At 63.8% G+C, this 57421-nt stretch carries 55 protein-coding genes (2 of these 55 cut by a window edge); 26 read left to right on the top strand and 29 right to left on the bottom strand.

Translation table 11 applies throughout. The features are described from left to right. The 23 genes from DES47_RS13435 to DES47_RS13325 all read left to right on the top strand — a co-directional run. Positions 1-175: the end of an SLBB domain-containing protein gene (locus DES47_RS13435; protein ID WP_166651982.1), read on the top strand. Its footprint begins 1697 nt before the window's first position; only the last 175 of its 1872 coding nucleotides appear in the window; the start codon falls outside the window, past its left edge; the stop codon is at positions 173-175. Positions 176-205: 30 nt separating this feature from the next. Further along, entirely contained in the window at positions 206-1384 is a 1179-nt protein-coding gene (locus tag DES47_RS13430) for a Wzz/FepE/Etk N-terminal domain-containing protein (RefSeq protein WP_243748294.1), read from the top strand. Positions 1385-1492: 108 nt separating this feature from the next. After that, positions 1493-2626: a non-hydrolyzing UDP-N-acetylglucosamine 2-epimerase gene (gene wecB, locus DES47_RS13425; RefSeq protein ID WP_133701212.1), complete on the top strand. Its 1134-nt coding sequence runs from the start codon at positions 1493-1495 to the stop codon at positions 2624-2626. An 89-nt stretch (positions 2627-2715) separates the two neighbouring features. Continuing rightward, complete coding sequence (locus DES47_RS13420) at positions 2716-3957, top strand: MATE family efflux transporter (protein ID WP_133701211.1); 1242 nt, start codon at positions 2716-2718, stop codon at positions 3955-3957. After that, complete coding sequence (locus DES47_RS13415; protein ID WP_133701210.1) at positions 3944-4969, top strand: glycosyltransferase family protein; 1026 nt, start codon at positions 3944-3946, stop codon at positions 4967-4969. The genes DES47_RS13420 and DES47_RS13415 overlap by 14 nt, the downstream gene beginning before the upstream one ends. Further along, the gene (locus DES47_RS13410) at positions 4969-6297 is read left to right on the top strand and encodes a hypothetical protein (protein WP_166651981.1); all 1329 of its coding nucleotides are present in this window, start codon (positions 4969-4971) and stop codon (positions 6295-6297) included. Before DES47_RS13415 ends, DES47_RS13410 begins: the two co-directional genes overlap by 1 nt. Before the next feature lies 1 nt (position 6298). Then, positions 6299-7552 carry a glycosyltransferase family 4 protein gene (locus DES47_RS13405; RefSeq protein WP_133701208.1) on the top strand — a complete coding sequence of 418 codons (1254 nt, stop codon included), beginning with the start codon at positions 6299-6301 and terminating at the stop codon, positions 7550-7552. Positions 7553-7615: 63 nt separating this feature from the next. Next, the gene (locus DES47_RS13400) at positions 7616-8860 is read left to right on the top strand and encodes a glycosyltransferase family 4 protein (RefSeq protein ID WP_208114992.1); all 1245 of its coding nucleotides are present in this window, start codon (positions 7616-7618) and stop codon (positions 8858-8860) included. Further along, the gene (locus DES47_RS13395) at positions 8857-9918 is read left to right on the top strand and encodes a DUF1972 domain-containing protein (RefSeq protein WP_133701206.1); all 1062 of its coding nucleotides are present in this window, start codon (positions 8857-8859) and stop codon (positions 9916-9918) included. The genes DES47_RS13400 and DES47_RS13395 overlap by 4 nt, the downstream gene beginning before the upstream one ends. Before the next feature lie 43 nt (positions 9919-9961). Next, the gene (locus DES47_RS13390; protein WP_166651980.1) at positions 9962-10774 is read left to right on the top strand and encodes an FkbM family methyltransferase; all 813 of its coding nucleotides are present in this window, start codon (positions 9962-9964) and stop codon (positions 10772-10774) included. A 28-nt stretch (positions 10775-10802) separates the two neighbouring features. Further along, on the top strand, positions 10803-12026 hold the full coding sequence (locus tag DES47_RS13385; protein ID WP_133701204.1) for a type II secretion system F family protein: 1224 nt from the start codon (positions 10803-10805) through the stop codon (positions 12024-12026). A gap of 2 nt (positions 12027-12028) precedes the next feature. After that, positions 12029-12490, top strand: a complete 462-nt coding sequence (gene gspG, locus DES47_RS13380; protein WP_208114991.1) for a type II secretion system major pseudopilin GspG — start codon at positions 12029-12031, stop codon at positions 12488-12490. A gap of 7 nt (positions 12491-12497) precedes the next feature. Continuing rightward, positions 12498-12968 (top strand): type II secretion system protein, encoded by a 471-nt coding sequence (locus tag DES47_RS13375; protein WP_166651979.1) that lies wholly within the window; start codon positions 12498-12500, stop codon positions 12966-12968. Then, a complete protein-coding gene (locus DES47_RS13370; protein ID WP_133701201.1) occupies positions 12968-13417 on the top strand; it encodes a type II secretion system protein in 450 nt (149 codons plus the stop codon). Before DES47_RS13375 ends, DES47_RS13370 begins: the two co-directional genes overlap by 1 nt. 7 nt (positions 13418-13424) lie before the next feature. Further along, positions 13425-14072 (top strand): type II secretion system protein, encoded by a 648-nt coding sequence (locus tag DES47_RS13365; protein ID WP_133701200.1) that lies wholly within the window; start codon positions 13425-13427, stop codon positions 14070-14072. Between the two features lie 37 nt (positions 14073-14109). Next, positions 14110-15078 (top strand): type II secretion system protein GspK, encoded by a 969-nt coding sequence (locus tag DES47_RS13360; RefSeq protein WP_208114990.1) that lies wholly within the window; start codon positions 14110-14112, stop codon positions 15076-15078. Then, the gene (locus DES47_RS13355; RefSeq protein WP_133701198.1) at positions 15075-16214 is read left to right on the top strand and encodes a hypothetical protein; all 1140 of its coding nucleotides are present in this window, start codon (positions 15075-15077) and stop codon (positions 16212-16214) included. The genes DES47_RS13360 and DES47_RS13355 overlap by 4 nt, the downstream gene beginning before the upstream one ends. Then, entirely contained in the window at positions 16211-16876 is a 666-nt protein-coding gene (locus tag DES47_RS13350) for a hypothetical protein (RefSeq protein ID WP_133701197.1), read from the top strand. Before DES47_RS13355 ends, DES47_RS13350 begins: the two co-directional genes overlap by 4 nt. Further along, a complete protein-coding gene (locus DES47_RS13345; RefSeq protein ID WP_133701196.1) occupies positions 16873-17334 on the top strand; it encodes a hypothetical protein in 462 nt (153 codons plus the stop codon). The genes DES47_RS13350 and DES47_RS13345 overlap by 4 nt, the downstream gene beginning before the upstream one ends. Next, a complete protein-coding gene (locus tag DES47_RS13340; protein WP_133701195.1) occupies positions 17331-19847 on the top strand; it encodes a type II secretion system protein GspD in 2517 nt (838 codons plus the stop codon). Before DES47_RS13345 ends, DES47_RS13340 begins: the two co-directional genes overlap by 4 nt. Before the next feature lie 265 nt (positions 19848-20112). Continuing rightward, positions 20113-21780 (top strand): hypothetical protein, encoded by a 1668-nt coding sequence (locus tag DES47_RS13335; protein WP_133701194.1) that lies wholly within the window; start codon positions 20113-20115, stop codon positions 21778-21780. Between the two features lie 83 nt (positions 21781-21863). Further along, positions 21864-23561, top strand: a complete 1698-nt coding sequence (locus DES47_RS13330) for a GspE/PulE family protein (RefSeq protein WP_133701193.1) — start codon at positions 21864-21866, stop codon at positions 23559-23561. Positions 23562-23619: 58 nt separating this feature from the next. Beyond that, positions 23620-24375, top strand: a complete 756-nt coding sequence (locus DES47_RS13325; RefSeq protein ID WP_133701192.1) for a hypothetical protein — start codon at positions 23620-23622, stop codon at positions 24373-24375. Between the two features lie 80 nt (positions 24376-24455). On the opposite strand, the gene rfbC is transcribed toward DES47_RS13325, so the two are convergent. The 19 genes from rfbC to DES47_RS13230 form a co-directional block, all read right to left on the bottom strand. Continuing rightward, complete coding sequence (rfbC, locus tag DES47_RS13320) at positions 24456-25028, bottom strand: dTDP-4-dehydrorhamnose 3,5-epimerase (protein ID WP_133701191.1); 573 nt, start codon at positions 25026-25028, stop codon at positions 24456-24458. Next, on the bottom strand, positions 25028-25924 hold the full coding sequence (gene rfbA, locus DES47_RS13315) for a glucose-1-phosphate thymidylyltransferase RfbA (protein WP_243748292.1): 897 nt from the start codon (positions 25922-25924) through the stop codon (positions 25028-25030). The genes rfbC and rfbA overlap by 1 nt, the downstream gene beginning before the upstream one ends. A gap of 7 nt (positions 25925-25931) precedes the next feature. Further along, positions 25932-26834 carry a dTDP-4-dehydrorhamnose reductase gene (rfbD, locus tag DES47_RS13310; protein ID WP_133701190.1) on the bottom strand — a complete coding sequence of 301 codons (903 nt, stop codon included), beginning with the start codon at positions 26832-26834 and terminating at the stop codon, positions 25932-25934. Next, positions 26831-27904, bottom strand: a complete 1074-nt coding sequence (gene rfbB / locus DES47_RS13305; protein WP_133701189.1) for a dTDP-glucose 4,6-dehydratase — start codon at positions 27902-27904, stop codon at positions 26831-26833. The genes rfbD and rfbB overlap by 4 nt, the downstream gene beginning before the upstream one ends. Positions 27905-27996: 92 nt before the next feature. Next, positions 27997-29871: a polysaccharide biosynthesis protein gene (locus tag DES47_RS13300; protein WP_133701188.1), complete on the bottom strand. Its 1875-nt coding sequence runs from the start codon at positions 29869-29871 to the stop codon at positions 27997-27999. Between the two features lie 44 nt (positions 29872-29915). Further along, entirely contained in the window at positions 29916-30512 is a 597-nt protein-coding gene (locus tag DES47_RS13295) for a sugar transferase (protein ID WP_133701187.1), read from the bottom strand. A 13-nt stretch (positions 30513-30525) separates the two neighbouring features. Then, positions 30526-31695, bottom strand: a complete 1170-nt coding sequence (locus DES47_RS13290; protein ID WP_133701186.1) for a DegT/DnrJ/EryC1/StrS family aminotransferase — start codon at positions 31693-31695, stop codon at positions 30526-30528. Beyond that, positions 31692-32402 (bottom strand): class I SAM-dependent methyltransferase, encoded by a 711-nt coding sequence (locus DES47_RS13285; protein ID WP_133701185.1) that lies wholly within the window; start codon positions 32400-32402, stop codon positions 31692-31694. Before DES47_RS13285 ends, DES47_RS13290 begins: the two co-directional genes overlap by 4 nt. Then, entirely contained in the window at positions 32399-33613 is a 1215-nt protein-coding gene (locus tag DES47_RS13280) for a glycosyltransferase family 4 protein (RefSeq protein WP_133701184.1), read from the bottom strand. The genes DES47_RS13285 and DES47_RS13280 overlap by 4 nt, the downstream gene beginning before the upstream one ends. A gap of 4 nt (positions 33614-33617) precedes the next feature. Further along, positions 33618-34736, bottom strand: coding sequence for a glycosyltransferase family 4 protein (locus tag DES47_RS13275; protein WP_133701183.1), 1119 nt, complete (start codon positions 34734-34736; stop codon positions 33618-33620). Next, positions 34733-36682, bottom strand: coding sequence for an asparagine synthase (glutamine-hydrolyzing) (asnB, locus tag DES47_RS13270; protein ID WP_166651977.1), 1950 nt, complete (start codon positions 36680-36682; stop codon positions 34733-34735). The genes DES47_RS13275 and asnB overlap by 4 nt, the downstream gene beginning before the upstream one ends. Before the next feature lie 4 nt (positions 36683-36686). Further along, on the bottom strand, positions 36687-38132 hold the full coding sequence (locus DES47_RS13265) for a lipopolysaccharide biosynthesis protein (protein ID WP_133701181.1): 1446 nt from the start codon (positions 38130-38132) through the stop codon (positions 36687-36689). Beyond that, positions 38129-39415 (bottom strand): glycosyltransferase, encoded by a 1287-nt coding sequence (locus tag DES47_RS13260; RefSeq protein WP_133701180.1) that lies wholly within the window; start codon positions 39413-39415, stop codon positions 38129-38131. The genes DES47_RS13265 and DES47_RS13260 overlap by 4 nt, the downstream gene beginning before the upstream one ends. A gap of 7 nt (positions 39416-39422) precedes the next feature. Beyond that, entirely contained in the window at positions 39423-40040 is a 618-nt protein-coding gene (locus tag DES47_RS13255) for an acyltransferase (RefSeq protein WP_133701179.1), read from the bottom strand. Further along, a complete protein-coding gene (locus DES47_RS13250; RefSeq protein ID WP_133701178.1) occupies positions 40033-41181 on the bottom strand; it encodes a DegT/DnrJ/EryC1/StrS family aminotransferase in 1149 nt (382 codons plus the stop codon). Before DES47_RS13250 ends, DES47_RS13255 begins: the two co-directional genes overlap by 8 nt. Before the next feature lie 9 nt (positions 41182-41190). Next, a complete protein-coding gene (locus DES47_RS13245) occupies positions 41191-42180 on the bottom strand; it encodes an NAD-dependent epimerase/dehydratase family protein (RefSeq protein WP_133701177.1) in 990 nt (329 codons plus the stop codon). Then, positions 42177-43289, bottom strand: coding sequence for a DegT/DnrJ/EryC1/StrS family aminotransferase (locus DES47_RS13240; RefSeq protein WP_133701565.1), 1113 nt, complete (start codon positions 43287-43289; stop codon positions 42177-42179). Before DES47_RS13240 ends, DES47_RS13245 begins: the two co-directional genes overlap by 4 nt. Positions 43290-43291: 2 nt before the next feature. Continuing rightward, positions 43292-43885 carry an acyltransferase gene (locus DES47_RS13235; protein WP_133701176.1) on the bottom strand — a complete coding sequence of 198 codons (594 nt, stop codon included), beginning with the start codon at positions 43883-43885 and terminating at the stop codon, positions 43292-43294. Between the two features lie 2 nt (positions 43886-43887). Then, positions 43888-44946 (bottom strand): Gfo/Idh/MocA family protein, encoded by a 1059-nt coding sequence (locus DES47_RS13230; protein ID WP_133701175.1) that lies wholly within the window; start codon positions 44944-44946, stop codon positions 43888-43890. A gap of 111 nt (positions 44947-45057) precedes the next feature. Here DES47_RS13230 and lysS point away from each other — a divergent pair, with 111 nt between their 5' ends. Next, on the top strand, positions 45058-46578 hold the full coding sequence (gene lysS, locus DES47_RS13225; protein ID WP_425057438.1) for a lysine--tRNA ligase: 1521 nt from the start codon (positions 45058-45060) through the stop codon (positions 46576-46578). Between the two features lie 108 nt (positions 46579-46686). Further along, the gene (locus DES47_RS13220; RefSeq protein ID WP_133701173.1) at positions 46687-47403 is read left to right on the top strand and encodes a class I SAM-dependent methyltransferase; all 717 of its coding nucleotides are present in this window, start codon (positions 46687-46689) and stop codon (positions 47401-47403) included. 44 nt (positions 47404-47447) lie between these two features. Here the strand turns inward: DES47_RS13220 and DES47_RS13215 are convergent, their stop codons facing one another. After that, the gene (locus DES47_RS13215) at positions 47448-48620 is read right to left on the bottom strand and encodes a class I SAM-dependent DNA methyltransferase (protein WP_166651976.1); all 1173 of its coding nucleotides are present in this window, start codon (positions 48618-48620) and stop codon (positions 47448-47450) included. A gap of 174 nt (positions 48621-48794) precedes the next feature. On the opposite strand from DES47_RS13215, the gene DES47_RS13210 reads away from it, so the two are divergent. Then, a complete protein-coding gene (locus DES47_RS13210) occupies positions 48795-49907 on the top strand; it encodes a class I SAM-dependent methyltransferase (protein WP_166651975.1) in 1113 nt (370 codons plus the stop codon). Between the two features lie 15 nt (positions 49908-49922). Here DES47_RS13210 and DES47_RS13205 read toward each other — a convergent pair whose 3' ends face one another. From DES47_RS13205 to DES47_RS13165, 9 genes are all read right to left on the bottom strand, one after another. Continuing rightward, positions 49923-50864: a glycoside hydrolase family protein gene (locus tag DES47_RS13205; protein WP_133701170.1), complete on the bottom strand. Its 942-nt coding sequence runs from the start codon at positions 50862-50864 to the stop codon at positions 49923-49925. A 30-nt stretch (positions 50865-50894) separates the two neighbouring features. Next, positions 50895-51920 carry a methyltransferase domain-containing protein gene (locus tag DES47_RS13200; protein WP_133701169.1) on the bottom strand — a complete coding sequence of 342 codons (1026 nt, stop codon included), beginning with the start codon at positions 51918-51920 and terminating at the stop codon, positions 50895-50897. 34 nt (positions 51921-51954) lie between these two features. Beyond that, positions 51955-52581 carry an acetyltransferase gene (locus DES47_RS13195; RefSeq protein ID WP_133701168.1) on the bottom strand — a complete coding sequence of 209 codons (627 nt, stop codon included), beginning with the start codon at positions 52579-52581 and terminating at the stop codon, positions 51955-51957. Positions 52582-52649: 68 nt separating this feature from the next. Beyond that, positions 52650-54212 (bottom strand): AMP-binding protein, encoded by a 1563-nt coding sequence (locus tag DES47_RS13190; RefSeq protein ID WP_133701167.1) that lies wholly within the window; start codon positions 54210-54212, stop codon positions 52650-52652. Continuing rightward, a complete protein-coding gene (locus DES47_RS13185) occupies positions 54209-54961 on the bottom strand; it encodes an SDR family oxidoreductase (protein ID WP_166651974.1) in 753 nt (250 codons plus the stop codon). Before DES47_RS13185 ends, DES47_RS13190 begins: the two co-directional genes overlap by 4 nt. Further along, a complete protein-coding gene (locus tag DES47_RS13180) occupies positions 54958-55215 on the bottom strand; it encodes an acyl carrier protein (RefSeq protein WP_133701165.1) in 258 nt (85 codons plus the stop codon). The genes DES47_RS13185 and DES47_RS13180 overlap by 4 nt, the downstream gene beginning before the upstream one ends. A gap of 17 nt (positions 55216-55232) precedes the next feature. Next, entirely contained in the window at positions 55233-55991 is a 759-nt protein-coding gene (locus DES47_RS13175; RefSeq protein ID WP_243748291.1) for a WbqC family protein, read from the bottom strand. Then, positions 55988-57106, bottom strand: a complete 1119-nt coding sequence (locus tag DES47_RS13170) for a DegT/DnrJ/EryC1/StrS family aminotransferase (protein WP_133701164.1) — start codon at positions 57104-57106, stop codon at positions 55988-55990. Before DES47_RS13170 ends, DES47_RS13175 begins: the two co-directional genes overlap by 4 nt. Continuing rightward, positions 57099-57421: the 3' portion of a tetratricopeptide repeat protein gene (locus DES47_RS13165; RefSeq protein ID WP_208114989.1), read on the bottom strand. The gene runs 1801 nt beyond the window's last position; the window shows 323 of its 2124 coding nt (coding positions 1802-2124); the start codon falls outside the window, past its right edge; its stop codon occupies positions 57099-57101. Before DES47_RS13165 ends, DES47_RS13170 begins: the two co-directional genes overlap by 8 nt.

The following is a 57421-nucleotide window of genomic DNA, read 5'->3' as shown; positions in this document are numbered from 1 at the left end:
CTGGATACTGGCCGGAGGCGACAAGCTGGAGGCCATTCCCGCCGAGCCGGGAGACACGATCTTTGTGCCTGAAGAACTCAACAAGACCTCCTTCGTTCAAGAAGCCAAGGAGTGGACACAGATTCTGTATCAGTTTGGCATCGGCGCCGCGGCGCTGAAGACCATCAAGAACTGATCGATACCGATCACCGGAGCAACACTGTTCGTGGCACACCACACTTTCGAGCAAACCTCATCCGACTTCCAGCCGAGCGCAGACGAGGATGGCCCGACACTGATCGAGCAGGCAACCGTGCTGGCGAGGCGCTGGCGCCTCATCGTCGCGCTGACCGTTGGCGCCGGCGCGGCAGCGATCGGCGTCAGCTATCTGCTGCCGCCAACCTACACGGCATCAACGACCTTCCTGCCACCGCAGCAGCAGCAAAGCCTGACCTCTTCAGCACTGGCTACCCTCGGCCCCTTGGCCGGGCTCGCCGGCGCCGCTGCGGGCATCAAGAGTCCGGCGGAGCAGTATGTTTCGCTGCTGCAAAGTGTCAATGTAGGTGACCGCATCATCGACAAGTTCAAGCTGCAGGAGGTTTATCAAGCCAAATTGCGTTCATCGGCCCGACAGGAGCTGGCCGAGAATGTTCGCTTCAGCCTGGGCAAGAAGGATGGCTTGATCTCGATTGCCGTCGACGACGAGTCCCCCCAGCGGGCAGCGGACATTGCCAACAGCTATGTTGAGGAATTGCGCCGCTTGACCGCGGAACTGGCGCTGACCGAAGCGCAGCAGCGACGCGCCTTCTTTGAGCAGCAACTCGCCGAGACTCGTGTCAAGCTGACAGGCGCTCAGCAGGCCCTGCAGAGCAGCGGCTTCAGCGCGGAAACGCTGACAGCCGAGCCCAAGGCAGCCGCAGAGACGTACGCCAAGCTCAAAGCTGAACACACTGCGGCCGAAGTCAAGCTGCAGACCCTGCGCAGCTACCTCAGTGACGAGGCCGTCGAGATCAAACAGGCCCTGTCGAACATTGCCGGGCTTCAGCGACAGCTTGACAGCCTGGCGAGCCGGCGGCCGGCCAACTCCGAGGCCGAGAGCGGCTACATCGGCAAGTACCGTGACTTCAAGTACCAAGAGGCCCTGTTCGACTTGTTCTCCCGCCAGTTCGAGCTCGCCAAGCTCGACGAAAGTCGGGAAGGTGCACTGATTCAAGTGGTTGACGCGGCCGCACCTCCTGACCGACGCTCCAAGCCGCGCCGGGTCCGCCTGGGCCTGGCATTCGGTGCGCTGGGCTTCCTGCTCATCTGTGGCGGCCTGCTCTTGATCGACAGCTTGAGGCGCGGCCATCAGGATCCTGTCAGCGCGCAGCGCTGGCGCGAGTTCCTCGGTGCCTTCAAGGGCTGATGCGTGGCGCCCGCAGTGACGAAGCGCCGCAGGGCATGAAACTCCCTTTCCTACCAGCAAAGAAACAGGCATCGCAGTGGCGGCTCAGCCCGCCATCATGACCCGACAATGACAAGCGCTCGTGCAAGAAAGATTCTGTTCGTTTTCGGAACCAGGCCCGAGGCTATCAAGATGGCGCCGGTCATTCTCCGAGCCAAACAGGAGGTCGGCCTCGAAGTCAAGGTCTGCATCACGGGTCAACACAGGCAGATGCTGGACCAGGTCATGGGCCTGTTCCAGATCACTGCCGATTTCGATCTCGACCTGATGAAAACCGGGCAGACGCTGACGTCATTGACCTGTGACGTACTGAGCGCCTGCAAGGACGTGATGGAAGTGGCCAAGCCCGATCTGGTGCTGGTCCATGGCGACACCACCACCACCATGGCAGCCAGCCTGGCGGCCTTTTATGCCCGCATCCCTGTAGCGCATATCGAGGCGGGGCTGCGCACCGGCGACATCTACTCGCCATGGCCCGAAGAGCTGAACCGCAAGCTGACTGGCGCGATCGCAAGCCTGCACTTCGCGCCAACCGAAGGTGCGCGTGCAAACCTGCTGCGCGAGGGGGTAGCCGATCGGTCCATTCAGGTCACGGGCAATACCGTGGTCGATGCGCTGCAAATCGGTGCTCAGCGCATTGCACAAACCCCGACGCTGGCTGCCTCGCTGGACGAGCAACTCGCATTCGTTGACCCCAATCGACAGCTGATCCTGGTGACCGGGCACCGTCGCGAGAACTTCGGCGAGGGCTTTGTCGGCATCTGCCAGGCCATCCAGGTCATCGCCAAGCGGGCCGACGTTCAAATCGTCTATCCGGTACATCTGAATCCCAAGGTGCAGCAACCCGTCAATCAGATGTTGGGGGGCATTCCCAATGTTGTGCTTGTCCCTCCCATGGAGTACCTGCCCTTCCTGCATTTACTCGGCAAGGCCAAACTGGTGTTGACCGACTCCGGCGGCATTCAGGAAGAGGCGCCCGCCCTGGGCAAGCCCGTGCTGGTGATGCGCAACACGACCGAACGCCCCGAAGCGATCGAGGCCGGCACGGCCAGGCTGGTCGGCACCGATCCCGCAGCCATCGAAGCGGCCGTCCATCTGCTGCTGGACGATGCGCAAGCCTATGCACGCATGGCACGTGCGCACAATCCCTTTGGCGATGGGCACGCGTCTGAACGCATAGTCAATCGGCTGATGCAATCTTGACCCGCGCAAGCAACCATGCCGACGTGAGATCGCCCACCGCTCCTGCGCCGACAGGTCAGCCGGGCGGCCGGCGCGCGCGACTGTGGGGGATGGCACTCACGGTCGGCAGCTCGGTGGCGAGCAATCTGTCCACCGTCATCGCCACGGCCCTGCTGGTGCGCAGCCTTGGCACCGAGACATTTGGTCGCGTGGCCTTCATCAGTACGGCGGCATCCGCGCTCAGCTCATTTGCGACCGCCGGCCTGGCCCTCTACATCATTCGCTCCATATCGATGGTGACGCACCATCCGGAAACGGAGCGAACGAGCGCTGCCGAAGTGACGGCCGCATCGCTGTGCGGACAACTGATTGCGGCATGCATTGCCGCCCTGCTGATCCTGTACGGCTATTGGGTGCAGCGCGATCTCGGCCCGGGTGGATTCGCACTGGCCGCCCTCGCGCTGCCCTTCATCACGGCGGACGCACTGGCCAAAAACAAGTTGATCGGGCACCAGCATATCGGTGCCCTGTCGCTGGTCACCGTACTGGGCACCCTGATCCTGGTCGGCATGCAGTTGGCCGGCGCTCTGGCTTTTGGTCCACTGGGCTATCTTGTGGGCTTCTTGCTGGGCTCGGTGTTTCAGTGCGGATGCTCCCAGCTGGCTTGTCGCGTGACCATCTCGACGGTGCAGCCACGACCGACCTGGCAGGAGTTGCGGGACAGTCTGAGCTCCAAGGCCTTCAAAAGCTTTGTCGTTCCCGCGACGCTGGCTGCCAGCATGGTGCCCGTGGCGCACTGGTGTGCGAACCTGATTGCCGTCAACAAGGCCGCCCGCTACAGCGATGTGGCCATACTGACCGTCGCCATGCAGTTCTTCAATATGGTCGTGTTCCTGCCAACGGTGCTCAACAAGATCATCCTGCCGTGGACCATAAGAAAGTACAGCACCAGCGACAGCGCTGACAACAAGGCGCATACGCGGCGCCAGGCACTGCTGACCTTCTTGCTGACCTGCCCGGCGCCCTTGGTCCTGTGGTTGCTCAGCGGCCCGATTTCCAGCCTCTATCGGTTTTCCGACGCCTCGTCCATGCACGTCGTCTACTGCTTCGTCGCGGCCGGAATACTGGCGAGCACGTCAATCGCCATCTCCAACTATCTCGTCAGCAGCGAGAAAATGGCGCTGGGTCTGACGATCAACGCACTCTGGACGGTGACCTATCTGGGTCTCGCCCTATTGATGCCCGGCGGTGCCATTGCCGTCGGCTGGGGCCTCATGCTGGCGTATGCGGCAAGCTTGGGGCTCGCGCTGTACCTTCTTGCCACCCACAGGAGCCACGATGGCAGCCAGTAAGCAGTCCTTCTGCATCTACTGCAGGCCACACGAGATCAATGACGCGACCTTCCGCTATGTGGAGGTCATTCGTCATGCTCTGGTCAAGGCTGGTTTGCACGACCTGGGGAATACCGACTCCCTGAAGACGGCCCGCCAAGCCAGCCATGTGGTCACCATCAGCTGCCTGGCTGCGGCCAGGATCGTGCTGGGGCATCACGGTGCAAGGATCATTCATTGGTTCCAGGGCATCGAAGCGGTCGAGCGGCGTTATCTGCACGGTGGCGTGAAAGGCTATCTCCGCTTCTTGCTCTGGTCGTGCATGGAGCGATATCTCCTCAAGCACGCATGGCTCAAGCTGTTTGTTTCCGAGGAGATGCGCGACTTCCTGGGCGATCGAAGCACCCCGTCCAGCCGTTCAATCGTCATGCCTTGCTACAACGCATCGATCGATGCACCGGCTTTCGTCGGCACCGATCGCTACGGGCGTCTTGACCTGGTTTACGCGGGGTCACTGTATCCATGGCAGTGCGTTATCGACGTCTTGCAGACGTACAAGCAGGTGTTGAAGCTGCGCCCGGACGCCAGGCTGACCCTGTTCACCCGTGAGATCGAGAGAGCTCAGTCACTTTGCGACGATGCCGGACTGACGGGCGTGCAAATCATGAGCGTGTCGCCGGCCGATCTGGTGCAGGAGCTGCGCCGCTTCAGCTTCGGCTTCATACTGCGGGCCGAGATGAGCATCAACAGGGTCAGCACGCCGACCAAGCTCAGCACCTATATGGCAGCGGGCGTCATTCCGGTCGTCACCACCGCGACCCCGGCCTTGGTCAGCATGCTGAGCAACACAGCGTACAAGGTCGTTGTGGCGGGCCCCGATGCCCACGCGGACATCGCCAACAGAATCTGTGAACTGAGCGCCAGTTCGCCAAACAGCCCGGCGGTCTATCGAGACTATCTCGCGATCTTTGAGCAGTTCATGGATGACGAAGTCAATGCCGGGCGAGTCGCCCAAGTCATCGGAGCCGGATGATGCTTGGCTTCTTGCGCGCCTATCTGTACTGGACCGTGCTGTGGGGTTTCCTCGCGCACCCCACCTTCGGATTGCTCAAGGCAGTCCCCGCGCTGCTGCTGGGTGCAGATGCGGCGATGATGCTGATCACCGGCGTCTACGTACTTCATAACAGCAAGAATTTGAGGGGCTTTCAAGAGCGCCAGGTCGTGCGTTCGACAGCGCTGTGCCTGCTCATCTTCGCCGCCTACGGACTGGCCATCACCGTCGGCAAGGGTGGCGACTTGCTGGATGGGGCAAAGTACATGGGCGTACTCGTGCGGCCCGTGCTGACGCTGATGGCACTCTATGTGTATGCCCATACCCCATCCCGGAGGACACCCAGCCCCGCAAAGCTGCGGCGCACGCTCAACCGTGACCTGCTGCTGCTCGTGACGGCACAACTGGCGGTGGCAACCCTGCAACTGCTGGACCCATTGGCGGGCGCCGACTTCGTCGCAGTCTTTGTCGAAACGCAGTCGGCCGCCGCTGCGCTCGAGGATGGCGATGTCTCGGGCACATTCGCCAACTCCATCGATCTGGCCTACTTCCTGGTGGCCGCCTATATGGCATTGACCGCCGAGCACTGGCGCCGTCAACGCGCACCATCGCTGGTGCTGACTGTCGTGCTGGGCTACTTCACCTACGCCACAGGCAGTGTGGCAGCAGCCGTCTGCTTCACCCTCTACGCGCTCTATCTCTATATCCGGCTGATCAAGCCGAGGGGAAGACGCGCGCTGCTCGTCTTGTGTGCTGCCACCGGCGCCGCCCTGTTGTTCGCCAATGCCGAGTTGGTGACCGAGCTGGTGACGGCGAAAATCGAAAACATGATGTTCAGCCGCCTTGGGCTGATCTTCATCAGCCTTCCCGCGATCGCACAAATCAACCCCATGACCCTGTTCACGGGCACGGGCGCAGACTTCACGGTGGTGGACGCTCTGCTCAAGAGCCTGCCCGAGGTACCGCTGGTGTTCACCTATGACGACGTCGCCTCGGTGATCAACGACGTGTTCTGGGTCGCCATGGTTCTCGCCATCGGCCTGCCTGCGGTCGCCTACTACCTTTTCAAGTCATCGAAGCTGTTTGTCGCCTACTTCCAAGGACCATCGACGAGCCGGCAAACTCGCTCCCTGCTCATGATGATCGCCTTGGTCATCTTTCTCGCCGGCTGGTTGAATCAAATTCTCGCCGTGCGCTCGTTCACCACGGCACTGCTGATCGGCCTGCTGCCGTTGGCCGTCGAGCTGGCTCGGCCACGAAGCTCGGGGGGGCGCCCCCGCCCTGCCGGATTGACCGCGCCCCAGCGATAGCATGACCTCCAGAAAATACGTTCTCATCTCGGCCCACCATTGCGCACCCGGCATGGGCAGCGAACATGCCGTCGGGTGGAATCTTGTGTCGCAACTGGCCAGGGTGCACAACATCATCCTCGTCACCCAGGACAATGAGTACCGTGCAAGCATCGAGGCCGGCATAGAGCAGTTGAAAGCCGACGGCTGCAATGTGCTGGCCTACTTCGTCAGGCATGGCACAAGCACGGATGGCCGAAAGAACGACCTGCGGCTCTTCTACTACCTGACCTATATCGCCTATCAGTGGCGTGTGTACCAGCTTGCGAAGCGTCTGGTGTCGCAGCACGAGATAGCGGCGGTGCACCACCTCAATATTGTCGGGTTTCGTGAGCCCGGCTTCCTGTGGATGCTAGGCCTGCCTTTCATCTGGGGTCCGGTTGGCGGTCTGGTCTACACGCCCTGGAGGCTTTACGCCGAACTGCCCGCGAAGACCAAGTTGTTTCAGACCCTGCGGGCCGTCATCACCTGGCTACAGTTCCATCTGAGTCCACGCGTTCGGCTTGCCTACAAGGCGACTCAGCGGCCCGGCGGCGCCTTCATCGCCGCCACGGCGGACATCGGGGCACGTTTTCAGCGCCGCTGGGGCGGGCGTTGCCTCTGGATACCGGAGACCGGCAGCCACGACGCTCCGGCAGAGCCGAGGGATCCCCCCATTCGGCGCGGCACCGGCGAGGCGCTTCGCCTGCTCTGGGTCGGCGCGCTGATAGACCGCAAGCCCCTGAACATGTTGCTGGACGCAATCGCGGCCGTCCCTCGGCATGCATCCAGACTGCGCCTCACCGTTGTGGGCGATGGCGACTCACGCGCGCGATTCGAGGCGCATGCCAGGCAGTTGGGCGTCCGCGCCGACTTCCTTGGCTGGCGTCCGCATGAAGAAACGCTGACTCACTTTCACAACTCTGATCTGTTCGTGCTGCTGAGCATCTCGGATCTGACCACCAATGTTGTTTTCGAAGCCTTGGGGAACGGCTTGCCGGTGCTGTGCCTCGATCACCATGGCTATTCGGGAATCGTCACCGAGGCCTGCGGTATCAAGGTTCGGGTATCCGACCCGAACACCATGCGCCAAGACATCACACGGATACTTGACGAGCTATGCAGCCGGCCCGAAGTTCTGACGCGACTGGCCAAAGACGCAGCGCCGCGAGCCGCCCAATTCAGCTGGAAGCAGAATGCGTCCGCCATTTCCGAGCTCTACGCTCCCCTACTTTGACCCACGGAACGGCCGCATCGCGACTCACCGTCGTTTCGGCAAACCCAGGCCCCTGACATGCGAGTGCTTCAGCTCAACAACTTCGAGGCGATAGGCGGCGGATCTGACCGCGTCTATCAGCTCACCACCCGACTGCTGCGCAGCAAGGGCCACCAGGTCGCGACCCTGGCCTGCGGCGACGAACCTTTTGACAAGGACAAGCAAAGCCATCTCCTGCCGCGCAATGGCTACATCGAGCGCAATCCGCTGGCGACTCTGCGCAATATTCGCGACTTCGTCTACCGGCCGGCGGCGGCGGCCATGATCGACGAGATTGTCGAGACCCACAGGCCCGAGGTTGCCCATCTGCACATCTTCTACGGTCAGCTCAGTTCCTCGGTCTTGCAGCGCCTGCGGCATCACCGGGTTCCTTGCGTCATGACCGTGCATGAGTACCGCATGCTGTGCCCGGTCTCGACACTGTTCACCGAGCGCGAGGGCGTTTGCGAAAAGTGCGCCGGAGGTCAGCTGCGGCATGTGGTGCTCAACCGTTGCAACCGCGGCAGCCTTGCCGCCAGCATGCTGTCCGCGCTGGAGTGCTCCGTCAGGGACAGGCGCTTCAACTATCTCGAGCACGTCGACCATTTCCTGATGGTCTCGCACTTCTGCCGTGACAAGCACATCCAGTATCTGCCGGCCATCGCGGACAAGTCTTCGGTGCTCTACAACTTCGTCGCAGCCGAGCCGGAGCGATCCGACTTCGAGCAGCCCGGGGCCGATCGCCGCTACCTGTATTGCGGCCGGCTGTCGCGCGAGAAAGGCGTATCGCTGCTGTGCGACAGTTTTGCGCAGCGCCCGACCGAGACCCTGTTGCTGGCCGGGGATGGGCCGCTAGGGGATGAACTGCGCGCACGCTACGCCGACTGCCCGAACATCCGCTTCCTGGGCAAGCTCGGCGCCGCCGAACTGGCCTCACAGATCCGCCAAGCCTGGTTCACCATCGCGCCGTCGGAATGGTATGAAAACAACCCGATGGCAATCCTTGAAAGCTTTGCGCTTGGCACACCCGTATTGGCCGCGGACATCGGCGGCATCCCCGAACTCGTCATTCCCGGCGAAACAGGCTTGCTGTTTGCTCCCTCGGATCCGGCCAGCCTGGCTCGATCACTGGATACAGCCTCGCTCATGCCGCCCGAGGAGCGTGCCCGGCTGTCGGCACGGGCCGTGCAGATGATCGCCGCACACCACGGCCCAGAGCACCACTACCAGCTGCTGATGGCGGGCTATGCAAAGGCCATTGAGCAGCACAACCAAGGATCACGCGCATGAGCAACTCCGCCATGCGCATCGCCTTTCTCGGGACTGCCGGCATCCCCAACCGCTATGGCGGATTCGAGTCGTTCCTGGAGCACTGCGCGCCGGTGATCGCCGGGAACGGGCACCAGGTCACCGTGACATGCGACGCCCGGCTCTATCCGGACCGAGAGCCCGACTTCCGGAGCGTTCATCGCCTGTTCATTGACACCCCGGCCAATGGCGGGTGGTCCATCATTCACGACCTCATTGCCTTTGTTCGGACATTCAGCCGCAGCACGCACCTGGTACTGCTCGGTGTCTCCGGCGGGCTCTGGTTTCCACTTTTCAGACTGTTGTGCGCCCTTGCCGGCAAGCGCCTGATCGTCAATATCGACGGGATCGAATGGCGTCGCAGCAAGTTCGGACCGGCAAAGCGGGCCCTGCTCTGGTTGCTTGACACGCTGGCCCAGACCTTCGCGCATGTCGTGATCTATGACAGCGAAGGCTTGCGCAAGTACCTGCGCCCGGCCGCCGCCAGCAAGTCCTGCTGCATCGCCTACCCGGGCGATCACGTCCTGCGTCTGCCCGGTTCGCGCCCAGTGGCCGGCAGCGCGTTGACGATATGCCGCATCGAGCCCGAGAACAATCTCGAACTGATGATCACCGGCTTCCTGGGCTCCAGCCTGTCGAGCTACACCATCATCGGCAACTGGTCCCATAGCGCCTACGCCCGGGCACTGCGGGCACGCTTTTCCGATGAACCGCGCCTGCACCTGCTGGACCCGATCTACGACGCGACCACACTGGCAGAACACCGAGAAGGCTGTGCCATCTATCTCCATGGCCACAGCGTTGGAGGAACCAATCCGTCGCTGGTCGAGATGCTTTTCTACGACTGCGACATACTCTGCCTGGATGTCACCTTCAATCGCCACACCGCGGGCGATTGCGCGCAGTACTTCGCCGACAAGCAGTCCCTGACCATCCTGCTGGACGGCCCACAGCCGACCCGCCTTGCACGCGACGCCCTTCGAACGCGCTATTCCGCCGATGGCATTGCCGCCAGCTACATTGCAGCCCTGCGGGGTTGATACTGATCAGCGCCCCACAGAGCAACACGCGAAAATACGCCCCATGATCACCATGAATCGCCTAATTGCCGGCTTGCGGCGCCGGTTGCGCCGCGCGCTGGACTATCGTGTCGTACGTTGGTACCAGCTGGCGCGCTACCAGCAAGCATGGTATCTGCGCCGCCTGTTCCGTTGGCAGGAAGTCGACCTGGTCATCGACGTTGGAGGCAATTCGGGGCAGTTTGCCGAGTTCATTCGCAAGCGCGTCGGCTACAAGGGGCTGATGATCACGTTTGAACCGATACCCTGGCTGGCTGCCGAACTGCAGCGGCGAACCGCGTCCGACCCCAACTGGATCGTCGTCAACAAGGCTCTTGGGGCCAACCCGGGACAGGCACAGTTCAATGTCATGAACACCTCGCCCATGAGCTCCCTGCTGCAACCCAAGCGAGACAGCCAAAGCTCGATGAAGCAGTTCAACCAGGTTGAACAGCGCGTCGAAGTGGAGATCGCTACGCTCGACACTTGCTTGAATGACAATCCGCGCACCCGCGAATGTCGAAACATCTATCTGAAACTGGATGTGCAAGGCTATGAGCTTGAGGTGCTCAAAGGAACTCAGCTTGCGATGTCAAGGATCTGCGCGCTTCAGTCTGAGCTGAATGTGATCCCGCTCTACGAGAATCAGCCCGGCTATATGGAAGTTCTTCGCTTTCTGGATACCGCCGGCTATGTGCTGTCTTCGATACCGGCTCATGACTACGAGCACTTCCCTGAGATGATCGACTTCGATTGCCATTTTGTGCGTCGCGATCGTCTGACCAAGGCGCTGACAGCGCCCCCGAGCGGCAGTTCAGCGCCGGTTGGCGGGGCGTGAGTGCTTCACCAGCCGCGACCCATCCAAAATGCACTTTGACTACACCGTACTGGACATCAGCGGCCGGCAGTTGAACGGCCATATCGAGGCCGCAACCGAGTCCGAGGCGGTCCAGCAACTCAGTGCAAAAGGCCTGACTGCCGTGGCCTTGCGCGCGGCAGCGGCCCCGACGTCCCGCACCAAGTCCATGCTGCGACGGCCCAAGGGTGGATCGCCGCGGATCGCCACCGTGCTGCTCATCCGCGAGCTGGCGTCGCTGCTGCAGGCCGGTGTGACCTTGGAAGAATCATTGCGCACGCTGCTCGATGGTCGGAGGGGCATTCCGCTGGAGGCCTCCCTGTCGGCGGTGCTGACCGCCGTGCTGTCGGGTGAACGCTTCTCGCTTGCGCTGCAGGCAAACGCGAACGATCAGGCGCTGCCCCTGCCCTCCTATGTCATTGCACTGGTAACTGCTGGAGAGTCAACTGGAGACCTCGCGGCTGCATTGGGACGAGCGGCGGACCAGCTGGAGTTCGATGAGCAGATCCGCTCCGAGACCTCCGAGGCCCTGATCTATCCGGTGATACTGGTCACCGCAGGTGCTTCGGCCGTGTTGTTCGTCTTCTCGTTTGTCGTGCCCCGGTTTTCCACCCTGCTGGCCGGCAAGAAGGTTGAGCTGCCGTGGCTGTCCAGCGCTGTCTTGAGCACCGGCGAGTTCGTCAACAGGCATGGTGTTCTGCTGATGTTCATGGCCGTTGGTCTGCTGATAGGTGGTCTCTTTGTCAGGAAGGCGCTGGGCCCGGCACGAATCCGCAGCGCCATGGCGAGGCTGCCGGTGCTGGGGGCCTGGCTGCAACAACAGGAGCTTTCCCGCTGGACGGGCATGCTGGCCCTGATGTTGCAAAGCCGGGTGCCCATCCTCACGGCGCTCGATCTGACCGCCGGCGCCGTCTCGCTGCCGGAAGTGGCCACGCGGCTGCGCACGACGATGGGCGACATCGGGCGCGGCGAGTCGCTCTCCCACTCGCTCAACGAACAGGGGCTCCTTCCCGCCAGTGCCCTCAGCATGGTCAGAGTCGGCGAGCGCACCGGGCAGCTGGGTCAGATGATGAGCCATGTAGCCTCCTACGCGCTCGAGCAAAACCGGCGCCAGCGACGACGGCTGGTTGCCCTCATTGAGCCGGCGGCCATCATCGTGCTTGGCGGTATCATCGCGCTCGTCATCGTCGGCGTCGTGCTGGCCCTTACCTCGCTATCTGAAGTCAAGTTCTGAGCATGTTCAAAATGAGATCGCGGCACCCCCATTCGGGCTTCACACTGCTGGAAATGCTGGTGGTGCTGGTCATCATCGGCCTGGTTGCGGGGTTGGTTGGCCCGCGCCTGTTTGCCAAGGTCGACTCGTCAAAAGTTCAGACCGCAGGGGTTCAAATCAAGCTGCTGCGCGGCGCCATTGAATCCATGCGCCTCGACATCGGCAGCTACCCGACACCGGAACAGGGTCTGGTCTTGCTCGTTACGCCGCCGTCCGAGCCTACGTTGCGAGGAAGATGGAAGGGCCCCTATCTCGACGAAGCCGTGCCGCTGGACCCCTGGGGCAACCCCTATCAATACCAGATCCCTGGCGACGATGGTCGCCCCTTTGGCATCTACAGCTTCGGTGCCGATGGCAGGGCTGGCGGCGAGGGCAATGACGCCGATATCGGGCGCGGAGCCGCCGCCGATCAGCCTCCTCGTTGAGGACGCCATGCGTGCGCACAGGCAGCGCATGCTGAGTCCAGCCAAGCTCGGCATGCTTCGGGCTCAGGGCGGCTTCACCTTGATGGAGGCCTTGATTGCGCTCAGCATTCTCGGCTTTGTCGCCGCCGTAGCCGTGCCGCAGCTGTCGAACCGGCTTGACAGCGCCTTCTCCGACGCCGACCTGGCCCAGATCGTGTCCAGCGCAAGAATGCTTCCTGTGCGCTTGGCCATTCTGGGCACGGAGCTGAAGCTGGATACCGCCACGGCACGAACAGCGCTGGCGGACGCCAAGCTACCGCTGGATCTGCCTCCGAGGTGGTCGCTGGAGATCGAGAAAGCGCCTGTCTTCGGCCGCTCGGGGAGTTGCGAGGAAGGCTCCCTGGTGCTGACCGAGCCGATCGCCGGGCAGCGCTGGCGCCTTCAGTTCGCACGGATCAGCTGCGAACTCACCATTACATCCTTGCAGGGCAATCTTTGATGCCACTCCGGGCTCATCAACGCGGCATTTCGCTGCTGGAGGTCATAGTCGCCCTGGTCATTCTGTCCAGCTTTGGTGCCGCGCTGTTCGTATGGGCGGGCCAGACCCTGCAAATTGCCACACGTGCGCAAGTCCTGCAACAAGAAGCCGAGCTGGAGCGCAATGTCTCCGAGCACGCTGCGAGCATCAACCCTGCGGCCACGAGCGAAGGTCGCCTGGACACGCCGACCCATCGCTTTGCCTGGAAGGCCACCGCCATTCTCGGCCCGGTCGATCATGTTCGCCATCCGCAAGGCCTGAGCCCCTACCAGGTCGGGCTCTACAAGCTCAGTTACATCGTGACCGAAAACGACACGAACAAGGTCGTGCTGACCAGCGAGCGCGAAGCTGCGGGCTTCCTTCAAGTCAGGCCGCGCGGATCCGGTGGTCCGATGGGCTTTGGGCTCTAACCCTGACATGCGCGATGACCCCCGCTTCAGGCGCAACCGTGGATTCTCGTTGCTGGAGGTCCTGGTTACCGTCACCATTTTTGCGCTGCTGTTCTCGGTGCTGATGAGCGGCTGGTATCAGGCCATGCGCGCACAGTCCCAACTGGATGTCGCGGCAAAGCGATTGCAACGCCAGCAGCAACTCAGTCAGGTCTTCCGCCGCATGGTGGCGGAGGGCCTCAACCCGCCGTTCAATGGCGGTTTGAAATTCAGGGGCGACGCCAACGGCTTCGACACCGAGTCCAGCGCATCGCTGACGCCACGGGTTGGGGCGGCCCCCACGCCGACGGAGCTGCGCATCCTGGCCAAAGGAGCGCTCAAGCAGTTGAGCATACGGCCCGCCGCCGAAGCCGCGACTGTCTACCCCTGGCTCTTTTTGCGAGCCAGCCTGGCCTACTACGACCATGCGGGCAATCGTTATGAGACTTGGCCGCCGCCCTTGCGGCAAGATCCCATGGCGAACATCACAGGTGCATTGCAACTGCCTGCGCTGGTGCAATTGAGCATCCAGTTCGAAGGGGATGAACGTCAGCAAACCTTGCTGGCCGCCCCCAGACCCTCCACCTGGAACATGCCCGAGCCCACCCCCCCAATCATCAGCTTGGGAGGCAATTGAGCCTATGCCCCGCCCTCGCCTGCCTCAACGTGGCTTTGTGCTACCCGTCACCGTCGTCTTGCTGGCTCTGGTGGCGGTCGGCGTCGCACTGATTTCGCAGCGCAGCGATGAAATGCGCTCACTGGTGTCGCTCTCGCTCGAGGAGCAACGTGCCAGCACCGCCACCGACCGCGCGGTCGCGCATGCCATCTATATCAGCAGCAGCATGTACCGCCGCGGCGACACATTGGGCAACATCCGGCTGGATGGGCGCTTCTATCGAACCGCCGACGGCGTGTTCGTCCGCTACCACGATGCTGGGGCACTCTTCAATTTGAGAAACAGCTCGCGCGATGATTTTGCCCGTCTGCTGTTGGCTTCCGGCGTCTCAGATGCCAGCTTGACGGACCGCCTAACGGACCAATTGGCAGACTATGTCGACGCAGATCATTTGCAGCATCTCAACGGCGCCGAAGCGCCGGAGTATCTGAGCGCCAAACTGCCCGAACCACGCAACGCCAAGCTGCTTTCGCCCATGGAGCTGGCCCGGCTTCCAGCCTGGAACGAACTCAGTTCGACCCAGCGAAGCGCGCTGCTTGAGTATGCCTATGTGGGCCCCAGCCGGGTGGTGAATCGGTATACGGTGCAGGCCCCGGTGCTGTCGGCCATCGCTCAACTCGACCTGCAGGCCGCCAAGGATCTGGTCGCCCAGCGACTGCCCGGGACGCTGCTGAAGATAGAATCTCTCCCCATCATTGCTGGCGGCAGCTACCTTGCCGAGAGCCGGTTCATTTCCGTTCCGTCGCCCACGCTGTTGCTTACGATCTGCCCGCCCACCGTTGCTTGGTGCCAGCGATTGTCGATCACCTCATCCGGCGAAACCGCGCATGCTCCTTGGCACATCGCCTATAGTTATCGGTTCGCCCGAGAAGCGGCGCTACCTGCACCCAGCAGTGTTGAGCTCTTGCCAGAAGACGCTCCGGCCAAGCCTCCGCCACTGTATTCCCCTTTTGGTAATTTGCCTTGATTGAAGCCCTAACGAGAGTTCTTGCTCCCCTGCAGTCGCGCCGCGCGGCAAAGGCGGTTGCTCGCGAGCAGCTCAGTCTGGTCAAGTTGAGCATGCCAGAGCTGCCGAAACGCAAACTGCTGGCGGCACTTCGCTTGCAGATGCTGCAGTTCTACCCGACTGGCCAGTTCGCCTTCGTTTGCAGGCGCGAGACCTCAGGCCAGATTGCCGTGTGGTCATGGCAGCTGCCAGCCCCCATCGAAGGGCAGGAACCCGCATCGGGCCCATATTGGCCCGAGCCCCTGCTTGAGCAGCCTGGAAGCGGTTTTCGACTTCTGAGCAGAGCATCCGGGGCGGAGGCACAAAGCTGGTTGAATGGCGAGTTGCAGGCAAGCCAGTGGTTTGCCCAGCCCCCGTCGCCCCAGGAGTGGCAGCGATTTGTGCGTGCCTGCGCGGCCGATCCGGACCAGCATCCCCTCCCTGCCCCGGCAAAGCCTTTGATGCTGGCAACGACAGTCAATGGCTGGATGCGGGCTGACAACCTGCCCAAGTCCGACCCATGGAAGGGTTGGCGCTGGCAGGCTGGCACCTTGGCGCTGGCCGCACTTCTATTTGCAGCCCTGGGCGCCCATCTGCAAACACGAACCCAACTCGAGCTAGATCGACAGGCGCTCGCCGACCTGCGCAAACAGCGCGAAGCATCGTTGGAAAGCCGCGCGGCCTTTGAAAAGGCTCGCCGTGAACTGGACGCCATACAGGCCCTGGCCCCCCAGCTCTCGCAGCTAGAGCTGCTTGATCGCGTCCTTGCCAGCGGTGTGCTGTCGGTAGCGGGAAGCCTGCCGCAGGCAAACGGCCCCGCCCCCACACCCACCCCCGGCGCAAACGCCGTGGTAGCCCCCGCTCAGAGCACAGCACCTCAGGCAGCGCCTACAGCCTTGTTCTCGGACTGGGAGTTTCGCAACCAACAATTGAAGATCACACTGGAGATTCCTGACGGCGATATCGCAATGCTGGACATCACCCGACGGATAGAAGCCACTCCGGGACTCTCGGAGTTGAAGGTGGGGCAGGATGCGGCGGCGAACACCCTGGCGCTCACCATGCGCGTGGATTCGCTCGCAGGAGTAGCGCAACAACCGAGCCGGAGCGGGCAATGACCCTGGTACGGAGGTTCCCTCTTTTTCAGAAACTGAAGATCGATCGCCGACTGACTTGGCTGTTGCTGGTCGGCTTGCTGGCCGTCGCGGGTGAGCTTTCGCTCAGGGCCTGGGAATCACACCAGGAACTGAGCAAAGAGCTCAAGTCAGTGCGCGCCCGAGCGCAGCTCATGCGCCAGTCGGCCGACCAGGTCGACTGGGCGCAGCAGACGCAGATCATGCAGACAATGCGTGCCGATCTGGAGAGCAAGCTATGGCATTCACCTAGCGAGGCCCAAGCCCAGGCGCGTTTGCGCGACTGGCTGGCCGCAACCCTCAGGGCGGCAGGGCTGACTCGATTCACCATCAATCTGCTACCGCCTCAGCCGCCCGCCGCCCCTGCTGTGACACAAGGGGACGCGCCCCCGTCAGCATCACTGCGCGAGTCGATGCAGCAACGAGCCCTTCGTCTCCGTGCAAGCCTGAGCTTTGAGCTGGCTCCAAGTACGCTTGAGACCGTGCTTTTCGGGCTGGAACATGGCGGCGAGCTGGCCAATGTCGACAGCATCACGGTGTCGCGTCGCAGCCGCCGCGTTGAGCTGAGCGTCTCGATGCCGGTGCTGGTCGAGCCAGCGCTTGCCACGAACAACTCCACCCCTCCTGCGAGGTCGTTGGCCCCATGAACATCTGGATACGAGCCGCCGTGGCACTGATTGCCTGCGCACTGGCTGGAACCATCGGATGGTGGGTCCAAAGACCACCCGCGAGCGTGCAAGCGGCCACACCGCTCAATCAACCTAGGCTCGAGCCGCCGGCCCGCGGCAGCGCCGCCGTGCATGACGAAAACATGAGCAAGCGCGTCGCCTCCCGCGACCCCTTCGGCCTCGCGCGAACGGTGCCTCTCAATGCGGCGGCGGCCGTCACGACCAGCGGCAATGCCATAGTCTGGCGCTTCGCAGCCCTGGTGGTGCGCGGCAACGAGCGCTATCTATTGATGACCGCCGCCGACCAAATGCCGCTCAAGGTTGGCGTAGGCGAAAAGCTCCCCGACGGCAGCCGAGTGAAGGCCATCAAGGCTGACCACGCAGAGATTCAAGGGCCACGCGGCCCCACCCGCAAGATCTACCTGACCGAGCCATGACATCTTCCAAAGCCGAATTCAACGGCCCCTCCAGCCTTGCCATGCGCAGCATTGCCTTCGCGGTTGCATGTCTGACCGGTTGCGCCAACATGCCCGCGCCGATACTGCCGGACCGCCTGCCAGCCAAGCTGGTGCCCAAGGAGGGCATGGCGACCGATCCTGCTGCTGCAGCCACCACATCGGGTGGTCCCGCTTCAGCCCCTGCGCCAAACGTGGCGTCTTCGGCGCCCGCGCGCAGCGCCGCGCCAACCACTCCCGGCCGCTTGTTCGAAACGCCGCTACCCCCTTCGCAAAGGACGGCAACGAGCCCTTCTCCTGCCGTTTCAGGCACGAGTCAGCCGGTGATGGAAAGCGCCGTTTCGCTTGAGCAGCTGCCGCTTCCGGTCTTCATAGACACCGTCTTCACCACCATTCTGAAGCGCAACATCTCGGTCGATCCGAGCATCGCGCAACGCAAGGAATTGGTCTCACTCAAGAGCGGCAAGCCGCAATCGGCGCAGGCCCTGTTCGAAACGGCGAAGGCAGTGCTGAAGTCTTATGGCCTGGCTGTCACCGAGTTCGAGGGCGGCCTGGTACGCATCACACCGGCGACGGGCGCAAGTGGCTATCTACCCGAGCTGCTGCGCGGCCGCACCCTGCCCGATGTGCCCGCATCGCTGCGCCCGATGTTCTTTATGGTCGAGATGGAAAGCGTATCTCCCAGCAACGTCAGCAACTGGTTGAAAACGCTGTTTGGCCAGCGCATCAACGTACAGGAAGATCCGACTCGGCAAGCGCTGCTGCTGGCCGGACAAAGCGATGACATCGCCGCCGCGCTGGAGGCCATCCAGGTGCTGGACCAGCCGCAGATGCGTGGCCGTATCAGCGCTCGCGTAGCGCCGATGTTCTGGTCTGCCGATGAACTCGCAAAACGCCTGTCCGATATTCTGCAGGCCCAGGGCTACGCGGTGAGCACCAACGCTGCCGCTCAAGCGCCCATCATCCTGCTGCCGATTGGAGCGCTGAATTCGGTCATCGTGTTCTCGTCCAGCCAGGCGGTGCTCAACCACGCCCTGCGCTGGGCCACAGAGCTTGATCAACCTGCCAGTGGTCGCGGCACGGCCGGCTACTTCACCTACCCGGTGAGGAACATGGACGCCGCCGATTTGGCCAAGACCTTGCAGGAGGTCATGAATCCGGCCGGGCCCGCCGTCGCCAACAGCGGGTCGGTCCGTTCGCGTGTGGTTGTCAATGCCTCGACCAACACGCTGATCATCCAGGGCAACCCGACCGAGTACCAGCAATGGTTCGGCCTGCTGCAGGAGCTGGATCGCCCGACACGCACCGCCCTGGTATCGGTCACGATTGCCGAGGTCAGGCTGACCGACACCGAGAACCTGGGCTTCCAGTGGTTGCTCAAGCAGTTCTCGGTGGGCGGCTACAACGTCAACCTGAAGAACGTGCTCGGCGTCAGCAACTCGGCCAATTTGGTGGCAACCATTACCAGCCCTAACAGCAGCACCAACGCCTTGCTGAACATGCTGGCATCGACGAACAAGGCCCGCATCCTCGCCAACCCGTCGGTGATGGCGCGCAACGGCGAGACCGCGAGCATTCAGGTCGGCCAGGACGTGCCCATCATCACCAGCCAGCAACAGACGGTGGGTGGCACAAGCAATGTGCCGGGCGGCATTGCTCAAAACAATGTGCTGCAGAGCATCCAGTACCGCAACACCGGCGTCATCCTCAAGGTGAAACCGGTGATTCACGCGGGTGGGCGCATTGACATTGATGTGGATCAGGAAGTCAGCACTGCAATCAGCACCACGATCGGTGTCACTACCACGCCCACCATTCAAAGCCGCAAGCTGAGCACCAAGCTCTCCGTCACCGATGGCACCACCGTGCTGTTGGGTGGACTGATGCAGGAAGAGGCCAAAGGTGGCGACTCGGGCGTGCCTTGGCTGAAGGACATTCCGGTCGCAGGCCACCTTTTCAAGACCAGCAACACCGATCGCACCCGTACGGAATTGGTAGTGCTGGTCACGCCTTACATCATCTCCGATGAGTTTGAGGCACAGGCCATCACCGAAGCCTTCCGCAACCAGTTTCGTTGGGACGCGAAGGTGCCAACTCACAGTCTGCGCCCACCACAGAATGGCCCCCTCAGCAAAGCCCCGGAGAACGGAGATGCAGCTCGAAACGCCACTCCTGCCCCGCGCCCCTACGTCTTGCCGCCGCCAGATGCCCCCGAGACTGAACAGCGGAACGTCCCCAGCATCGGGAAGAACGTTGTTCGACCACAACAATCCCCTCGGGACTTTCCCGGGGAAAGCAGCTCGGGTGGCGTCCCGTCAAGCACTTCACCCGGCGCTTCGTCTAATGTCGCATTGCCGGGGTCTACCGGTAGGGCGGGCGTCAAGCCCGGCGCTGCGGTCGCGCCGGGAAACAGCAGTGGCGTCGGCGTTGGAAAACCGGTGGATGACCCACAGTTACTTAAGGAGTTGACGGATGCACTGAATCGCAAACGATGAACCCAAAACGTTGCGGTTATTCCTTGGTGACACTGCACGTAAAGACCAAAAAAGTAGTTTCGGTGGGCGACAAGCCCAGTACCAAGTAGGTACAAAGCAACAAAACCTTAAACAAGCGCCAGTTCGTCTGATTGCATCCCCTGAATCAATGGGTATACTTGCTGCCAGCTGTCACATCAACCACTGGTGCAGCGGCCGCTGGAAGCAACGTCAGTGCACCGGCGTGCTTGTTGAGGTGTCAACTTCATATATTTGAGGAAATTAAATGAAACAAAAGCTTCTTTCTGCACTGCTGATGAGCGCTTTCGCTGGCGTGGCAACTACGGCTAGCGCTGGTGTGATCCAGGCTTCGTACAAGAACTACGCTGCCGAAGTGTTCGGTAGCAACGCCGTGGTTTTGACGGCTCCCACGATCAGCTACGCGCTGGCCACTCCGCTGTCGGGTACCGCACTGAACCCCAACCAGTTCAACATCTCCTGGACGTTGAGCGATGGTGAGTGGGCTGCAGCTCCTGCTGTCGGCTTCATTCAGCTGGTTCGCCCGGACAACAGCTTGAGCTTGAACCCCGACTCGGTGACGTTGAGCACTGACAAGAAGACCTTGACCGCTGCGTTCACCGTGGCTGCCAACTACACCACCAGCTCGCAAATCGTGTTGGGTTCCGGCGGTGCCGTGCAGATCACCAAGATCGGTGACAAGCTGGGTGCTCCTGCTGCCAATTCTTGCGGCAACGACGAAGCCAGTGTCAGCGTGACGGTCAAGCTGGCGAACGCCGCCGGCAGCGAGTTCGAATCGAACTTCGCCCTGGCCCCGCTGAAGAACACCGAGTCGATCGCCCGCTCGGCAATGGCCCTGAGCCTGACCGCTCTGAGCTCGGCCAAGTTCCCCCGCACCACGGGTGGCTCGCTGGCTGCTGACATCGAGTCGGCCCGCGTTGACGTGCTGAACCCCTCGCTGGGCACCAAGTTCACCAACGACGGTGACATCACTGCTGCTTCGACCACCACCATCAACCTGGGTGCTCTGGTGATCGCCGACAAGTCGACTCTGTTCGACCTGGGCGGTTCGGCAGCTTACAGCGTGACGGATGCCAACTGGGGTGTTGCCGCAAACGTGACCACCGGTCGTGTTGAAGCGTCGAACCTGACCTTCAAGGTGACGGGCAAGTTCGGTGCTGACGGCACCGTGGACGTCAAGGCCAACACGGTCGTCAACGGTCACTATGTGGTCGGCGCAACGGTCAACCCGACCGTGACGTTCAACGCCGATCGCACGGAAGCCACGATCACCATCGCCAACGCCGGCGTGCAAGCTGCAACCCTCAGCGGCGGCAAGCGCATCCTGCACATCGAGTACACCGTGCCTGGCACGAAGATTGTGCCTGTTGCTCAGTTCAAGATCGCCAGCGGTACCCTGAACAAGGATTCCAACGCGCTTGAAGTGGCCAACTCGGTGTGCCCGGGCGACATCTACACGCTGGTTGCCAATGGCGTGCAGCTCGATGTTCGTAACTACATCCCCGCAATCGTCGAAGCACCGTCGGGTGGCTGGAAGAATGTGATCCGCATCATCAACACCGATGAGAACCAAACATCGGTTGACGTGATCGGCCAAGCCATTCTGCGTGACGGTACGCTGGGTGCCTCGGGCATCATCGCTGCTGCCATGAAGCCGCGTGAAGTGCGCTACCTGAGCGCTGCTTCGATCGACGCTGTGCTGAATGCAGCTGCAACGGCAACCGCCAAGACCTTCGGTGCGGATGACATCGCTGCGAACGCACGTCTGCGCATCTCGGCAGCCAGCGCTTCGATCCGCGTTCAGAACTACCACTTCAACCCGGCCACCGGCAACTACCTGGAAGCTTCCAGCGCCCAGGGCGACGAAGGCCCGAACTACTCGGCCAACGGCGACACCAAGGCTACCAACCGTTAATCTGCGCAAGTAGACAGCGGTACGTTAAGCGGGGGCTTCGGCCCCCGCTTTTTTGTTTGTGAAACACTTTGTATCGATTGACCATGCAGATTGGGCGTTTGCTGATTGCCAAGAAGTTGCTTGGCGAGACCGAGTTGCAACAGGCACTGGCCGAGCAGCGCCAAACTGCCAATGGGCAACGGCTGGGCGCCATCCTTGTGCGTCAGGGCGTAGTCTCCGAGGCAAGCCTCTATGCGGCGCTTTCCGAGCAACTCGCCATTCCACTGTGGAACCGGGTCATTCAAGCCGACGTGCTGGAACGTGCTATCTCGTCACTGAACGACGCCCATGCGCTGCCGGCACCATTGGCACGCCGCTGGAATGCGATCACTTGCCCGGAACCTGACGGTCAGACGCTGACGCTGCTGGCCCGGGACCCCCTGCTACCCGAGTTGCTGGAGTATGTGCAGCGCCACTGGACCTCCGGGCCCATCAGCGCACTACTGGCACTTCCGCAGGACATGAGCGCGGCTCTGAACGCCGTCTATGAATCAAAATCGATTCGCAGTAACGCCGCCGCTGCACAAGGCGATCTCCGCCAGCTGGCACAGGACGCGCCCATCGTCGAATTTGTGGCAACGATGCTATCGCGCGGCACCGATCAGAACGCATCCGACATTCACATTGAGCCAACCGAAACCGGCTTCTTGGTGCGCTACCGCGTCGACGGAGCCCTGCGGGCCACCGAGAGCCATGACCGGGAGCGCTTTGATGCCGTCATCAGCCGCATCAAGCTGGTGAGCGGACTGGACATTGCAGAGCGCCGCTTGCCGCAGGACGGCCGTTTTTCGACCCGTGCGGCGGGCATTGAAACCGAAGTTCGTGTGTCGGTGATCCCTGGTGTGCATGGCGAGTCCGTCGTGATGCGACTGCTGCCCAAGACAGCGCACCGCCGATTCAAGCTCGATGCGGTCGGATTTGAGCCGGATCATCTGGCAGCCCTGCAAGCCGCGCTGAAGGAGCCGGACGGCATCATTCTTGTCACCGGCCCCACAGGCTCAGGAAAGAGCACAACCCTGTATGCCGCACTGGCTGCCACCGACACTGAGAGCACCCGCGTGCTCACCGTCGAAGACCCGGTGGAATACCAGTTGCCCGGCGTCACACAGTTTCAGGTCCAGAGCGACATCGGCTTCACCTTTCCAGCCGCCCTGCGCGCCATTCTGCGGCATGATCCCGACACCATCATGGTGGGCGAGATCCGCGACCCAGAAACCGCAGCCATAGCCATTCAAGCGGCTCTCACCGGCCATATGGTGCTGTCCACGCTCCACACCAATGACGCACCGTCGGCCTTCGTCCGTCTCATAGACATTGGCGTTGAACCGTTCTTGCTCGCTGCGAGTGTGCGCACCGTGATTGCTCAGCGCTTGATTCGGCGTCTGTGCAAGCACTGCGCCCAACCGCTGGCATTGAACGAGTGGGAGGGGGAGCTGCAGACCAGCGCGAGTAAGTTGGGCCTGCTCCAGGCCGAGTATCAGGCTGCTGGCCCGGTGGGCTGCGCTCAATGCTCGGGCACCGGCTACAAAGGCCGTATCGGCGTTCATGAGGTCTTGACTGTGAGTCCTGAACTCAGGCATGCCTTGACTGCCCCGGGATTGTCGGATCAAGCGGTCCGTCAGCACGCCCCCGCTGGATTCAGATCACTGCAGCAAGACGCCCTCTTGAAATTCTGGCGGGGGGAAACCAGTTTATCCGAGGTTGTGGCGCTGGCGGGCAGCCAGTTTCTTGAGCCGACCTGACTCCGGTGCCGCTCCGCCCGATCGATGCTCCTCTTTGACCGTACTTCACACAATCACCATGTTCCTGACTCGAAGCATCCCCCTCATTGCCGCCGCGCTGCTGTTGGGCAGTCCTATCCAGGCTCAACAATCCGCTCCGACCAACAACGCGGCGCCGCCGGCCGCCGAGACCGCCGCTGCGGGTTTGCAGCCATGGCAAATCCGGCGCGAGCGTTTCTCCCAAATCACCAAGGCACTGCAGACAGGCAACGATACCGAAGCGCGAAGCAACTTTGCACGCATCATCCGCGACTATGAGTCGCGCCCGTTCCAGTTGACGCCACTTGAAAGCATGGACCTGCTGGGCTCGGTGTTCGTACCCCAAGCGGGGCTGGAAAAACTCATGCCTTTGGTTGTGGCTCAGGCAGCGCTGGGTTTGTATGACGCAAAACGATTCGCCAGCCCCGGGGCAATGGCCGACTTGCTGCAGGGTGAGAAATTCCTCGAACGTGCCTTCATTCTCGCGGGGCCCCAGCAGGCCGCAAAGTCGCGCAACTTTCTCATTGACAAGTCCGAAGTGGCGGCCAGACTGGTTCAACAAGGCCTGAAGCTGGCCGAGACTGAGGCGCGCTATCCAGAGTACGACGTGAAGTGGGTGACTGCCTTGGGCAAAGGCCTGGATTTCTGCCCCGCAGGCACGACCTGCCCACCGCACGAGGCAGCAAAGCAGGAAGACTGGCCGCGGCTCTGGGCCGAGGTGCGGGAAGAGATCACCAGGTACTACAAGATCGAGCCTGCAAAGCCGACCCCAAGCTCACAGAACGGCAAGCCTTAAGCCAGCGAGCTGCCAGTCGGCCTGCGAACCCGGCGCAGGGTCGCCGAGACCCTTGAGGTCGTTCTGGCTCCGGTCTCTCGTCAGAACAGTTCAGCGGCTGCGAATTCCGGCGCAGCCGCATCCTTGGGCGCCAGGTTTGGCGTGATCAGTCCCTCGGCCACGCCTGGCCAGTTGATGCCAATGCCGGGATCATTCCAAGCGATGCTGCGCTCACTCTTCGGGTCATAGTAATCCGTGGTCTTGTAGAGGAAATGGGTGTCGTCCTCCATCGCCAGGAAGCCATGGGCAAAACCTGCCGGTATCCACAGCTGAATACGATTGGCAGCGCTCAGCTCAAGGCCGAATGATTGGCCAAAGGTGGGTGATCCTCGGCGAATATCCACCGCAACGTCATAGGCCGAACCTCGGACCACGCGCACCAGCTTGCCCTGCGCGTGCGGAGGCAACTGGTAGTGCAGACCACGCAACACGCCGCGCTGCGAGCAGGAATGGTTGTCCTGCACGAATGCGGGAGGAGCGCTCTGGCCCAAGTCACGCAGCGCGACCTCGAAACCTCGCTGGTTGAAGCTTTCGGTGAACCAGCCGCGCTCGTCACCGAAAACACGGCTCTCCAGCACCACAAGCCCTTCGATAGGGGTCGCCACGGGCTTCATCAGCTACTCGCTTTCTCTCTCAACAGTTTCAACAGGTATTGGCCGTAGCCATTCTTCAGCATCGGGGTCGCCAGCGCTTCGAGCTGGGCGTCATCGATCCACTGATTGCGGTAGGCGATCTCCTCCAGGCAGGCGACCTTGAGGCCCTGGCGCTTCTCCAGGGTGGCAATGAACTGGCTGGCCTCCAGCAGGCTGTCATGGGTGCCGGTATCCAGCCAGGCGTAGCCGCGCCCCATGATCTCGACGTTCAGTTCACCCTGCTTCAGATAGACCGCGTTGACGTCGGTGATCTCCAGCTCGCCGCGCGCGCTGGGCTTGATCGAGGCGGCAATGTCGCACACCTGGGTGTCATAGAAGTAGAGCCCCGTCACCGCATAGTTGCTTTTGGGCTTGGCCGGCTTTTCTTCGATGCTCAGGGCATGGCGATGCTCATCGAACGAAACCACACCGTAGCGCTCCGGGTCGGTCACGTGATAGGCAAAGACGCTCGCACCGCGCTGCTGATGGGTGGCATCGGCCAGCAGGCCTTGAAAGTCATGGCCGTAGAAAATATTGTCCCCGAGCACCAGTGCGCTGGCGGTGTTACCGATGAATTCGCGCCCCAGGATGAAGGCCTGGGCCAGCCCGTCGGGACTGGGTTGAACGCAATAGCTGAGGTTGATGCCCCAGCGGCTGCCGTCGCCCAGCAGGGCCTCGAAACGTGGCAGGTCCTGTGGCGTGCTGATCAGCAGGATGTCGCGCATGCCCGCCAGCATCAGCGTGGACAGGGGGTAATACACCATCGGCTTGTCATAGACCGGCAGCAGCTGCTTGCTGATGGCCAGGGTGGCCGGGTGCAGGCGGGTGCCCGATCCACCCGCGAGGATGATGCCCTTGCGTTCGATTGCTTGTTGCATGGCAGACCTATGGTTGTTTGTCGAGAATTTCCGTCAGCATGCGCTCCACCCCCTGTTGCCAGGGGGGAAGCGTCAGATCGAACGCTTGGCGCAGCTTGCGCGTATCCAGGCGTGAATTGAGGGGGCGTTGCGCCGGTGTCGGATAGGCACTCGTCGGCACCGCCTTGATCTGCTCCGGCAAGGCCTTCAACGCCACACCACGCTGGCGGGCCCAATCGGTGACAAAGCGGGCGTAGCCGTGCCAGTTGACCTCCCCCGCCGCGACCGCATGATAGGTGCCGGCCAGTTCAGGGGCCAGCCGCGCACGGCGCAAGGCATGGGCGCTGACATCGGCCAGCAGGTCGGCGCCGGTAGGCGCGCCGAACTGGTCGGCAATCACCGACAGCTGTTCTCGTTCGCCGGCCAGTCGCAACATCGTCTTGGCGAAATTGCCGCCACGCGCCGCATAGACCCAGCTGGTGCGCATGATCAGATGCTGGCAGCCACTGGCACGAATCAAGCTCTCACCTTCGAGCTTGCTCTGCCCGTAGACATTCAATGGCCCCGTAGCGGCATCCTCGGCCCGCGCCGCCTCGCCGCTGCCGTCAAAAACATAGTCCGTGCTGTAGTGCAGCAGCCAGGCACCCAGGGCGGCCGCTTCCCGCGCCAGAACACCCGGCGCCTCGGCATTGATGCGATGGGCCAACTCGGGCTCGCTCTGCGCCTTGTCGACGGCGGTATAGGCGGCCGCATTCACAATCACATCGGGGCGCACGGTCCTAACCGTCTCGGCCAAGCGATCGGGCTCCGAGAAGTCGGCATGCAGGGTCAGGTCACGGCTGACCAAGGCGCAGACTTCGCCAAGCGGGGCCAAGGCCCGTTGCAACTCCCAACCCAACTGCCCATTGCGGCCGAACAGCAGAATCTTCATGCAGTTGCCGCACGCTCGCCATAGTTGGCCTGCACCCAGTCGCGGTAGGCACCGCTTTGCACCTCGGTGACCCAGTCCGTGTGATCGAGGTACCACTGCACGGTCTTGCGTATGCCGGTCTCGAAGGTTTCGGCCGGTCGCCAACCCAACTCACGCTCCAGTTTGCGCGCGTCGATCGCATAGCGCCGGTCATGGCCGGGCCTGTCCTTGACGAAGGTGATCAGGCGTCGATACGACCCGGCCGGATCGGGCTTGAGCTCGTCCAGCAAGGCGCAGACCGTCTCGACGATCTCGCGATTGGTCTTCTCGTTCCAGCCGCCCACGTTATAGACCTCGCCCACGCGGCCGCGCGCCAGCACCTCGCGAATGGCGCTGCAGTGATCGGTCACGTATAGCCAATCGCGCACATTCAGGCCATCACCGTAAATCGGCAGCGCCTTGCCGGCCAGCGCGTTCACGATCATCAAGGGAATCAGCTTTTCCGGGAAATGGTAGGGCCCATAGTTGTTGCTGCAATTGGTCGTCAGCACCGGCAGGCCATAGGTGTGGTGCCAGGCGCGCACCAGATGATCGCTGGCCGCCTTGCTGGCCGAATAGGGGCTGTTCGGTTGATAGGGGTGGGCCTCGTGAAAGGCCGCGTCGTCCATGCCCAGGCTGCCGTAGACCTCGTCCGTGCTGACATGATGGAAGCGGAAAGCCTCTTTGGCCGAACTGTCGAGTGCCAGCCACCAGGGACGCACGCTTTCCAGCAGCGCGAACGTGCCTTCCACATTGGTGCGCATGAAGTCGCCCGGGCCGTGAATGCTGCGATCCACATGGCTTTCGGCCGCGAAGTGCAGCAGCGCCCGGGGCTGATGGGTTTGCAACAGCGAGCCGACCAGGGCTCGGTCGCAAATATCGCCCTTTACAAACACATGCCGAGCGTCCCCCTGCAGGCTGGCTAGGTTGCGCAGATTGCCGGCATAGGTCAATGCATCCAGATTCACGACGGTCTCGTCGCTGCCGCGCAGCCAGTCCAGCACAAAATTGCTGCCAATAAATCCGGCACCACCGGTCACTAGAATTGTCATTGCCGCTCCCCCTGATGAACGCTCATCGTTGAATCCAGAAATCCGTCGATCTTTTCGATTGTAGGTACGCTGGGCAGCATAGTGCCGGCAGATCAGGACCGGTCCCGGGCGCCAAACTCGCTGATCAGCCGGCGCAAGGCCTGTCTGACGCTGGCATCGTCCAGCGAAGCCCCTCCGCTGGCAAGCAGTTCGCTCAGCCAGTCGAGGACTGCCGCCGCAGCCACAGCGTCGTCCAGCTTGGCCACACTCAGTCGGGCGATCGGTGTGGGGATGGCGGTATCGCTGTCGCCCAGCAGCTCCTCATAGAGCTTCTCGCCCGGCCGCAGACCGGTGAAGACGATGCGGATCTCGTCGATGCTGTGGCCCGACAGGCGGATCATGTCGCGGGCCAGATCGACGATGCGCACCGGCTCGCCCATGTCCAGCACATAGACCTGTCCCGTCTCGCCCATGGCCGCGGCCTGCACCACCAGGCGGGCAGCCTCGGGGATGGTCATGAAGTAGCGGGTGATGTCCGGGTGGGTGACGGTGACCGGGCCGCCCTTGGCGATCTGCTCCTTGAACTTGGGGATCACGCTGCCACTCGACCCCAGCACATTGCCGAAGCGCACGGCCATGAAGCGGGTGGCATGGCCCTGGGCCGACAGATGGCTGATCACCAGCTCGGCGGCGCGCTTGGTGGCGCCCATCACATTGGTGGGATTGACGGCCTTGTCGGTGCTGATCAGCACAAAGCGCTCGGCCCCCGCCTCGGCCGCGGCCAGTGCGGCGCGGTAGGTGCCCAGGGTGTTGTTGCGCAGCGCGGCCCAGGCGTTCTCTTCCTCCATCAGCGGCACATGCTTATAGGCGGCGGCATGGAACACGACCTGCGGCTTGAGCCGTGCGAAGGTGTGGCGCAGATGTTCGAGATCCTTGACGTCACCGATCAGGCGCACCAGCGGGATGCGCGGAAACTGCTCGGTCAACTCCTGCTCGATCTGGTACAGCGCGACCTCGCTGAGCTCGTAGAGCACGATCTTCTGGGGCGCGAAGCGCGCCACCTGGCGGCACAGCTCGCTGCCAATGCTGCCGCCGGCGCCGGTGATCAGTACCACCTTGCCGCTGATCGCCTCGCTGATGCCGGCCTCGTCCAGCTGCACCGGCTCGCGGCCCAGCAGATCCTCGGGTTCGACATCACGCAGCTGCTCGAGCCTGCTGCCCGACATCAGCTCGGCGCTGCTGGGCACTGTCAGCACATGCAGACCGGTGCCCGCCGCCAGGTCCAGCGCGCGGCGGCGCTGCTTCGGCGAGGCCGAGGGCATGGCGACGATCACATGGGTGATGCCATGCAGTGCGGCCAGCCGGCCCGCATCGTCGAGGCTGCCCAGCACCGGGATGCCACCGGCGCGGGCTTCCCGCTTGGCCGGATCGTCATCGAGCAGGCCCACCACCACCCAACCCTGGTGCTGGATGCCGGCCAGCAGCAGCTGGGCCGCATGACCCGCCCCCAGCACCAGCACACGGTGCGACTCGACCGAGCCGCCGCTGATGCGGCTGCGCATGTGCTCATAGAGCATGCGGTAGCCCATGCGCGTCATGGCCAGCACGATCACGCAGAACACCGGATGCAGGGCCAGCACCGCGCGCGGCACGGCCTTGAGCTCGGCCATCAGCACCCCGGTGGCGCCCAGGCTGCCGGCGATCAGGCAGGCAAAGAGCAGGCGCTTGACCTCGCCAAAACCGGAGAAGCGCCACATGCCCCGGGGCACGCGCAGCAGCCACAACACCAGCACATAGAGCAGCACCAGGCCCAGCATGACCCAGAGGTCGTAGCGGGGCCGTGCCGAGATCCAGCGATCGAAACCGAGCCGGAACAGATAGGTGGCCTGCCAGGCCAGGGCCACAGCCAGACCGTCCAGCACCAGCGACAGCGGCTCGCGGTGGCGGCGAATACGGGTGAGAAATGCGTCGAGGGAGAGCCAGAACATGGTGGGCGGGATTGTGACAGCAGCGGATTCAGGGCTTGGCCTGCTCAGCCGCCCCAAATGGCCTTGATCGTGCGCAAGATCAAGCGCAGATCACCGGCCAGGCTTTGCGTGCGCACATACTGCGCCGCCAGCGCCAGCTTGGCGGGCATGACCTCCTCGACATAGCTGCGCTCGGGGTCACTTGAGCGCGCCAGCACCGCGCCCTCGTCGCGGTACTCGATCGAGGCCAGATCGGTGATACCGGGCCGCACCGACAGCACCAGTTGCCGAAGTTCATCCGGATACAGCACCACATAGCGAGCCACCTCGGGCCTCGGGCCGACCAGGCTCATCGCACCGCGCAGCACGTCCCACAGCTGGGGCAGCTCGTCCAGCTTGTAGCGGCGCAGGGTGGCACCGCTGCGGGTGATGCGGGGGTCGGCGCCGATGGTGATCTGCGGGCCCAGCGCAGGCGCATCGATCCGCATCGTGCGGAATTTGTGGATCGCGAAGGGCCTGCCGTGCCGGCCGACGCGCTGCTGCTTGAACAGGGCAGGCCCCGGCGAGTCGAGCTTGACCCACAGCGCGATGGCCAACAGCAGGGGGCTCAGCAAAAGCAGGCCCAGGGCCGAAAGCAGGATGTCGAACAGTCGTTTGGCCATGCTTGCGGCGCGCTCAGGCCTGCAGGCAATCACTCACCGCCGCGATCACACGCTGCACGTCGGCGTCCGTCATCTTGGTGTAGATCGGCAGGCTCAGCATCTGCTCGTAGGCCTTGTGGCTGTGCGGGAACTGTTCGGGCTTCAGCGCATAGCGATCACGCCAGTAGGGATGCAGGTGCAACGGGATGTAGTGCACGCTGCAGCCAATACCGGCGGCGAACAGCGCCTCGATCAGGCCGTCGCGCGACAGCGGCGCATCGTCGCGCAGGCGCAGCACATAGAGGTGCCATGAGTGCATATCGCCCTCGGGCGCGTCGGGCGGCAAGATCACAGGCAGGTCGGCAAACGCCTCCTGGTACTGCGCGGCGATCTCGGCACGCCGCTGCTGGAAGCCTCTGGCACGCTTCAACTGATGCAGACCCATCGAGGCAGCAATATCGGTCAGGTTGTACTTGAAGCCGGGCGCGACGATCTCGTAGTACCAGCTGGGCACCTTGGCGGTGAAGCGGTCGAAGGCATCGCGGTTCATGCCATGCAGGCGCATCACCTTGGCGCGCTTGGCCAATGCGGCGTTGCGCGTGCACAGCATGCCGCCCTCACCCGTCGTGATGGTCTTGTTGGCGTAGAAGCTGAACACGGTGGCATCGCTGCCCATGGTGCCAATCAGCTCGCCCTCGATGGTGCTGGGCAGGCAGTGGGCGGCGTCTTCCACCACGCGCAGGCCGTGGCGGCGCGCGATGTTCAGAATCTCCAGCATGTCCACCGCCAGGCCACCGAAATGGACGGGGATGATGCACTTGGTGCGCGGCGTGATCGCGGCCTCGACCAGCTTCGGGTCGATGTTCAGCGTCTTCGGGTCGATGTCGACCAGCACCACATCGGCGCCGAGGTAGCGCACCACCTCGGCCGTGGCGGTGAAGGTGTGCGTGGTCGTGATGACCTCGTCACCCGGGCCTATGCCCAGGGCCTCAAGCGCCAGATGCAGACCGGCGGTGGCCGAGTTGACGGCGATCGACTCGATCACCGAGTCGCCCAGGAACTCGGTGAAGGCCTGCTCGAAGCGCTTGGTCTTGGGGCCGGTGGTGACCCAGCCGGAGCGCAGGGTGTCCACCACCTCGGCGATCTCGTCTTCGCCGATATCGGGCAGGGCGAACGGAAGAAAAGGCAAATCGGGCGTCGTCATAGCGGTTTCTCGATACAGGCCAGCACATGGGTGCGCAGCACTGGCAGGCTGTTGAACAGGGGGTAGGCGGCCGGGTGCAGGCGGCACACCAAGCGCGCCAGCGGCGGCGCCAGGGTCAGGCGTTGATGGTTGATGCGGGACTGCGGGAACAGGCTGCGCACGCGCGCCATGGTCACGCCACGCACATCGGCGTTGCGGGGATTGTTGACCGTGAAGTCGTACCAGAGCACGGCGCCACCGGGCTTGAGCCAGCGCCACATCGCATCGGCCACCGATTGCTGGACGGTGTCGCTGAGGATGGACGAGAACACCGTGAACTGCAGCACCAGGTCCTGGCTGGCGGCGGGGATAGGCGCCTGCGAGGCATCGCCCAGGTGCAGGACGCAGCTCGCCGGCAGGCGGCTCCTCGCTTCCTCGAAGCGCTGCGGCAGCAGCTCGATGCCGCTCAGATGCTCGGGGGTGAAGCCCAGGCGCAGCATCTCCAGTAGATTGCCGCCGGCCCCACAGCCGACCTCGGTCAAACGCCAGTCGGCCAAGCGCCCCGGGCGCCGGGCCAGCAGCCTGAGCATCGCGCGCTGCCGCTCCTGCAGCATCTGCCAGACTTCGGGGCGCAGCAGGCTGTAGCGGTCCAGTGCAGCGCTGTCCTCGCGGCGCGCGTAGCGCTGGTGGATGGCAGCCAGCTCCCGGTCTCTCTCCTGCTCGCTCATTGCAGTGCCTCGATGAAGCGCTGCGCCAGTACCGGGTAGGTATGACGCGCCAGCACGAACTCGCGGCCGCGCTGGCCCATTTCGCGGCGCTGCTGCGGCGTCAGCCTGGCCAGATGACGCACGCCCTCGGCAACGGCCGAGGCATCCTGCGGCGCCACGGTCAGCCCGCAGCCGGCCTCCGCCACCGGATCGTTGCCTGCCTCGACCGAATGCAACACTGCGCAGCCCGCCATCATGTAGTCCATCAGCTTGTTGGGCGCTATGCCGAAACGGTAAATGGGCACGCGCTGCCAGCCAATGTAGGCGATGTCGAAGGCCGCCAGCAGAGCGGGAATCTGCGCCTTGGGGATGGGCTCGAACATCGCCACGTTGGCCAGGCCCTCGCCGCGCACGCGCGCCTCCAGCCGGGCCCGCTCATGGCCGCCGCCCACCATCACGATGGACACCGGCTCGTCCTTCAGCAGCCTGGCGGCATCGAGAAGCACATCGAGCGCATTGGGCAGGCCATGGGAACCGGCATAGCCCAGCACCAGGCGGCCGGCCGCGCGCTGCGCCGCCAGAAATTCTGCCAACGATGGAGCCAGTGGCTCGCCCTCGCCCTGCCACTCATCGAGCGCTATGCCATTGGGCACAATGACCAGCTTGCGCAGATCGAGCCCATGCGACTTCATGTGGTCCTGCACCTTGGGCAGCATCGACACCACAACATCGGCATCTCGATAGGCGTCGTTCTCGGCCTTCTGGCACAGCAGCGCGAACGGGTGGCGCGGTGACATGCCGGACAGCTCGATCGGCGACAGCGGCCACAGATCGTGCACCTCGTAGACCAGCCTGGCCTTCGCTGCGCGAGAAATCCGCCGGGCCACCCAGACGTCCATCGGGTAGGTGCTGGACGCAATCACCGCATCGGGCTCGAAGGACTGGGCCAGGATGTCCGCGTCCCTCCACACCTGGCGGCAGAAGGCCCAGATATTCTTCACCCGGCCCAGACCATTGCCCTCGTAGGGAGGCGTCTCGTACCAGCAGTAGTGGATGCCGTCCAGCACCTGGCTGCCCGGCCGCGGCTGGTGGCTGCGCACATGGGACTGGCTGGCCCCCAGTATCAGCACCTGGTGGCCCGCCCTGACCCACTCTCGCGCCAGGTAGTAGGGGCGGTACTCCATGCCCAAATCAGGCGAGCCGGCGTAGTGGTTGATGAGCAGGATGCGCATGGTGTCAGGGCGCCCCGATCAGCTCGCGGTACAGGCCCAGCAGCACCTGCTCGGCACGAGGCCAGTGGTAGTGCGCCAGCACCGCCTCCCGGCCCGCCTTGCCCATCGCCGAGGCAGCAACCGGATCGGCCAACATCTCGCCCAAGACGGCAGCGATCGCCTGCGGATCGGCAGGATCGACGCAGCGCCCGCCGCCGCTGCGCCCCAGGATGTCGCGCCACAACGGAAAGTCGCTGGCCAGCACCGGCAGCTCGGCCGACATGTATTCGAACATCTTGATCGGCAGCGCGTCCATATAGCTGGGCAGCGGCAACAGGGTGACCAGGCCGACGCGGCTACAGGCCAGTACCTGGCGCACCTGCTCACGGCCGACCAGGCCCAGATAGTCCACCCGCGCCCAGCCGGGCTCGGCACGCATCTCGGCCTCGAAGGCGGCATCCTCGAAGGCGCCACACAGGGTCAGGCGCAGATCGGGCACCAGGGCCACCGCGCGCACTATCTGCAGCAGGCCGCGGGTGCGCATCAGTCCGCCGACATAGCAGACGCGCCACTCGCGTTCGACGGGGTCGGCCGGTGGCGCCAGTTCGGCCAGGAAGGGGAAGTTGGACACATTGACGCTGCGGTGCGCCACCCGGGCAAAGCGCTCCGCGATGTGCGGCGTGGACGCGACCACCGCCGCCAGCCGTCGCACCTGGTGGTTCTCATAGATCTCAAAGGCGCGTGACAGCAGCGGCCGCAGCGGCGCGGCAATCCACTGCTTGGTCAGGATCTGGCGCGGCACGTCCTCATGGGCGTCATAGACCACCGGCAGGCCACGCGCCGCAAGCTGCACGGCCAGCGGCAGCAGTTCGGGGTCATGCACATGTACGAGGGCCGGCTGCTCGGCCAGCACCGCCTGCAGGCCCAGGCGCGGCTGTTCGCGCATGCGCGCCAGCCGGCCGGCCGGCCGGGGGCCGAAGTCGACGATGCGCACGCCATCAACCACAGCAGCGCCGAGCCCGTCGCCCACGACCTGCGTCACCGCATAGCCGGCCCGCGCCAGCGACACGCATTCCTTGCGGAAGATGCGGATGTCGTCGCGCGGGTGCACGGTGGTCAGATGAACAACGCGCTGGGCGGTCATGGCCGGACTCCGCTCAACAGGCCTCGGCCCAGCGGGCGGCCCGGTCGGCCGGCCTCTTCAAAATAGAGCCGATGCCAGGTGGCCAGATTCAGTTGGCGAAGCTGCGCGGCCAGTCCGGGCCGTGGCCGCGCTCGGGCGGCGATCTCGCGGGCAAAGTCGCTCTGCTGCAACTGCTGCGCCAGCCAGTCCTTCAGCGGCCCGCCAAACCACTGGGCCTCGGGTATCGGCCAACCCAGCTTGTCGCGGCGCCAGACGATCTGCTCGGGCAGCTGCGGCGCCACGGCGGCACGCGCCAGCCATTTGGTCCAGCCCTCGTGCAGCTTGTAGGCCGCCGGCACGGTGGCCAGGAACTCGACCAGGCGGTAGTCCATGAAGGGCATGCGCGATTCAACCGACCAGGCCATCGCGGTCTTGTCGGCATAGTGGATCAGGTTCGCCAGCGGGCCGTCGAAATCGCCGCGCAGGGCCTGGTCCACCGTCTGCAGCGGCCGGCTGCCCATGCGCAGCAGGCGGGTCAGCGAGGCCGTTGCTCCGGTGCCAACGATGGACCGCGCCGCCTTCACGGCCAGGCCGCTGAGCAGTTGCGGCGCGAAACCGGGCATCGTGCGATGGAACTCGCGCGCCGTGCCCAGCGCCTCGCCCCAGGCCGAATTCACGACATGATTGCGGGCATAGCGGGCATAGCCGGCCAGTTGTTCATCGGCCCCCTGCCCGTCCAGCGTCACCGTCACGCCGCTGGCGGCCACCAGCTTGTAGGTGTGCCAGCTCGACATCAGCGTGTTGGCCGGCGGCGTGTCCAGCGCCCAGATCATCCGTTCATGCTCCGCCGCCAGGTCCTCCCAGCGGGCTTCGATGGTGTTGCTGTGCACATCCAGCTGGCGGGCCACCTCGGCGATATAGGCGCTCTCGTCGGCGTCGCGGTATTGCGGGTCGCGATAGACACTGGAGAACACCTCCTGCTGCTCAGCCACCTGCAGGGCACGCAGCTGCCGGTTCACCAGCAGGGCCACGCTGGAGCTGTCCAGCCCACCGCTCAGCGCCGTGCCCACGCGCACATCGGAACGCAGACGCAGGCGCACGGCGTCGTCCAGCAGGGCCAGATAGCGTTGCTGCAACTCGCGGGCATGGGCAGAGTCAAAACCTGCCCCCGCCTCGGGTTCGGCCGGCCAACGCCAGAACGGCTGCGGATCGAGACGCCCCCCGTCCAGCGCATAGCGGGCCCAGTGCCCGGCCGGAAAGCGGGTGATGCCCTGGAACGGCGTGGCCCGCTGCGCCTCGTCCGGCCCATGACTCAGAAACTGTTCGCAAACCTGCAGGTCGGGCGCAGCCTGCACCAGCGGATGGCACAGCAAGGACTTGATCTCCGAGGCCAGCAGCAACTCGCCGGCCGGGCCCTGCCAGACGTAGAGCGGCTTGACGCCAAAGCGGTCGCGCGCCACAAAAAGCTCGCGGCGCTGCGCATCGAAGATCACCAGCGCCCACATGCCGTTCAGCCGCGGCAGCGCGGCCTCGCCCCATTGGGCAAAGGCTGCCAGCAGCACCTCGGTGTCGCTGTGCGAGCGAAAGCTGTGGCCCAGACCCTTCAACTCCTCGCGCAGCTCGACGAAGTTGTAGATCTCGCCATTGAAGATCGCCCACTGCCCGGGCGCACCTTGCATGGGCTGATGGCCGCCGGCGGACAGATCGACGATGGCCAGGCGGCGCTGGGCCAGCATCAGCTCAAAACGGCTGTCGAGATGGGCCTCGATGCGGCCGTCAACGGCGCCGTGGGGCGAGGCCAGTACCTGGGCAGACGTGTCCGGCCCACCGACGCTGAGCGTCCGCCGGTCGCGCACCAGCAGATAGCCCTCGCCATCCGGCCCGCGATGGCTCAGCGCCTGGTTCATGCGCAGCACATCGCGCGCTGCGCTGCCGGCCGGCACATGGCAAACGACAATCCCGCACATAGATTCAGCTTTGCTCCGCAACAAGGGGGCCCGCACCGCGGGACGGTCGCAACAGGCCGGCGGCCCACAATCCGGCGGCGCTGGCCAGCAGCACGGCCAGCCGCAGGGCCCAGGACCAGAGGGCCGACTCATCAGGCTGGTCGGTCAGAGCGCCCGAGCCCAGCGCCCATGTCAATATGCAGAACATGATCGTCGCACCCGCCAGGCGCAGCCAGCGCAGCGGCAAGGGGTAGAGATGCTGGCCCGCGGCGAGCCAGGCACCCAAGAAAACCGCTGCCGCCATGCACCCCGCCACCGCTGCGCCAACGGCACCGAAGCGCGGGATCAACAGCAGGTCCAGTATCAGGCCCAGCGCCGCCGCGGCCAGGGTCAGCAAGAGCTGCCATCCGGTCTTCTGGGCCAGCGGAATGCCGGGCGCGAAGATATACATCTGAGACATCAACGCCGCAGGCGCCAGCCAGACCAGCAGCGGTGCGGCGCGGGCATAGGCAGGAGCCGTCAACAGGGCCAGCAGCGCCGGGCCCATGATATTCAGCGCCAGGCAGACCAGCAGTGCCAGCGACCAGAAAATCTCGAGCAGGCGTGCCAGCCGTGCCGGCGTCTGCGGTTCGGCATGGTGCGCATAGATCAGCGGCGTCAGGGCGCTCTGCACACCGATCAGCACCAGCGTGGCCAGCGCGGCCACCCGGCTGGCCATGGCGAACAGGCCCACCTCATCGATGGTGGCTTGTGCACCCAGCACAAAGCGGTGCAGGTACACGGTCGCAAACACCGCCACGCCGGCCGGCACCAGCGGCAGCGAGTAGCGCAGCATGCGACGCAACTCGACTGCGTCCACCCTCCAGGCGAACCGCCCTCGCAGTCCGCCCAGGCAGGCCGCAGCCACCAGGGCAGACACCAGGGCCTGCATGGCCAGCACATGGGCCACGGTCGCCGATCCCGAGGCAGCCAGGGCGGCGAGACCGCCCAGCGTCAGCAAGCCATAGGCGATGCTGGCGGCCGCGAAGGCACGCGGTCGCAATTCCCAGCGGAACTGGGCCTGCAACATCAGCATCAGGCCATTGAACGCAATGAACAGCGCCCCTGCCCGCAGCGCCTGAGCCTGCTCGCCGCCGCCCATCAGCGCGCGTGCCAGCGGGCCCGCAGCCAGCATCCCGACCAGGGCGAACAGCGCATAGCCGCCCAAGGCAAAACACAGAGCGGTGCCCACAAGGCGACGGCGCGCCTCATCGGTCTTGCATTCGTTCCAGAACCGCGCCACCGCCTGCGAAGTCTCCATCGGAACAATCAGGTTCGCCAGCACGCCCGTGGTGACGATCAAGTCCAGCAGGCCAAAACCCGCCGGGTCCAGCGTGCGGGCATACAGCGGCAAGAGCAACAAGCCGAGCCCGCGGGACAGGATGGTTCCGGCCGCATACACGAGACCGTCGCTCCAGAGCTGGCGAATCAAGCGGCACCTCCTTCGGCGTAGACCTTGAAGGCCCGTTCGAGCTCGGGCTTGTCGCTCAGCTGCAGGGCCGCGACGCCGCCGTGGGCAATCACGGCGCGCACATGGGCGCGGGCCCTCTCATCGCTCAAACCGCAGCCGGGCAGATGGGTGACGGCCCGCGGTTCGCACCACCATTCGGCAGGAATGTCGGCCTGCAGCAAACGCATCAGGCGTTGCGCCACAAGGGCCGGTGCGCAGTGTTCGGCAATGAACCGAGCGCCCTGCGCACCCAGCTCGCGCCGCCGGCCGGCGTCGGCCACCAGGGACTCGAGCACGGGCTCCAGGTCGTCGGGATTGATGTAGACGGTGGGCGGCAGCGGCAGTGCCCCGACCTGCATGCGGGCCTGATGCGCGGAGCAGCTCCCGACGATGACGGGGCGGCCCAGGCTGGCGGCTTCGGCCGCGAATGCCGCCATCGGCGTGTCGCTATAGAGCTGATCCAGCACCAGGTGGCAGTCCCTCAGGGCCTGGAGGACCTCGGCGTTCGGCCGTCCCTCGATGGTGACAAGCTCTAGCGGTACGCCGCGCTGGCGCAGGCGCTGCACCGCGGCACGGATGCGCTCCGTGCCCTTGAGCAGCGGGTGTGAGGGGCTGTGCAGCACGCGCACCACGCCTGCTTCCGGAGCCGGCGGGCAGGGGGCCGGGGCGCGCGGAATGCCCAGTGCAAACCAGTTGACGAAGGGCCGAGTGTGGAAGTGCCCGGTGGCCATTGCATTGACGCAGACGCTGGCGTAGCGCTCCACCCGCGCAACACGGCGCCGCTGGCGTTGCGCGGCCCGGATGGCCGCCTCCGCGTCGAACGGACGATCGGCCGGGCACAGCCCGCCGTCGATATAGGGCGGCCGGGCATCCGAGCCCACGAACACCGCCACCACCCGTTTGCCGGCGGCACGCAGCAAGAGGCCCTCCAGCGCGGTGTTGGTGATGCTCTGGCCATAGAGAAAGACAAAAGCGTCGTAGCGCGACAGGGCCCAGGCCAGCACCCACCAGCCGAACAGGCTCTGAAGCGCCAGGGCGCCTGCCTTGCGCGGCCCGCGAGGCAAGGACCGTCGCTGCGCGCCGGCCCAAGACCAAAGACGCAGAGGCCAGGCAGGCCGCTCATCTCCCCGGCCGGGCTGGTCGGTGTAGGCAAACGGATGTGGGTAGGCGCAATGGAGATCCGCGGCAACGCCAATGGCACGCAGGCCCGCCACCAGACCGGCCGCTATGCCGGCGACCTCCTGAGGGCCGACGAACACGCGCATGTATCGGTCAGGCGCCGCGCTGCGTGCGCAGTTCAGCCTGCAGGGTCGCGATGAAGGCTTCGTCGACCTCGGCCACCGGCACGGCAGGCGCACCGGCGACGATGCTGCCCGCCGGCACGTCACGTGTCACCGCCGACATCGGCAGCACCATGGCACCGTCGCCAATGGTCACGCCCGGATTGATGACCGAGTGGCCGACGATGTAGCAGCCTTTGCCGATGCGCGTCGGGCGCCTGATGACCTGCGCTCCGCCGGGCCGGTTGGCCAGCAGCAGATTGGCCAATGCGCTGGTGTGCGTCCAGACATACACCCCCACGCCAATCGTCGTGTGGTCGCCGATCTCCAGTCCACCGGAGGCGTCGATGTAGGCGTTCTCGCCCACCCAGACATGCTCGCCGCAGACCAGCTTCTCGGGCATCAGTATCTTGCTGTTCTCGCGCACCCGGCAGCTGGCCGGCAGGCCCAGCAGGCGGGCCCGCTCGTCATCGGTCAGCAATTGCGACAGAAAGCGCAGGGCGATGTCACGGCGCAGGACGCGGTTGCGCTCGCTGTCGATGCGGGCGCCAAGCACCTCCTGCATCAACTCGCCGATACGAGGCTCCAGCGCCTTCAGGAACTCATCCATGACGGTTTGGCTGCAGGACCTGGCTCAACACCGAGGTCACCTGCTGCACCTCCGCCTCGCCATACTGTTCGCAGAATGGCAGCGCCAACCCCTGGTCGTACAAGCGCGATGCCACCGGTGAAACGCCCTCGGTGTTCGCATCGAGTGCGCAGCCGGCGAATGCCGCCAGCGCCGACAGGCACTGCGCGCCCAGATTGGCCTCGACGCCTTGGGCCGCCAGGTCTCGAATCACCCGGGCGCGATCGAAATGCTCGCTCAGCACCACCATGAAGGTCTGCCAGCTGTGACCGGCGTGATCGGCCGGCAGGCTCAGCAGGCCGGCCTGCGCCAGGGGCTGCAACGCCGCACGGTAGGCACCGGCAAGCGCCCGGCGCTGCTCGATCCAGCCGGACAGATGAGGCAGCTGGGCCCGGCCCAGGGCGGCCTGGAATTCCGTCAGACGCAGGTTGTAGCCCGCCTCATGGAACACCAGACCCACCGGACTGCGCTCCATGCCGTGGTTGCGCAGCCGGCGCAGGCGCAGGGCCAGCTCGTCGTTGTCGGTGGTCAGGATGCCGCCCTCACCCGTCGTCAGCGTCTTGCGGGGGTGCAGGGAGAAGCAGGCCACATCGCCACCGCTGCCCACGAGGGTGCCCGGCATCGCGCCAAAGCGTGCCCCGATGGCGCATGCCGCATCCTCGATCACATGCAGGCCCCGGTCTCGCGCCAGCGCCGCCACCGCGGCCATGTCGACGGGCGCGCCGAACTCGTGCACCGGCATCAGCGCCCGCAGCGTCTGCGGCCCCTGCCAGCGCGCCAGCGCAGCCTCCAGCCCCTGGGGTGTGACGCAATAGCGGACCGGGTCGACATCGACCAGCACCGGCCGCGCGCCGACCAGGCGCACGACATTGCCGGTGGCCGGAAAGGTGAAGTCGGGCACCAGCACGGCGTCCCCTGGCCCTATGCCCAGCGCCACCAGCGCCAGATGCAGCGCCGCCGTGCCTGAGGACACCAGCACAGCATGCCGGCAGCCCAGCCAGGCCTGCAGCTCGACCTCGAAACCGGCCACCTGCGGGCCCTGCACAAGCTGGCCGCTGCGCAGCACGGCAGCGGCGGCGGCAATCGCCGCCTCGTCGATATTCGGCCTTGAAAGGCGCAGCATCGCCGGCCCTCAGCTGCGGAAGATCGGCGCCAGGGCAGGCAGCAGCGACTCGTTGGCGGCGATCCACTGCGCCGTGCGGCGCAGGCCTTCGTCGAGATCCACCTGGGCCGAAAACCCGATCAGATCGCGGGACTTGTCCACATTCGGAATGCGCAACTCGATGTCGGCCGAGAGCGCCGGGCGGAACAGGATCTTGCTCTGGCTGCCAACCACCCGGCACACGGCCTCGGCCAGGCCGTAGATGGTGACCACGGCGCGGGCATTGCCGATATTGAACGATTCGCCCACCGCATTGGGGTGCTCCAGCGCGCACATCAGGCCTTCGACCATATCGTCCACATAGCACCAGGCTCGAATCTGCGCGCCATCGCCGAAGATCAGCAGGTCCTCGCCCTTCAGCGCCTTGCGGATGAAGATGGACAGGGCGCCCTCGCCGGTCTGGCCCGGGCCGTAGACATTGAACGGCCGCACCGTGACCGTGGGCAGGCCATGCTGCTTGAAGTAGGCGTGGGCCAGGTGCTCGCCGGCCAGCTTGCTGACGGCATAAGTCCAGCGCGCCTCGCCCACCGCGCCGGTGACCGTGCTGGCCCCTTCGGTGACCTTGAAGGCCTGCGAGCCGAACACCTCCGAGGTGCTGAACTCCAGAAAACGTTCGACACCGCCGATCTGATGCGCGGCCTCCAGCGCATTGGCGCTGCCTATCATGTTCACCCGCATCGTCGTGACCGGGTTCTTCACGGTGCTCTCGATGCCGGCAATGGCCGCCGCGTGGACAACGATGTTGGCGCCCTGCATCGAGGCCTTCAGATGCTCGAAATCGAGCACGTCGCCACGGATCTGGGTCACGTTGGGGTGCTGGTCGAAGGGCGTGTCCTTGAGCGTGTTGCGCGTGTAATTGTCGTACACGACGATGCGATTGCGCTCGGCCAGCCGGGCAATCAGCGTGCTGGCGATGAAGCCGGCGCCGCCGGTGATGAAGATGGTTTTGTTCTCGATCATGCTGAAACCCTGGTGGCGGCAATCAATGCCTGTATGACGCTGTCCTGCTGCGCCGGTGCGAGATCGGCGCTCATCGGCAGGCTCATCACCCGCCGCGCCGCGCGCTCGCTGTGCGGCAGGCTCTGGCCCTGGCCATAGCGCTGGTAAAAGGGCTGCTGATGCAGGGGCTTCGGGTAATGGATCGCGGTCGGGATGCCGGCCTCCTGCAGCCGCTGCTGCACCTGCTCGCGATGATCGACGGACAGCGTGAACTGGGCCCAGACGCAGTCTCTGTCGTCGCGCACAACCAGGCGCTGAATGTTCAAGGATGCCGGCAGCTCGGCCAGCAGCTGCTGGTAGCGCTCGCCGATCGCCAGGCGCTGGGCGACCTCCCAGTCGAAGCGCTCCAGCTTGCCGAGCACGATGGCGCATTGCAAGGTGTCCATGCGGCCGCCAACGCCCAGCCGTGTGTGGGTGTAGCGCTGACTCTGGCCGTGTACACGGATCTCGCGGCTGGCCTGGGCCATTGCATCGTCGTTGGTGAAGATCGCACCGCCGTCGCCATAGCAGCCCAGCGGCTTGCTGGGGAAGAAACTGGTGCAGCCGAAGGTGCTGAGGTTGCAGCTCTTGCGACTCTTGTAGCTCGCGCCAAAGCTCTGCGCCGCGTCTTCGATCACGGCCAGGCCATGCCTGGCGGCCACCGCGTTGATCTCGTCCATATCGGCCACCTGGCCGTACAGCCCCACCGGCATGATGGCGCGTGTGCGCGGCGTGATGGCGGCCTCGATCAGGCTCGCATCGATATTGCAGGTGTCGGGCTCGATATCGACGAACACCGGCACCCCACCCAGGAGGACGATCACCTCGGCGGTGGCGGCGAAGGTGAACGGTGTGGTGATGACCTCGTCGCCGGGCTTGAAATCCAGGGCCATCAGCGCAATCAGCAGGGCCTCGGTGCCGCTGGCGACGGTGATGCAATGCTTGGCGCCGGTATAAGTGGCCAGCGCCTGCTCCAGCTCCTTGACCTCGGGGCCCATGATGTACTGGCCGTGGTCGAGCACGCGCTGGATGCGCGCGTCAATGCTGGTCTTGAGCGCCGCGTATTGCGACTTCAGGTCGATGAATGGCAGGCTCAAGGCAGGGTTCCTTCTTTTTCGAGTGTACAGGTCTCACCCTGCAGCACATAGTGATCGCCGGTGTGCGGGCAGTTGGCTTCGCCCACCCCGCTGACCGGCAGTTCCAGCCGCTCGCCGAAGCGGCTCATCCAGCCGATGCGACGCGCCGGCACGCCCACCATCAGGGCGAAATCGGGCACATCCTTTTGCACCACCGCACCGGCCCCGATGAAGGCATAGCGGCCTATCGTATGACCGCAGACCACGGTGCAGTTGGCTCCCAGCGTGGCACCGCGCCGCACGAGGGTGCGGCGATATTCGTTCTTGCGCGCCACCGCCGCGCGCGGGTTGTAGACATTGGTGAAGACCATGCTGGGGCCGCAGAACACATCGTCCTCCAGGGTCACGGCGTCATACACCGAGACATTGTTCTGGATGCGTACGTTGTCGCCTATCGTCACGTCGTTGCCAACGTAGACACCCTGCCCCAGGGCGCATCGCGCGCCGATGCGGGCGCCGGGACTCACATGGGCAAAGTGCCAGACCTTGCTGCCCTCACCAAGCTGCGCACCTTCGTCAACGATGGCTGATTCATGCTTCCAGAAAGCCATGGTCAGAACACCAGCGGCAGGCCGACGCGCTGGCCATCGCGGGCACTGCGATAGGCGGCGATCAGGATCTCCAGCGAGCGCAGACCCTCGTAGCCGTCGACCTGGGCGCTGGCCTCCCCGCGCAGGGTCTGGATCACATTGGCGTAGTACAGCGGATGACCGAAGCCATAGACGCTGGTGGGCGTGTAGCTGGCATCGAACACCTTGGCATCGTCGTCGCGAGGCTCCGCAAATTGCCAGTGCTCGATCTTGTTGACTGCCGTACCGCCGATCTTCACGGTCCCCTTCTCACCCAGGATGGTGATCGAACCCTCCAGGTTCTGCGGAAAGGTCAGCATCGTCACATTGATCGAGGCCAGCCCCCCGTGGCGCAGGCGCACGCTCATGACACCGGTGTCCTCTGCCTCGATGTCGCGCGCCAGCGTGGCCGTGTAGGCATGCACGCTGTCCACCGGGCCCACCAGCCAATCGAGCAGGTCCACATAGTGGCTCGCTTGGTTCATGAAGGCGCCGCCGTCCATGTCCCAACGGCCACGCCATTTGGCATCGTCGTAATAGCTTTGCGGGCGCGTCCAGAACACGTTGACGGTGCTCATGAAGATGCGGCCGAAGCGTCCTTCGTCGATCGCCTGCTTGACCCGCTGCACGGTGCTGTTCAAGCGGTTCTGCTTGACCACGAAGAGCTTCACGCCGGCATCGCGGCAGGCCTGCACCATCTGCATGCCCTCGTCGAACTTCGTGGCCATCGGCTTTTCGCTCAGCACATGCCGTCCGGCCGCGGCCACCTGCATGGCTTGGCGCGGGTGCAGGCCACTGGGAGTGGCCAGGATCACCACATCGGCATCGCTGCCTGCGAGCAGCGCCTCAAGGGAATCGAAGCCCGGCGCACCGGTGGCGGCCACGGTTGCCTGAAGGGCCTCGGCGCGGATATCGCATACCGCCACCAATTGGGCGTGCGCATGGTGCGCACGCAAGGCGTCGATATGGTTGCGCGCAATGCGGCCGCAGCCCACCAGCGCAAAGCGGATCGGGCGGTCAACGATGGGGAGATTGGTGCTCATGCAAAAGGCCTGGCGCGGCCGCGAAGGGCCCAAGCCGGCGATTTTACGGCGCGCATTCGGCGCTTGCCTCGCGCACAGCCTAAAATTGCAAGCAAATTCAACGAGTTGATGATGACCCAGCACACCGCACCCCACCACCCCGCCCCTGTCGCCATCGACGAGAACCAGCTCATCACCGAGCGCCGCGAGAAGCTCGGCGCCCTGCGCCAGCGCGTGGCCGTGCCCTTTCCCAACGACTTCAAACCGGGCCACCGCGCACTGGACCTGCAGCGCCGCTATGGCGATCTGGAGAACGAGGCGCTGGAGCCGCAAGCGGTGCAGGTCTCGGTGGCCGGCCGGCTGATGCTCAAGCGGGTGATGGGCAAGGCCAGCTTCGGCACCCTGCAGGACGCCACCGGCCGCCTGCAGCTGTTCGTCACCAAGGACGCGCTGGGCGAGGAAGGCTATGCCGAGTTCAAGCACCTGGACCTGGGTGACATCCTGGGCGCCGAAGGGGTGCTGTTCAAGACCAAGACCGGCGAGCTGTCGGTGCGCGTGTCCAAGCTGCGCCTCTTGACCAAGAGCCTGCGCCCGCTGCCCGACAAGTTCCACGGCATGAGCGATCAGGAGCAGAAGTACCGCCAGCGCTATGTCGACCTGATCGCCGACGAGTCCGCCCGCACCCGCTTCGTGGCCCGCAGCAAGGCGGTGTCGGCGATCCGCAGCCATATGGTCGAGCACGGCTTCCTGGAAGTGGAAACGCCGATGCTGCACCCGATTCCCGGCGGTGCGAACGCCAAGCCCTTCATCACCCACCACAACGCGCTGGACCAGGAGATGTTCCTGCGCATCGCGCCCGAGCTCTATCTGAAGCGCCTGATCGTCGGCGGCTTCGAGCGCGTGTTCGAGATCAACCGCAACTTCCGCAACGAAGGCATTTCGGTCCGGCACAACCCCGAATTCACGATGATGGAGTTCTATGCCGCCTACTGGAACCACCATGACGTGATGAACTTCACCGAAGAGGTGCTGCGCCACGCCGCCCGTGTGGCCACCGGCTCGGCCGCCATCACCTACGCCGGCAAGCCCGTCGATCTCGACAAGCCCTTCACCCGCCTGTCGGTGCGCGACTCGCTGGTCGTCCATGCCGGCCTGACCATCGAGCAGGCCGAGGATGCCGAGCTGCTGCGCGCCAAGCTCAAGGAGCATGGCGAGGAGGCGCCCAAGCACTGGAAGCTGCCCGAGCTGCAGTTCGGCATGTTCGAAGCGGTTGTGGAAGAAAAGCTCTGGCAGCCGACCTTCATCATCGACTACCCCGTCGAAGTGTCACCGCTGGCACGCGCCTCAGACGCCAACCCTGCAATCACCGAGCGCTTCGAGCTGTTCATCACCGGCCGTGAGTACGCCAACGGCTTCTCGGAGCTGAACGACGCCGAAGACCAGGCCGCCCGCTTCCAGGCCCAGATGGCCAACAAGGAGGCCGGCGACGAGGAAGCGATGTACTACGACGCCGACTTCATCCGCGCGCTTGAATACGGCATGCCCCCGACCGGCGGCTGCGGCATCGGCATCGACCGGTTGATGATGCTGATCACCGATTCGCCCAGCATTCGCGACGTGATCCTGTTCCCCGCCTTGCGCAGGGAGACTTGAGCAGGGGCCTGGCATGCCCGATCGACGATGGCGGCGGAGTGGATACGGAACACGTCCGGCCTATGCCGCCCCGGGACTTGAATCACATGCTCCCTTGCACTGAGTCCGATGAAGAACAACGTCAGAGAAGAATACTCCTCCTTTCATCTCAGCAAGGCCTCCATTCACAGCTACCCGACTGAGTGGGTGATCAGGACGATGCTCGGCAGCTATCCTGGGCTGAGGCTGGACAAGTCCCGGTACCCGGGCGGCAAGGTGCTGGATCTGGGCTTCGGCGATGGCCGGAACATCCAGCTGCTGCACAACTGCGGCCTCGCCATCCATGGCGTGGAGGTGTCAGAGGAGACTTGCGAACTCGTCCGTGGCAGGCTGGCAGGGACGGGCGTGGCGGCAGACTTGCGCGTCGGCAGCAATGCCCGCATTCCTTTCGAAGACGCTTGTTTCGACTACATCCTGGCTTGCGCATCGAGCTACTACATCGACAACGGCGGCTCGTTTGCAGACAACCTGGCCGAAATGTCACGTGTCTTAAAGTCTGGGGGCTATCTGATCGCCAATTTCCCCGTCTTCAGTCCGGCACCTCAAATCATCGACGAGAACTTCATTCTTAAGGGGTGCGAACCCACCGCCGATGGCCATGTGATCATTCGCAACGACGTCTACGGCCTGCGCAACGGCTACAAGTTCAAGGCATTCAAGGATGCCACTGAGTTGGAACAGACATTGTCTCCACTGTTCTGCGACTTCTCCGTCGGGCAGATGTTTGACAACTACTACGGGATCCAGGTCAACCAACTGGCTGTGGTCTGCCGCAAGGCAGCCTGACAAGCCGATGTGGCCTGCCCAAGGCTGCCCCTGCGGTGCCGCGTTCAAGTGGACACAAGATCATCCCAGCGGATGCACCGATAGCCCTGCCCCGCGAGCCGGGCGCTCAACGCGGGCTGAATCCATGGTCTGACACCCATCACGACAGCGGGCGTTTCACCGGCGGGTAGGGCATCCATCGATGGATAGACCTGCAGCCCGGAGAATTGCCCGCCCTGACCATCGACCACACAGGCTTCCACCCGAGCCCAGCATTTCGGCGCATAGGCGGCCAACAGGCTCGAGAACATGCCTGCGCCAAAGTTCACAAGACGAACCGCTCCGGCGGCTCGCTCTTGAAGGCCGGCATCGAGGGCGGCCCACTGACTCAGATAGTGCTGGCGACTATCGAACAGCGCCTTGCGACTGGCTTCGTCGGGCACGGGTGCCTCGGGGCGCGGTGCTGGTGCGGCGCGCTTGAACACGGCCAGCATAGACAAATACAAACCCGCCCGTTCCGGGGGCGCAGGCAAGACGGCGATGGGCTCCAACCCGGCACGCCGGCCGAAGCCAGCCAGGTGTGCCGGCGTTAGGGAGAAATTCTGGTCGGAGAAGAGCAACTCATTCGACGGCGACGATGCGTCTTGCATGCTGAGCACAACCAAGCCGTCCTCGGCCAGCAGCGGGAGGTGGTCCGCCAGGAATTGCACCGGATCAACGGTGTGCTGCAGCACATGGTTCGAGAACAGCACATCGAAGCGTCGGTCAATCTGCGGCAACACCTGCTGCAAGGTCCCCGTCAATACCTCGAATCCTTGCTCACGAGCGATCGTGCTGTTGTCCAGGGACGGCTCCACACCGGCCAGTGTCAGGTCAGGAAACTGTGCCCGCAAAGCCTCAAGCGTCCAGCCACGGCCGCATCCGATCTCCAGCACCGAGGCAGCAGGCCGCGCTGCCAGGCCGGCCAGTTCACCCACCCACTCGGCCAGTTGGCGATAGCGCTCGGCATTGAACTCCTCAACGCCGAGCCGCTCGTAGTACGGCGCGTATTGCCGCTGATAGAAATCGCCAAGGCCCAGGAACGGGTGGGCGGTCCGCTGTACCAGGCCACAGTCTGCACATTGGCTCTTGCCGAGCGACTCATTGACGAGGATGCATGAGGTCGTCAGGGAACGATCCGGGTGTGGATCGGGCAGCCGCAGCCAAGAGCGGCTGCTGCAGTAGAAGCAATGCAACATAGAGCTGACTCGTTCGAAGTAAGTTACGCGGGATAATAATGCGCGCCGCGGCCCGTTCCATCCGTTGAAAACAGGTCGCAGCCGCTTCACCAAGCCGCGCATGGTAACGCGAAGCAAATGCCTACCGGACCATCGCACCGGATGGCACCCCCAGATCTGATACGTCACGCCAACATGACTCCCGAACGGCCCACAAGCCCCAGCATCAAGCCCTCCTGCACGCTGATCTTTCCAGCCAATCACCCGGATGGTTTGCGTTATCGCGAAGAGGCCAGGGAGCGCAGCGAGGTCGTCGTTCTCGCCGCCTCCGGACCTTCTGCCCATGGTGTGCAGATTGAGGGCCAAGAGGTCTGGGCCCTGCCCTTTGTTCATGAGGCAGGCTTTGCCGATGCTTTGATGGCACTGGCCGACCGGCACAACATCGCAAGGGTCTACTCACCCGTAGCCGCGGCACACGGAGGCCTCGCGCAAGCCATCCGGGAATGCGCGCTTCCTCTGCGGCTGCTGGGGCGCTCACCGATTGCACGCGAAGTGGCGCGATGCCGCAATCTGATGTCCCGTGCAGAGTCGATGGCAGGTTTCATCTCCAGCACGGCGGAGGGGGGCCAGCCGCTGCCGTTGGCATCGATCGCCAGCGTCCTTCAACTGGCCGATGGCATTTACGGTGAGAGCAACGAGCTCAAGATCGCCGCCATGATCGCGATTTTCGCCAGCAGTCCGGAGGGAGACGTGGTCGAGATCGGCTCCCTGGTCGGCCGGTCCGCGGCCGTGCTGGCTTGGCTCGCCAGGCGCTACGACATCGGTCAGGTTCTTGCGATCGATCCTTGGGAACCACTGGCGGCACAGCAGCACGACTCGCCGCAGCTGGTGCGCACGGTACTGAGCGACGACTGGGATTTTTCACTGCTGCCGAAGGACTTTGCCATCAACCTGCAGTCGGTTGGATGGGGGCAGCTGAACTATCTGCAGATGCGCTCGATCGATGGCCACGCCCACTATTGCAGGACGGGCACCGTCGAAAGCCCGGAATTCGGGCAGACCCGTTACTGCGGCAAGATCGCCGTGCTCCACATCGACGGAAACCATGACTACTCGGCCGTGGCCTCCGACACCGAGCGGTGGTTTCCGCTGCTGGTTCCGGGTGGCTGGCTGATACTGGACGACTACATCTGGGCCCATGGAAACGGCCCACAACGCGTTGGCGACGCCTTGCTGGCGGCGCAGGCCCACCGGATAGAACGCGCCTTCGTGTGCGGCAAGGCGCTGTTCGTCAGGCTGATGCCCTAGCGACCTCCGGGCAACTCAACGCTCCAGCTCGGCGTAGCCAAATCCGCCCGCACCAAACTGATTGCCACAGTAAAACATATAGGTGCGTTCGCCGATCGAGATCACGCTGGGATAGCACTGCATCTCGGCATCCCATCCGGTTGGTGACAGATCAATGCCGGCAGCATCGTCGCTTCGCTCCCAGTGACGCAGATCCACCGACGTGGCATGCCCGATGCGGTAGCCTCTTGCTGGGTTGCGGAAGTCAATGCCGTGGCGGTAGGAGAACCACATATGGTGGACACCGTCCCGCTCGAGGAACGCGGCGCTGGTCTGGCATTCCTCTTCGACCCGCGCAGTCAGCAGCGGCTTGCCGTTTCGCCGCCAGCGCATACCGTCGTCGGACTCGGCATGCATCAGAACGTACCTGGACTCCAGGCCGGTTGCCGTCGACAGCCAGCCAAGGCCGGAGAGGTACCACATATGCCAGCGGCCATCGATGACTCGTACCGTCGGGCAGGCTTGCAGGAAGGGCTCATCCAGAGTAGGGCCGAGCACCGGGCCCTGCCCGACACGCTGGAACGACCGGCCTCCGTCTTCACTGACGGCCAGACCAATGGCCCAGTTGTAGGGCACGCTGACGCGGCGGTCCCACCCGCAGTAATACAGGTAGACCCGGCCGCCATGCGACACGACACCACCCGGCATGCAACCAAAGTGGTCGAAGTCTCCGGCAGCCCCAAGAGGAAGTATCGCCTGGTCATGAACATAGAGCACGCGCGACGGGTCTTGGGGATCAACCTCCAGAAATCCCCCTTGCGCGCGGTACTGACCATCGGCCGCTGCCGGCGGGCGCCATGAGAAATAGAGGCGCAGCCGTTCGCCGACCAGCAAAGGAACCGGACACTGCGCGTGCGTTGCCGGCACGGAGCCGATCGCGCTGGGGTTGAAAATGAGGCCTTGCTTGATCCATTGCATGACCCGACTACTCCTGCCTGGCCGTGTTGATCATTGCTTCCCTTCCTGGCCAAGTTCGCGGCGGGCAGCCTCGGCGATGACCTCTTCCAGCCAGCCATGCATGCTCTTGCCCGACTGAGCTCTGGCACGTTGGGCCAGCTGGCGCGTCGCCTCGGAGACACCTTCCAGGTGACCGTAGTAACGTGTTCGGTGGCTGCCCCCACGGGGCCCCGGAATCTCGAAGTCGAAGTCGGCTTCAGGCACGCCCTGCCCCACGTCGAACTCGATCACATAGAACACGCCGCCGATGATCCACTCGAGCTTGACCTTGCGCGCTTGCACGGGCATGTGCTGCAGCGGCAGTTCGTAGCGGTAATGCGGATTGGAATTCATCAGGATCCGACCGAACTCGGTCTCGCGCAGCCAGGCCGGCATGCTTTCGTCCCCGACAACGATACGGCCACCCGGTTTGGTGACACGCACGCATTCAGCCAGGAAGCGCTGGATGTCCGCGAAGGTGTTCAGCCCCCCGAAATGGAACACTGCGTCGAAGTAGTGGTCCGGATAGGGCAGGAAGGCGGCGTTGCCCACGTGATATGAGACCGGGACATCAAAGCCCTCCAGCTTGGCTCGGCTGTGCGACAGCACTGACCAGGCCAGGTCCTGCAGATGCAGTTCGCCTAGGGCCGACAGCTGTTGCGCAATGACGATCGAATCCCGCCCCGTCCCAGCCCCCACTTCGAGCACCTTGTGATGCGGCTGCAAGTGCAGACGGTCCACCAAATCCTGACGCACCGCCGTCTCGTCTTCACCAAAGGTCTTGAACGTCAGCGGCAGGAACTCGTCGTAGACGTCCGCATTGGCGTCGTACCAGTCCTTGGCGGCCTGGTCGGAGGGCGGCAACTTGCTCGGGTGGGTGAAGTCCGGAACACCATCGGCGACGGGAAAGCTGAGGCCGGACACCGCACTGGCAAGGCGGCCGACCAAGACCTCGTCGCCGTCTTGTTGATCGACCAGCAGTTCAAGAGGCGTATGAGTCAGGGGGCAGACATAGAGCCTGCACAGATCGAGTTTCATGGCAAGTCAACAAGGCAATAAGAGTTGCGGCGATTCAAAGATCACCGATTCGGGACATCCGGAAAAACTGGGCGCTGGTCAGCCGCTGCGGCTTGGTGCTCTCGACGACAAAGACCTGGTCATCCTCGGTTGCCCGGGTTATCAGCGCATTGGCGCCGACAAAGCAGCGTGCACCGACCTTGACCCCATGGGCAACCGTGCTGTTGATGGCAAAGAAACTGTCTTGCCCGACATCAACAACACCGGCAATATTGGCCCCGGAGGTGATCCAGCAGTTGTCCCCGATGCTGCTGTGGTGGCCAACGATTGCACCGCTCCACATGAAGACGTTGCTGCCGAAGCTGACGCAGGGATGCACATGCAGCGGGCCCATGAAGAAGCAATTGTCCCCATGGACGGAGTCCGCCGGCAATCGGGCCACCGGGTCGATCACCGATGCCAGCGTGTAGCCGAGGGCCCGTGCCGCCTGGCATTTGTCGGCACGCAATCGATTCATCTGCTGATAGCCCAGGGCCACGAACAGATCAAAGCGATCGGGTGGGAACTGCGCCGGCAAGTCTTCGAAGGCCACTGTCGGCAAGCCTTGCCAGCGGTCGCCTGGCAGGAACTCGCGGTCCGCGCAGACAGCCACGACCTCACGATCACCCGCCTGCTTCAGCACCTGAAGCACCACTTCAGCGATCTTGCCGCAGCCAAACAGGACCAGGGGCTTGTGGACCGATTCCGTTTTCAAGATGGAGTTCCTCCTTGAGCCGCACGCGAGAGCAACGCACGGCGGTCAATCTTGCCGTTCGCGTTCTTCGGAAGCGCATCGATGAAATGAAGATGCCTCGGCAACATGTAAGCAGGCAACAGCTGCGCGAGGGCCTCACGCAGGCCGGCGGTTTCGCCATGGGCGACGGCATAGGCGAGGATCTGCCCCAGACCATCGGTCGATTTCAGGTAGATGGCCGCGCACTCCTGCACACCATCAAGACTTGACAACGCGGCCTCAATCTCCTCGAGCTCTATGCGATATCCCATGTGTTTGATCTGGTGATCGACGCGCCCCCGGAAGTGCAAGCGCCCGGTCGCATCGCGCTCAACAATATCCCCGGTCCGGTAGCCAGTCTCCAGATAGGCCTCCTGCATGGGGTTCTGCACGAAGGCGGCCGCGGTCCGCTCTGGATCGCGGTAGTAGCCCAGTCCGACCTGAGGACCGAGCAGCATGAGCTCACCGCACTCCGGACCTTCTCCCTCTACCGGCAAAAGGCGATAGTCGAAGGTTGGTGCCAGATGGCCCAGCGGCGCCAAGCCATGGAGGTCATCCAGATCAGTGGCTTCGACACGGTGCGCCGAGCAGATGCAGGTGCATTCGGTCGGGCCGTAGACATTCTCGAAGCGCGCTCGCGGGCCGAACAGCTCGAACAGCTCGCGCAATCGACGCTTTGGAAAGCCCTCGCCGCCGAAAGCGATGCACCTCATGCCCTGCCAGCTTCCGGCCGACAAGGCGCGCATTGTGAGCAGGAAGACCAGCAACGACGGGACAGAAAACCAAAGCGTGCAGGCCGCCTCATCCACCAGCCGCACCAGCTTGCGTGCGTCGCGCACCTGGACGGATGTGAGCGGAACCAGCGTGGCCCCGGAGAATATGGCGGCATAGAAGTCGAACACCGAGTTGTCAAAGTACATCGGGTTCGCATTGCTCAGCACGTCATCGGGACCAATCTGGAAGCGCCGCCGGGCCCAGGCGATGAACCACAGCACGTTAGCGTGGGACATCACCGCGCCCTTGGGCTGACCGGTCGAGCCGCTGGTGAACATCAGATAGGCCGGCATATTGCCGCTGACGACAGGCTCGTCCGCGCTCGACGATGCCGCGCCAGGGCGGTACAGGTCTTGCAGGGGCGTCACCGCAACCGCGGCCTGGAGCTGCGCATCGCACGCCAACGATGGGAACGCGTTCAGCACCAGGGCGGGCTGGCAGCGCTCAAGGATGCGTCGAATCCGCTCCCAGGGACTGTCCGGATCCAGATTCACATAGGGCAGGCCCAAGCGGAGACAGGCCAGCATCAAGGCAAAGGCCTGGGGCGACTTGTCATGGAAGAGTGCAACGATGCCGCCCCTGGGCATCGCCCTGCTGGCGAGCGCACCGACGGCAACATCCACCAACTCGGCCAACTCGCCGTAACTGACACGGCGCTGATCGGCGGGGTAGAGAAGCGCCGTGCGCTGAACAAAACGAGAGCAGACCTCGGCAAAGGCGGTGCCCAGATTGAAATGGCAATGTGGCGATGGCTGCCCACCCGTCACAGGCTGAGCCCTCCGTCGACCTCGAGGACGGTGCCGCTGACATAGTCATTTTCGGCCACATGCTTGACTGCCAGGAACACTGCCTCCGGATCGCCCAGCCGACGCAACGGCACCATTTGCTGAAGCTTCTGAAGCGTGCTTTCGCTCAGGGCTGCGCGGGTTGACGGCGTGTCGATGAAGCCTGGGGCAATGGCGGCAAAACGCAGGCCCAGGGGCCCGAGCTCTTTGGCCCAGGTCATCGTCAACGCGTTCACGCCGGCCTTGGCTGCGGCATAGGCGCTCTGCCCGGCATTGCCATGGGCGGCGATCGAGCTGATCGAAACGATCACGCCGCGGCAACGCCGCCTCAGCATGTCATCGACGACGCGGCGAGTGACGAAGAACACCGAGTCGAGATCCGCCGAGAGAACGCGGCGCCAGCTGTCCAGACCATGCACGCGGTCCCCTCTGGCCAACATGTTCACCAACGGCTCGTTGTGGATGATTCCGGCGTTGTTGACCAGCAACTCCGGCGCCAAGCCGCGAGCAATCAAGGCCTGGACGCCGCTGTCGGCCGACTGCGCATCGGAAAGGTCGGCGACCTCCACCATCACGCCGTCACCGTGGCGATCACGCAACTCGGCGCAGAGTGATTCGTCACGTTCCAGCACGCCGACCCGGCAACCCTGCTCAAGCAACCGCTCCAGCAGGTGCCTGCCGAGGCCACGACCGCCGCCGGTCAGCAACACCTGTGCGCCATGCAAAATCACACTGCCGCTCCATGCGCAAGCAATGCGCGGCGCGCATCGGCGACCGAACGGAGATCGGCAATCTCGTCACCGCTGAGCTGGACCTTGAACTCGTCTTCCAACCTGCCTATCAGCATCATGTGGGACAGGGAGTCCCAGCTGGCAATCTGGTCCAGTTGAAGCAGATCCGTCACCTGCTCTTGGGGGATATTGAAGACTTCGGCGAAAACGTGTTCAAGGGACATGGTGATGAAGGGGCCGCCAGCAGCGGCCATGGGTCAATGGTCGTCTATCAAGGGGTGTGAACCAGATCGGCTTGGCTCAGCATCGCGCGAACTGTCGGAACGTCGTTGTTCATCAGCACGTCCAAAATGGACAGGCCTGGCACAGGCTCCGACACGCCCTGCTGCGCATAGGCCTCCAGCCGGGGCCGAACAAAACAGAGCTCCAAGCCTTGTCGCGCAAATTCCGCGGCGTCATACAACTCTCGACCTCCGATCGCATTGACATAGGTGCCCGCGCGCTCGCGTTTGCAGATGTCAATGATCCGATCCTGCGCTTTCAAGTGCGTATTGTCGTACACCCGCGAACTCGGACGTATCTCGGTGCTGATCGCCAGGTAAGCGGCCACCTCTTGAAGGCTGTGAAGCAGGAACTCGTCAAGCCGCTGCGCAGGGCATTGGATCACACGCTCCAGCAGCGGCAGCACCCGCCCCCGCATCGGTGCTCTCGCATAGGCCTGGCCGGCGGTGCGCAGCAGGCGCTCCCGCCAGTGCCCATCAGCCACCAGTTCGATGTCGCAGATGAGGCGGTTCTGGCTGGCACCGGACAGCGGCACTGAAAACAGGTGTGCCCCCCCGCCAACGAGCATGCGGTTGCGATTGATCCATCCGCGGTTGATGTAGTTCACGTCATCGAACACCACGAACAAGTCCACTGCCGACATCAGCTGGAAGTAGCCGATGTAGGGCAGGAAGTAGGGCTGCATCACGGCAACTCGCCGCCTGGCGTCTTCCGAACCGTCCTGCTCCACCCGATCCGTCGCGTTCATCGGGTCAGCGGATCACGCAGCACGTCTATGACGCGCTGCTGATCACCGGGATCCAGTTCTGCATGCATGGGCAGGCACAGCACCTCGCGAGCCGCCTGCTCGGCCAGGGGCAAGTGGCCAGCAGCGGCCGACGGCAGGCCTCGGTACATAGGAAAGCTGCTGATCAAGGGATAGAAGTAGCGGCGAGCAAAGATGCCGGACTCCTGCAAGCGCTCATACAGCCCGTCGCGGCTCAGCGGATAGCGGGGCAGCACACGGATCGGAAAGTAGGCATTGTTACGGCCCTGTGAAGGACCCGCCGGCAGACATTGCAGGCCCGCGACGCCGGCAAGCGCTGCCCGATAGCGCTGCGCGACCTGTTCGCGCACCTCCAGTGCGCGGTCGATATGGCGCAGTTGCAGCAGTCCGAGCGCGGCGTTGAACTCGCTCATCTTGCCGTTGATGCCCGGTGCGACAACGGTGACCTCGTCGACAAAGCCGAAATTCTTCAACTGGTCGATGCGCTGTTTGGTCTTCGCATCCCTGCAGATGATGGCGCCACCCTCAAAGGTATTGAACACCTTCGTGGCATGAAAGCTCAGCACCGACAGATCACCGTGATTCAAGATGCTGCCGGCAGGCGTGCGAACGCCGAACGCGTGCGCCGCATCGTAGATGACGCGCAAATTGTAGGTGTCGGCAATGCGCTCGATCTCGGCCACATCGCAGGGCTGGCCATAGCAGTGGACCGGCAGGATGGCCGTGGTCTGCGGCGTGATGGCAGCCTCGATGCCTGCCGGGTCCAGATTCATCGTGACCCTGTCGACATCGACGAACACAGGCTTGATGCCATTCCACAGCAGCGCATGCGAGGTGGCTACAAAGGAATATGGTGTGGTGATGACCTCGCCGCCGATGCGCAAAGCCTGCAAAGCAGTGACCAGCGCGATCGTTGCATTGGTGAACAAGCAGACGTGAGGGACGCCGAGGTACTCGCAGAGGGCTTGCTCGAATCTCTCGTGAAACGGTCCGCCGTTGGTCAGTTGACGGCTGTGCCAGATCTCCTCCAGCATCGGCAGGAACTCGTCCAGCGGAGGCAGTTGTGGCTGCGTGACGTAGAGCGGCCGTTCAGTCATTGGAAGAAGGGCGCAATGGCTCGTCGAGCAGGGCCGGCAGCAAGGAATGGAAGAAGGCTTGCCCTGCTTCAGGGAACAGGCTGCCTTCAAACAGTCTGTCGCCATGCGCGAGGATGCGCCGATGCAACTCTGCTCGCAGGGCTTCGTCGCCGGCAATGCGCAAGGCTCGGCTGACGAAGTCCTCGGCATCGACCGCAATGCACTCCGGCACTTCCAGCAATGTTGCAAAGGCTAGGCCAACACGTCCCCGCAGGAAGCCGGAGGGCCAGGTCACGACAGGTGTTCCAACGGCGACCGTGGTGCAAACCGTCGATC

It is taken from the genome of Roseateles toxinivorans, assembly GCF_004362525.1.
GTDB lineage: Bacteria > Pseudomonadota > Gammaproteobacteria > Burkholderiales > Burkholderiaceae_C > Paucibacter > Paucibacter toxinivorans.
This window is presented reverse-complemented; position numbering and strand designations above follow the sequence as displayed.

What these genes read in the sequence shown, in the direction of transcription:
- DES47_RS13280 (WP_133701184.1), bottom strand. Translation starts at nt 33,613, where the DNA reads ATGCGCATCCTGCTCATCAACCACTACGCCGGCTCGCCTGATTTGGGC.
- DES47_RS13390 (WP_166651980.1), top strand. Translation starts at nt 9,962, where the DNA reads ATGATCACCATGAATCGCCTAATTGCCGGCTTGCGGCGCCGGTTGCGC.
- DES47_RS13295 (WP_133701187.1), bottom strand. Translation starts at nt 30,512, where the DNA reads ATGGCCAAACGACTGTTCGACATCCTGCTTTCGGCCCTGGGCCTGCTT.
- DES47_RS13365 (WP_133701200.1), top strand. Translation starts at nt 13,425, where the DNA reads ATGCGCGATGACCCCCGCTTCAGGCGCAACCGTGGATTCTCGTTGCTG.
- DES47_RS13330 (WP_133701193.1), top strand. Translation starts at nt 21,864, where the DNA reads ATGCAGATTGGGCGTTTGCTGATTGCCAAGAAGTTGCTTGGCGAGACC.
- DES47_RS13375 (WP_166651979.1), top strand. Translation starts at nt 12,498, where the DNA reads ATGCGTGCGCACAGGCAGCGCATGCTGAGTCCAGCCAAGCTCGGCATG.
- rfbB (WP_133701189.1), bottom strand. Translation starts at nt 27,904, where the DNA reads ATGACAATTCTAGTGACCGGTGGTGCCGGATTTATTGGCAGCAATTTT.
- DES47_RS13410 (WP_166651981.1), top strand. Translation starts at nt 4,969, where the DNA reads ATGCTTGGCTTCTTGCGCGCCTATCTGTACTGGACCGTGCTGTGGGGT.
- DES47_RS13220 (WP_133701173.1), top strand. Translation starts at nt 46,687, where the DNA reads ATGAAGAACAACGTCAGAGAAGAATACTCCTCCTTTCATCTCAGCAAG.
- DES47_RS13170 (WP_133701164.1), bottom strand. Translation starts at nt 57,106, where the DNA reads ATGACTGAACGGCCGCTCTACGTCACGCAGCCACAACTGCCTCCGCTG.
- wecB (WP_133701212.1), top strand. Translation starts at nt 1,493, where the DNA reads ATGACAAGCGCTCGTGCAAGAAAGATTCTGTTCGTTTTCGGAACCAGG.
- DES47_RS13255 (WP_133701179.1), bottom strand. Translation starts at nt 40,040, where the DNA reads ATGGATGAGTTCCTGAAGGCGCTGGAGCCTCGTATCGGCGAGTTGATG.
- DES47_RS13275 (WP_133701183.1), bottom strand. Translation starts at nt 34,736, where the DNA reads ATGACCGCCCAGCGCGTTGTTCATCTGACCACCGTGCACCCGCGCGAC.
- lysS (WP_425057438.1), top strand. Translation starts at nt 45,058, where the DNA reads ATGACCCAGCACACCGCACCCCACCACCCCGCCCCTGTCGCCATCGAC.
- DES47_RS13245 (WP_133701177.1), bottom strand. Translation starts at nt 42,180, where the DNA reads ATGATCGAGAACAAAACCATCTTCATCACCGGCGGCGCCGGCTTCATC.
- DES47_RS13200 (WP_133701169.1), bottom strand. Translation starts at nt 51,920, where the DNA reads ATGAAACTCGATCTGTGCAGGCTCTATGTCTGCCCCCTGACTCATACG.
- asnB (WP_166651977.1), bottom strand. Translation starts at nt 36,682, where the DNA reads ATGTGCGGGATTGTCGTTTGCCATGTGCCGGCCGGCAGCGCAGCGCGC.
- DES47_RS13260 (WP_133701180.1), bottom strand. Translation starts at nt 39,415, where the DNA reads ATGCGCGTGTTCGTCGGCCCTCAGGAGGTCGCCGGCATAGCGGCCGGT.
- rfbA (WP_243748292.1), bottom strand. Translation starts at nt 25,924, where the DNA reads ATGCAACAAGCAATCGAACGCAAGGGCATCATCCTCGCGGGTGGATCG.
- DES47_RS13230 (WP_133701175.1), bottom strand. Translation starts at nt 44,946, where the DNA reads ATGAGCACCAATCTCCCCATCGTTGACCGCCCGATCCGCTTTGCGCTG.
- DES47_RS13325 (WP_133701192.1), top strand. Translation starts at nt 23,620, where the DNA reads ATGTTCCTGACTCGAAGCATCCCCCTCATTGCCGCCGCGCTGCTGTTG.
- DES47_RS13345 (WP_133701196.1), top strand. Translation starts at nt 16,873, where the DNA reads ATGAACATCTGGATACGAGCCGCCGTGGCACTGATTGCCTGCGCACTG.
- DES47_RS13335 (WP_133701194.1), top strand. Translation starts at nt 20,113, where the DNA reads ATGAAACAAAAGCTTCTTTCTGCACTGCTGATGAGCGCTTTCGCTGGC.
- DES47_RS13175 (WP_243748291.1), bottom strand. Translation starts at nt 55,991, where the DNA reads ATGAACGCGACGGATCGGGTGGAGCAGGACGGTTCGGAAGACGCCAGG.
- DES47_RS13180 (WP_133701165.1), bottom strand. Translation starts at nt 55,215, where the DNA reads ATGGCCGCTGCTGGCGGCCCCTTCATCACCATGTCCCTTGAACACGTT.
- DES47_RS13250 (WP_133701178.1), bottom strand. Translation starts at nt 41,181, where the DNA reads ATGCTGCGCCTTTCAAGGCCGAATATCGACGAGGCGGCGATTGCCGCC.
- DES47_RS13235 (WP_133701176.1), bottom strand. Translation starts at nt 43,885, where the DNA reads ATGGCTTTCTGGAAGCATGAATCAGCCATCGTTGACGAAGGTGCGCAG.
- DES47_RS13385 (WP_133701204.1), top strand. Translation starts at nt 10,803, where the DNA reads ATGCACTTTGACTACACCGTACTGGACATCAGCGGCCGGCAGTTGAAC.
- DES47_RS13415 (WP_133701210.1), top strand. Translation starts at nt 3,944, where the DNA reads ATGGCAGCCAGTAAGCAGTCCTTCTGCATCTACTGCAGGCCACACGAG.
- DES47_RS13370 (WP_133701201.1), top strand. Translation starts at nt 12,968, where the DNA reads ATGCCACTCCGGGCTCATCAACGCGGCATTTCGCTGCTGGAGGTCATA.
- DES47_RS13210 (WP_166651975.1), top strand. Translation starts at nt 48,795, where the DNA reads ATGACTCCCGAACGGCCCACAAGCCCCAGCATCAAGCCCTCCTGCACG.
- DES47_RS13395 (WP_133701206.1), top strand. Translation starts at nt 8,857, where the DNA reads ATGAGCAACTCCGCCATGCGCATCGCCTTTCTCGGGACTGCCGGCATC.
- DES47_RS13290 (WP_133701186.1), bottom strand. Translation starts at nt 31,695, where the DNA reads ATGACGACGCCCGATTTGCCTTTTCTTCCGTTCGCCCTGCCCGATATC.
- rfbD (WP_133701190.1), bottom strand. Translation starts at nt 26,834, where the DNA reads ATGAAGATTCTGCTGTTCGGCCGCAATGGGCAGTTGGGTTGGGAGTTG.
- gspG (WP_208114991.1), top strand. Translation starts at nt 12,029, where the DNA reads ATGTTCAAAATGAGATCGCGGCACCCCCATTCGGGCTTCACACTGCTG.
- DES47_RS13300 (WP_133701188.1), bottom strand. Translation starts at nt 29,871, where the DNA reads ATGTTCTGGCTCTCCCTCGACGCATTTCTCACCCGTATTCGCCGCCAC.
- DES47_RS13340 (WP_133701195.1), top strand. Translation starts at nt 17,331, where the DNA reads ATGACATCTTCCAAAGCCGAATTCAACGGCCCCTCCAGCCTTGCCATG.
- DES47_RS13350 (WP_133701197.1), top strand. Translation starts at nt 16,211, where the DNA reads ATGACCCTGGTACGGAGGTTCCCTCTTTTTCAGAAACTGAAGATCGAT.
- DES47_RS13205 (WP_133701170.1), bottom strand. Translation starts at nt 50,864, where the DNA reads ATGCAATGGATCAAGCAAGGCCTCATTTTCAACCCCAGCGCGATCGGC.
- DES47_RS13420 (WP_133701211.1), top strand. Translation starts at nt 2,716, where the DNA reads ATGGCACTCACGGTCGGCAGCTCGGTGGCGAGCAATCTGTCCACCGTC.
- DES47_RS13405 (WP_133701208.1), top strand. Translation starts at nt 6,299, where the DNA reads ATGACCTCCAGAAAATACGTTCTCATCTCGGCCCACCATTGCGCACCC.
- rfbC (WP_133701191.1), bottom strand. Translation starts at nt 25,028, where the DNA reads ATGAAGCCCGTGGCGACCCCTATCGAAGGGCTTGTGGTGCTGGAGAGC.
- DES47_RS13215 (WP_166651976.1), bottom strand. Translation starts at nt 48,620, where the DNA reads ATGTTGCATTGCTTCTACTGCAGCAGCCGCTCTTGGCTGCGGCTGCCC.
- DES47_RS13285 (WP_133701185.1), bottom strand. Translation starts at nt 32,402, where the DNA reads ATGAGCGAGCAGGAGAGAGACCGGGAGCTGGCTGCCATCCACCAGCGC.